We start from the raw sequence: 57,053 nt of genomic DNA on the forward strand, positions 1-57,053 counted from the left end.
CGCGCCCTGTTGCGCCGGCGCGAAGGCGTCGAGCAAGCCCAGGGGCCGTCCAGGCGGCTGGTGTTCGGGCCGCTGGTGATCGACAGTGCGCTGCGCGAGGCCTGGCTGCGCGAGCGGCAGATCGAGCTGACCGCCGCCGAGTTCGACCTGCTCTGGCTGCTCACCGCCAATGCCGGGCGCATCCTCTCGCGCGAGGAGATATTCGCCGAGCTGCGCGGCATCGAGTACGACGGCCAGGACCGCTCCATCGACGTGCGCATCTCGCGCATCCGCCCGAAGATCGGCGACGACCCCGAGCACCCGCGGCTGATCAAGACCGTGCGCGGCAAGGGCTACCTGTTTGTCGCCGAAGCTGCCGCGGCGATGGCCTAGCCAGCCGATGAACGCCATCTTCCTGCGCATCTACGGCGGCATGCTCGCCGTGCTGGTGCTGGTGGCGTTGCTCGGCGCCGGCGGCCTGCAGCTGCTCAACCAGCAGCGCGCCGACCAGTACCGCGAACGGCTGGCCGCCGGCACCTTCCGCCTGATGGCGCACAACATGAGCAGCATGACGCCTATCGAGCGGCGCCAGGCGGCGAATCTCTGGGGGCGCCTGCTGGGGATTCCGCTGCGCGTGCGCACCCTCGACGACGTCAGCCTGGAGCGCAGCCTGGAGGCGCGCCTGCTGCGTGGGCAGGTGCTGGTCGAGCAGACCCGGCCCAACCGCGTCACGGTGTTCAGCCTGGTCAGCGAGCCCGCGCGGCTGGTACTCGCCGGCGAGGTGGAGCAGGTCAGCGAGCAGCTGGCCCGGGCCGCGGCCTACCTGCTGATCGACGAGCTGATCCGCCACCCCGAGCCGGACCAGCCGCGGCAACTGGCCAATCTCGGCAGCCGTCATGGCTTCGGCTATGACCTGTCGCTGGTCACCCGCGACAGCGCCAACCTCGACGACGACCAGCGCCGAAGGCTGGAGGAGGGCGACACGGTGATCGCCCTCGACCGCGGCGGCGATGCCATCCACGTGTTCGCGGCGGTCAGCGGCACCCGCTGGATCCTGCACATGGGCCCGCTGCACGCGATGAATCCCTACCCGGCGCACCTGCTGCTGGCCATCGGCCTGCTCGGCCTGACGCTGATCGGCGTCACCGTCTACCTGCTGGTGCGTCGCCTGGAGTTCCGCCTGAGCGCGCTGGAGCGCGCGGCGGAGCACATCGCAGCGGGCGACCTGGCCGCGCGCGTGCCGGACGCCGGCCACGACGCGGTGGGCCGCCTGGCGGCGACCTTCAACGGCATGGCCCGCCACCTGCAACGCCTGCTGGCGGTGCAGCGCGAGATGACCAGCGGCGTGGCCCACGAACTGCGCACCCCGGTGGCGCGGCTGCGCTTCGGCCTGGAGATGGCCGAGCAGGCGCAGGATGCCGGCGCGCGCGGCAAGTACCTCGAGGGTATGGATCGCGATATCGACGACCTCGACCGCCTGGTCGACGAGATGCTGGTCTATTCGCGGCTGGAGCAGGGCGCGCCGCTGCTGCACATGCAGCCGGTGGACCTGGCGGCGCTGGTCGAGCAGGTGATCCGCGAGCTGGCGCCGCTGCGCCCGGAGGTCAGCGTGCTGCTCGGCGACTGCCGGCTCGCAGCCGACGGCAACTGCCGGGTCGAGGCGGAGCCGCATTACCTGCGCCGGGCATTGAGCAACCTGATAAGCAACGCCATGCGCTACGCCGAGGCGCGGGTGCAGGTCAGCTTCGCCATCGATGACGAGCGCGCCTGCCTGCAGGTGGAGGACGACGGCCCGGGCGTGCCGGAGGCTGATCGCGACCGCGTCTTCGAGCCCTTCCTGCGCCTGGACGACAGTCGCACCCGCGCCTCCGGCGGGCATGGCCTGGGGCTGTCCATCGTGCGGCGCATTCTCTACTGGCACGGTGGCCGCGTGCAGCTGGGCGACAGCCCGCTGGGCGGCGCGCGTTTCAGCCTGGTGTGGCCGCGGGTGGCCGGAGCCGAGCGGTTGCCGCGCGATCAGTCCTGAGCGCTGGCCGGCACGCTGACCAGGCTCAGCAGATAGCCGTCGAATTCGCAGAACTGGCCGGCCAGCTCGCTGCCGCGCGGCCAGCCCGGCAGGTCGATCAACAGGCGCAGGCGGGCAAGGCCCGGGTCGCTTTCCACAAGCTCGGCGTCCTGGAAGTAGAAGCGCGTGCGCACCAGCGGGTAGAGCGCCTTGAACAGGCTTTCCTTGAGCGAAAAGGCCTGTGTCAGGCGCTCGCTGCGTTGCCGGGCGTCGAGCTGCGCGTAGATCGCGTGCTCGTTCGCCGTGAGGATCTCGCCGGCCAGGCGGTCGGCGCGCTCGCTGGGGATCAGCGTCTCCACGTCCAGGCCCAGGCCGCGCCAGAGGGCGTCCTGCCCGACCACCGCGGCGGCCCAGCCGCCACCGTGGGTGATCGAGCCGACCGTCCCGACCGGCCAGACCGGCGCACGCTCGGCGCCGACTGCCGGTACCTGGGCCAGCCCGGTCAGCCGGCGCAGGCCCTCGCGTGCGCACAGCCGGCCGGCGAGGAATTCGCTCTGCCGCTTGGCCACGCCGCGCACCGGCGGCACCTGGCAGCGGGCGAAGTCCTCGGGCTCGAACAGCAGCGGGTCGAAGCGCGTGCTGAGCAGGCGCACGCCGTCCAGCGCGAGTGGCAGCGGCCAGTGATCTACGAGCGGGGCGCAGCAGCGCGGCAGGTCGGGGGAATTCATGCGCGGCATTGTGCCTCAAAAGACCAACCGGCGGCGCCCGGCCCGCCGCGTCATGCCCTGCCGGCACGCCCGTGCGCCGCTCGCCCGCTGCCGGGCGGCCTGCTAGGGTTGCCCCCATCGCCCCTGCTGGAGACACCGATGTTCGAATCCGCGGAAATCGGCCATGCCGTCGACAAGGCCACCTACGATGCCGAGGTGCCGGCGCTGCGCGAGGCGCTGCTGCAGGCGCAGTATCGTTTGCGCAACCAGGCACGCTTCCCGGTGCTGATCCTGATCAACGGCATCGAGGGCGCCGGCAAGGGCGAGACCATCAAGCTGCTGAGCGAATGGATGGACCCGCGGCTGATCCGCGTCGAGAGCTTCGACACGCCGAGCGACGAGGAACTGGCGCGGCCGGCCGCCTGGCGCTACTGGCGGCGGCTGCCGCCCAAGGGCACCACCGGGATCTTCTTCGGCAACTGGTACAGCAAGATGCTCGAGGACCGGGTCAACAAGCGCATCAAGGGCGCGCGCCTGGCCCTGCTCACCGCCAAGGCGCAGCGGCTCGAGCGCATGCTCTGCGACGAGGGCGTGCTGATCTTCAAGTTCTGGCTGCACCTGTCCAAGGCGCAGATGAAGGCGCGCCTGGACTCGCTCAAGGACGATCCGCTGCACAGCTGGCGCATCAGCCCGCTGGACTGGCAGCAATCGAAGACCTACGACCGCTTCGTGCACTACGCCGAGACCATCCTGCGCCGCAGCAGCCGCGACTTCGCGCCCTGGTACATCATCGAGGGCGCCGACGAGCGTTACCGCAGCCTGGCGGTCGGCCGCATCCTCCTGCAGGGCCTGCAGGCAGCCCTCGACGCCGCCGAGCGAGCCGAGGCGGTGGCGCAGCCGCACACCGCGCCGCTGGTGGCCGACATCGAGCGCCTGAGCCTGCTCGACAGCCTCGACCTCAGCCAGAAGCTCGACAAGGACAGCTACCAGCAGCAATTGATCGCCGAGCAGGCGCGGCTGTCGCAACTCTTGCGCGACCGGCGCCTGCGCAAGCGCGGCGTGCTGGCGCTGTTCGAGGGGCACGACGCGGCGGGCAAGGGCAGCGCCATCCGCCGGGTCACCGGCGCGCTCGACCCGCGGCTCTACCGCACCGTGCAGATCGCCGCGCCGAGCGAGGAGGAGCGCGCACAGCCCTGGCTGTGGCGCTTCTGGCGCAACGTGCCCGAGCGCGGCAAGTTCACCATCTTCGACCGCTCCTGGTACGGCCGCGTGCTGGTCGAGCGGGTCGAAGGCTTCTGTACGCCGCAGGAGTGGTTGCGCGCCTACAGCGAGATCAACGACTTCGAGGAGCACATGAGCGAGGCGGGCATCGTGCTGGTGAAGTTCTGGCTGTCGATCGACCAGGACACCCAGCTCAAGCGCTTCAAGGAGCGCGAGGAAACGCCGTTCAAGCGCTTCAAGATCACCGAGGAAGACTGGCGCAACCGCGAGCGCTGGGACGACTACGCCAGTGCCGTGGCCGACATGGTCGACCGCACCAGCACCGAGATCGCGCCCTGGACGCTGGTGGAGGCCAACGACAAGCGCTTCGCCCGGATCAAGGTGCTGCGCACGCTGAACGAGGCGCTGGAGGCGGCCATCGCCGGGAAGTGAGCGCGGCCAGCCAGGCGATGGCCGTGCATACGCTCGCTGAATGGTCGTCGCCACCGCCAACGGCGCGCTCCTATGCTCGGCTGATCGCCCACAACAAGACCCGAGGTAAGCCATGCGCGAAGTGGTAATCGTCGACAGCGTCCGGACCGGCCTGGCCAAGTCCTTCCGCGGCAAATTCAACATGACCCGTCCCGACGACATGGCGGCCCATTGCGTCGACGCGCTGCTCGCGCGCAACGACCTCGACCCGGCACTGGTGGACGACTGCATCGTCGGCGCCGGCTCCAACGAGGGCGCGCAGGGCTACAACATCGGTCGCAACGTGGCGGTGCTCTCGCGCCTGGGCGTGCAGTGCGCCGGCATGACGCTCAACCGCTTCTGCTCGTCGGGCCTGCAGGCGATCGCCATCGCCGCCAACCAGATCGCCTCCGGCTGCAGCGACGTGATCGTCGCCGGCGGGGTGGAGTCGATCACCCTGACGGCCAAGAGCCGCAACACCGACCACCTCTACAACCCGATCCTCCAGCAGCAGGTGCCGGGCATCTACCACAGCATGGGGCAGACCGCCGAGACGGTCGCGCGGCGCTACAACATCAGCCGCGAGCAGCAGGACCTCTACGCCCTGCAGAGCCAGCAGCGCACCGCGCGCGCCCAGGCCGAAGGGCTGTTCGCCGACGAGATCGTGCCGATGTCGGTGCGCTATTTCAGCGAGGACAAGGCCACCGGCGCACGGACCGAGCACGACGGCGTGGTCGACCGCGACGATTGCAACCGCGCGGACACCACGCTCGACGGCCTGGCCTCGCTCAAGCCGGTGTTTGCCGAGGATGGCTCGGTCACCGCCGGCAACGCCTCGCAACTCTCCGACGGCGCCTCGATGACGCTGGTGATGAGCCTGGACAAGGCCATCGCCCTGGGGCTCAAGCCACGCGCCTTCTTCCGCGGTTTCACCGTCGCCGGTTGCGAGCCGGACGAGATGGGCATCGGCCCGGTGTTCTCGGTGCCGCGCCTGCTCAAGGCCAAGGGGTTGTCGGTCGACGACATCGACCTTTGGGAACTCAACGAGGCCTTCGCCTCGCAGTGCCTGTACTGCCGCGACCGGTTGGGCATCGACAACGACAAGTACAACGTCAACGGCGGTTCGATTTCCATCGGCCACCCGTTCGGCATGACCGGCTCGCGCACCGCCGGGCACCTGATCCGCGAACTGCAGCGACGCAACCTGCGCTACGGCGTGGTGACCATGTGCGTCGGCGGCGGCATGGGTGCGTCGGGCCTGTTCGAAGCGGTGCGCTGAGAAGACAGGCAGGCGACCCTGCCAGGCGGTGGATGGCTGCGGCCATCCACCCTACGGGCGGAGGAAGCGTAGGGTGGATAACCGCGAAGCGTTATCCCCCGTCCGGCTCATCGCTACCTCGTAGGGTGGGCTTCAGCCCACCTTTTTTGAGCGCAAGGACAGGCGGTCCTGCCAGGCGGTGGATGGCTGCGGCCATCCACCCTACGGGCGGAGGAAGCGTAGGGTGGATAACCGCGAAGCGTTAGCTTCAGCCCACCTTTTTTGAGCGCAAGGGCAGGCGATCCTGCCAGGCGGTGGATGGCTGCGGCCATCCACCCTACGGGCGGAGGATGCGTAGGGTGGATAACCGCGAAGCGTTATCCACCGTCCGGCTCATCGCTACCTCGTAGGGTGGGCTTCAGCCCACCTTTTTTGAGCGCAAGGGCAGGCGATCCTGCCAGGCGGTGGATGGCTGCGGCCATCCACCCTACGCCGCCGCTCAGCCCTGCTGGCCGGATTCGAGCATGCTTTCCGGACGTACCCACTGGTCGAATTCTTCGTCGCTGAGGTAGCCCAGCTCCAGCGCGACCTCGCGCAGGGTCTTGTTCTCCGCGTAGGCCTTCTTGGCGATCTGCGCGGCCTTGTCGTAGCCGATGTGCGGGTTCAGCGCGGTCACCAGCATCAGCCCGCGCTCCAGATGCTCGGCCATGCGCGCGGCGTCCGGCTCCAGCCCGGCCACGCAGTGCGTATTGAAGTTGCGGCAGCCATCGGCGAGCAGGCGGATCGACTGCAGCAGGTTGTGGATGATCACCGGCTTGAACACGTTGAGCTGCAGGTGGCCCTGGCTCGCGGCGAAGCCGATGGTCATGTCGTTGCCCATGACCTGGCAGGCGAGCATCGACAGCGCCTCGCACTGGGTCGGGTTGACCTTGCCGGGCATGATCGAGCTGCCCGGCTCGTTGGCCGGCAGCCGCACCTCGGCGAAGCCTGCGCGTGGGCCGGAGCCGAGCAGGCGCAGGTCGTTGGCGAGCTTCATCAGCGCCACCGCCACTGTCTTCAGGGCACCTGACAGCGCCACCAGCGGCTCGTGGCCGGCCAGTGCGGCGAACTTGTTCGGCGCCGAGACGAACGGCAGGCCGGAGAGGGCGGCCAGCTCGGCGGCGACGGCTTCGGCAAAGCCGTGCGGCGCGTTCAGCCCGGTGCCGACCGCCGTGCCGCCCTGGGCCAGCTCGTAGACCGCCGGCAGCGCGGCGCGCACGGCGCGCTCGGCGATGTCCAGCTGGGCGACGAAGGCCGACAGCTCCTGGCCGAAGGTGATCGGCGTGGCATCCATCATGTGGGTGCGCCCGGTCTTGACCAGCTTGCCGTGACGCGCGGCCTGCTCGGCGAGGCCGCCGGACAGCTCGGCCAGCGCCGGCAACAGGTCGTGCTGCACCGCCTTGGCCGCGGCAATGTGCATGGCGGTGGGGAAGCAATCGTTGGAGCTCTGCGCGCGGTTGACGTGATCGTTCGGGTGCACCGGGCTCTTGCCGCCGCGCGCGCCGCCGGCCAGCTCGTTGGCGCGGCCGGCGATCACCTCGTTGACGTTCATGTTCGACTGGGTGCCGCTGCCGGTCTGCCAGACGACCAGCGGAAACTGCTCGTCATGCTGGCCGGCGAGAATCTCGTCGGCGGCCTGCTCGATCAGCCGCGCCACGTCCGGCGGCAGTTCGCCGATGCGATTGTTGACCCGCGCCGCGGCCTTCTTGATCAGCGCCAGGGCATGTACCACGGCCAGCGGCATGTGCTGGTCGCCGATGGCGAAGTTGTCCAGCGAACGTTGCGTCTGCGCGCCCCAGTAGGCGGCCTCGGGTACCTGCACGTCGCCCAGGCTGTCGGTTTCGATGCGTGTCATGCCGTGCTCCATCGGGTTCGAATCCAGTATAGGCCGCGCCCGTGCGGGCCGGTTCCCGGCGGCGCGTGCCTTGTGAGCAGTGGAACTCCCGGCGCAGAATGTGTCCATTCAGGGCTGACTATCGCCCAATGAAGGAAAATCCAATGCCCAAGATCTCCACCCTCGGTTGCTGTGGTGCGCTGCTGCTCGCACTGGCCAGCGGTTGCGCCGTCGCCGACCAGGCCAGCCATGCCGCCAAGGCCGAAGAATTCCTCCAGCTGGCCAAGGCCGACCGCCTGGCCGTGCCGGTCTACGCCCAGGTGCAGCAGATGTTCGCCAAGCGCTTCGCCGAGGCGCAGGCCCCGCAGGACAAGCGCGCCATGCTCGAGCGCTACCAGGCCAAGGCCAACGCCGCGCTGGACAAGGCCATCGGCTGGGAGCGGCTCGAGCCCGAGCTGGTGACGCTCTACACCGAGGAATTCACCGAGCAGGAGCTGGCCGGCCTGATCGACTTCTACCGCTCGCCGCTGGGCGCCAAGATGCTCGGCAAGCTGCCCGAGCTCAACGCGCGCTCGGCACAACTGACCCAGGCCCGGCTCGAAGGCGCCGTGCCGGAGGTCAACAAGCTGCTGGCCGAGATGACGGCCGAACTCGAACCCCCGAAGAAGTGACGGAACCCGCATGAGCAAACTGGACAGCATCAAGGTCGCGCTGCAGACGCTGCAGCCCGAGTACCTGCAGGTCATCGACGAAAGCCACATGCACAGCCGTGGCCAGGAGACCCACTACAAGGCGGTGATCGTCAGCGAGGCGTTCGCCGGGCTGAACGCGGTCAAGCGCCACCAGAAGGCCTATGGCGCCATGGGCGAGCTGATGCAGCAGGTGCATGCCCTGGCGCTGCACACCTACACACCGGCCGAATGGGCCGCGCAGGGCAGCGCGCCGGCCTCGCCGGTGTGTGCCGGCGGGCACAAGTGACGCTGCGCGTCTGTTAGACTCCGCACCCCCGCGCCGGCTTCCGCCGGCGCTTGCTTTTCATCACCCCGGTACGCCCTTTGCGCGGGCGGCCACTGGAGGATGCCTTGAAAGATTCCATCGTCGTCGCGGCGCTGTACAAGTTCGTCGGCCTGCCGGACTACGTCGCCCTGCGCCAGCCGCTGCTCGACACCCTGCTGGCCCATGACATCAAGGGCACCCTGCTGCTCGCCGCCGAAGGCATCAATGGCACCGTCTCCGGCAGCCGCGAGGGCATCGACCGGTTGCTCGCCTGGCTGCGCAGCGACCCGCGCCTGGCCGACATCGACCACAAGGAGTCGTACTGCGACGAGCAGCCGTTCTACCGCACCAAGGTCAAGCTCAAGCAGGAGATCGTCACCCTCGGCGTGCCCGGCGTGGACCCGAACCGCCGGGTCGGCACCTACGTCGAACCGCGCGACTGGAACGCGCTGGTCGACGATCCCGAGGTGCTGGTCATCGACACCCGCAACGACTACGAAGTCGCCATCGGCAGCTTCGAGGGCGCGGTCGATCCGAAGACCCGCTCGTTCCGCGATTTCCCCGACTACATCAAGGCCAACTTCGACCCGGCGCGGCACAAGAAGGTGGCCATGTTCTGCACCGGCGGTATCCGCTGCGAGAAGGCCTCGAGCTACATGCTCGGCGAGGGTTTCGAGGAGGTCTTCCATCTCAAGGGCGGCATCCTCAAGTACCTGGAGGAGGTGCCGGAAAGCGAAAGCCGCTGGCGGGGCGACTGCTTCGTCTTCGACAACCGGGTCACCGTGCGCCACGATCTTTCCGAGGGCCGCTTCGAGCTCTGCCACGCCTGCCGCATGCCGGTGTCGGCCGAGGATCGCGAGTCCGCGCACTACGCGCCGGGAATCAGCTGCCCGCATTGCTGGGACCGGCTGCCGGAAAAGACCCGTGCCAGCGCCCGCGAGCGGCAGAAGCAGATCGAACTGGCGCGCCAGCGCAACCAGCCGCATCCCATCGGCCGCGACCCGCGTCGCCACGACGCATGAATCTGGCGCGACAGGCTGGCCGCCGTTGAGGCAGGCTGCGCGGCGTTGGCGAACCCTGGGCGCAGCTGTGTGCCCAAAGCAGTAATCGGCACGGAGTGAGCATGAGCGCCCGACTGATCTACGTGATGGACCCGATGTGCTCCTGGTGCTGGGGCTTCGCGCCGGTTGCCCAGGCGCTCGCCGAGCAGGCCGGGCAGGGCGGTGTGGCGCTGCACCTGGTGGTCGGCGGGCTGCGCCGCGAGCGCACGCCGATGGACGCCGCCGGGCGCAGCCGCACCCTGGCCTACTGGCGGGCGGTGCACGAGGCCAGCGGCCAGCCGTTCGACTTCGCCGCCGGCCTGCCCGAGGGGCTGGTCTACGACACCGAGCCCGCCTGCCGGGCGCTGGTCGCGGCGCGGCAGCTCGATGCCGCGCGGGCCTGGCCGCTGGCGCTGCTGATCCAGCAGGCCTTCTACACGCAAGGCGAGGACGTGACCCGGCCGGCGCGGCTGGTCGAGCTGGCCGAGCGCGCCGGCCTGTCGCGCGACGCCTTCGCCGAATGCTTCGATGCCGATGCGACCGGCGCGGCCACCGCCGCCGACTTCGCCTGGGCCGAGAACCTCGGCATCGCCGGCTTTCCCACCCTGCTCGCCGAGCGCGACGGCCAGCTCGCGCTGCTGACCAACGGCTATCGCTCGCTGGAGGCGCTGGCGCCCCTGCTGGCGCGCTGGCTCGAGCGTGGTGCCCATGGCTGACCAGCTGAGCTGGGCGGAGATCCGCCGCCTCGCCCTGCGCCACCGCAAGGCGCTGCTGCTGGCCAACCTGGTCGCCGTGCTGGCGACCCTGTGCAGCGTGCCGATCCCGCTGCTGCTGCCGCTCTTGGTCGACGAGGTGCTGCTCGGCCAGGGTGATGCCGCGCTGCGGGTGATGGACCGCTTCCTGCCCCAGGGCTGGCAGGTCGCGGCCGGCTACATCGGCCTGATGCTCGGCCTGACCCTGCTGCTGCGCGGCTCGGCGCTGGTGCTCAACGTGTTGCAGGCGCGGCTGTTCGCGCGATTGTCCAAGGACGTGGTCTACCGCCTGCGGGTGCGGCTGATCGAGCGCCTCAAGCGCATCTCGCTCGCCGAATACGAAAGCCTCGGCGGCGGCACCGTGGCGACCCATCTGGTGACCGATCTGGACACCATCGACAAGTTCCTCGGCGACACCCTGAGCCGCCTCTTGGTGGCGCTGCTGTCGATCGTCGGCACCGCGGCGATCCTGGTCTGGATGCACTGGCAGCTGGCGTTGTTGATCCTGCTGTTCAACCCGCTGGTGATCTACGCCACGGTGCAGCTGGGCAAGCGCGTCAAGCACCTGAAGAAGCTGGAGAACGACAGCACCTCGCGCTTCACCCAGGCGCTCACCGAGACGCTGGAGGCCATCCAGGAAGTGCGCGCCGGCAACCGCCAGGGTTTCTTCCTCGGCCGGCTCGGGCTCAAGGCCCGCGAAGTGCGCGACTATGCGGTGGCCTCGCAGTGGAAGACCGACGCCTCCAACCGCGCCAGCGGCCTGCTGTTCCAATTCGGCATCGACGTGTTCCGTGCCGCGGCGATGCTCACCGTGCTGTTCTCCGACCTGAGCATCGGCCAGATGCTCGCGGTGTTCAGCTACCTGTGGTTCATGATCGGCCCGGTGGAGCAACTGCTCAGCCTGCAGTACGCCTTCTATGCCGCCGGCGGCGCGCTGGGGCGAATCAACCAGCTGCTGGCGCGCGCCGACGAGCCGCAGTATGCCGCCACCCAGGACCCCTTCGCCGGCCGCGAGACGCTCGACATCGAGGTCCGCGGCCTGCGCTTCTCCTACCAGGAGGAAGCGGTGCTCGAGGGGCTGGACCTGTCCATCGCCGCCGGCGAGAAGGTCGCCATCGTCGGGGCCAGCGGCGGCGGCAAGAGCACCCTGGTGCAGCTGCTGCTCGGCCTCTACCAGCCGCAGGCCGGGGAGATCCGCTTCGGCGGCGTGCGCCTGGAGGACATCGGCCTGGCCACGGTGCGCGACAACGTCGCCGTGGTGCTGCAGCACCCGGCGCTGTTCAACGACACGGTGCGCGCCAACCTGTGCATGGGCCGTGAGCGTGACGACGCGGCCTGCTGGCAGGCGCTGGAGATCGCCCAGCTGGCCGATACCGTGCGCCAGTTGCCGCAAGGGCTGGACAGCATCGTCGGGCGCTCCGGCGTGCGCCTGTCCGGCGGGCAGCGCCAGCGCCTGGCAGTGGCGCGGATGATCCTCGCCGAGCCGAAGGTGGTGATCCTCGACGAAGCCACCTCGGCGCTGGACGCGGCCACCGAATACGCCCTGCACCAGCAGCTGACGCGTTTCCTCCAGGGGCGCACCACGCTGATCATCGCCCACCGCCTGTCGGCGGTGAAGCAGGCCGACCGCGTGCTGGTGTTCGACGGCGGACGCATCGCCGAGCAGGGCGAACACCAGCAGCTGATCGCCGAGGGCGGCCTCTACGCGCGGCTCTACGGCCACTTGCAGCACTGATCGGGCGCCAGACGAACGGCGCCAAAAAAATCCTGCCCGGGCACTCAACTATTCGGCAGCGCTGCCGACTTCAGGCTGATGGCCTTTTTAAGGGATTGAACGATGCAAGCTGCAAACCCCTTCACCAACCTGCCGGTCGGCAAGAAACTCAGCATCGGCTTCGGCATGGTGCTGGTGCTGACCCTGGCGGTCGCTGGCACCGGTTTCTATGCGGTCGATGCCACCGTCGAGCGGTCGCAGCAGATCAATCGGCTGGCCGGGATCAACGCGAGCATCCTGGCCGCCCGTGGCGACGAGCGCGACTTCGCGCTGACCCGCCAGGAAGCCTCCGCCACGCAACTGCACCAGGGGCTGGGCGCCATCGGCGGCGAGCTTAAGCAGCTGGCCGCCAGCGCCGACAGCGAGCTGCAGGCGGGCCTGGTGCGGATCGGCAAGGCGGTCGACGCCTACCAGCAGCAATTCGACGAGTACCGCGAGCTGATCAGCCGCGGCGAGCGCCTGCGAGTGCAGATGGGCGAGGCCGCGCAGCGCAGCCGCGAGGAGTTCGAGTTCATCGAGCTGGACATGTACGACGCCGTGCGCGTGCTGCGCCTGGAGGGCGACCGGCTCAAGGGCAGCGACCCGCTGACCATCGCCGAGGCGACTTCCGGGCTGACCAAGCAGGTGCTCGACATGCGCACCCTGGAGAACGCCTTCATCGCCAACAGCGACGAGCAATCGGTGAGCGACTGGCAGGCCAAGCATGCCGACGTCAGCGCCATCGGCAGCAACCTCAAGGTCTGGCTGGACGACGGCCAGAAGAGTTCGATGGACGCCGCCCTGGCGGCGCTAGGCGATTACCAGCGCGCCTTCGACGAGTTCCGCGGCAACCGCATCCGGCGCCTGGCGGCGCAGCAGCGCATGGCCGAGCTGTCCGGCGAAGTGATCGCCGCGGCCGGGCAGACACTGGCGCTGGCAACCGAGGAAATGAAGGCGCAGCGTTCGAGCATCTACCTGCTGCTGGCGGTGATCGGCGGCCTGGCCATCCTCATCGGCATCGTGGCGGCGGCCGCCATCACCCGGCTGATCGTCGGCCCGCTGCGCGATACCGTCGCCCAGGCCGAACGGGTGGCAGCCGGTGATCTGACGCACTCCCAGGCCAGCATCCGGCGCGACGAGGTCGGCCAGCTGCAGAACGCCATGCACCGGATGAACGAGAGCCTGCGCAACCTGATCGGCCGCATCGGCGGTGGGGTCAGCCAGATCGCCGCGGCCGCCGAGCAGCTGTCGGCGGTGACCGCGCAGACCAGTGTCGGCGTGCAGACCCAGCGCGAGGAGACCGACCAGGTCGCCACTGCGATGAACGAGATGGCCGCCACCGTGCAGGAAGTCGCGCGCAACGCCGAACAGGCCTCCCAGGCCGCGCTGCAGGCCGATCAGCAGGCGCGCCAGGGCGACCGCGTGGTGCGCGACGCGATTGGCCAGATCGGCAGCCTGTCGTCGGAGGTGGAGCATTCGGCCCAGGCCATCGAGGCGCTGAACGAACAGAGCGGGCGGATCGGCAGCGTGCTGGAGGTGATCCGCGCGGTGGCCGAGCAGACCAACCTGCTGGCGCTCAACGCCGCGATCGAGGCGGCGCGTGCCGGCGAGCAGGGCCGTGGTTTCGCGGTGGTCGCCGACGAGGTGCGCGCGCTGGCGCGGCGTACCCACGACTCGACCGAGGAAATCGAAGGGCTGATCGGCAGCCTGCAACAGGTCGCCGGCCAGGCGGTCGCGCAGATGCAGACCAGCCGCGAGCTGACCCAGCGCACCGTCGAGCTGGCCAACGAGGCTGGCACGGCGCTGGGGCGGATCACCGAGTCGGTCTCCACCATCGAGCAGATGAATCAGCAGATCGCCGCCGCCGCCGAGCAGCAGAGCGCCGTGGCCGAGAACATCTCCGAGAGCGTTACCCGCGTGCGCGACATCGGCGAGCAGAGCGCCTGCGGCAGCGAGCAGACCGCCAGCGCCAGCGCCGAACTGGCGCGCCTGGGCGTCGAGTTGCAGGAGCTGGTGCGGCAGTTCCGTACCTGAGGCGACTGGCGAGCCCGAACGACCCCGGCCCCGTGCCGGGGTTTTTGTTGGCGCTGGGCGGCGTCTGGAGAGGTGGGCCGTTGCTGCCCCGGGCACAGCTCCGGCCGTGCGTAGGGTGGATGGCCGAAGCCATCCACGCCCAGTCAGCACCCGTTTTGTAGGAAAGCCCTGGCCGCGTCGACATCGCCCGGGCCGGGCGCAGGTTCATTCAGCGGCGGCGGCCGAGGTCGATGGCCCATTCGCCCAGCGGCACTTCCGGCTGCTGGTTCCAGATCCGCCGCCAGAGCACTTCCAGCCGGGCCAGGTCGCCGCGTGCGGCGGGCAGGCGCTCGGCCTGTTCGACCAGTTGCCAGCCGTCCTCGTCGCGCCGGGCCAGCGGGAAACGGAACGGGTGGAAGCCGGTCATGCCCAGGCGCAGGTCGGTCACCAACAGCTGATCGTCTTCCACGTCATAGCGCAGGAGGCCGTCGGTGAACCAGTGCAGGCGCTGGTGCTGCGGCGAGGTTTCCAGCGCAGCGGCCAGGCGGGCGCCGCGGGGCAGGGCGACCAGCTCCGGCGGGCCGTCGTCGAGCCAGCCCACCAGCGCTTCGTGATAACGCTCGCCGTCGATCACCACCACCCGCCAGAGCAGGCTGTTGAAGGGCGTCGGCGTGCTGAACAGGCGCTCGGCCTGGATGCCCTGGCGTGCCAGTTCCGCCTCCACGCGCTGCGCGGCCATCAGCTTGCCGGCGACGGTGAAGCCCAGGTACAGCGTCGAGAGCGCCAGTGCCGCCGCCGGCCAGCGGGCCGCACGGCCACGAAAACCGGCGACGCCGACGACCAGCACCGCCAGCAACAGCGGCAGGCTGTACAGCGGATCGATGATGAACACGCTGGCCCAGGCGACCGGCGGAGTATCGAGTGGCCAGAACAGCTGGGTGCCGTAGCTGGTGAAGGCATCGAGCAGCACATGGGTGACCAGCACCAGCCAGATCGCCAGGAACAGGCGCATCGCCGAATAGCCCGGGCGCACCCTGCCGGGCAGGGGTAATCGCAGGCCGCGCCACGCGCACCATCGCACGGCCAGCCAGGTCAGCAGCAGTGCCACGCCGGTGAGCACGAACAGCGAGTGGCTGAAGCCGCGGTGGTAGGTCATGTCGGCCACCGCGTCGCCGTAGTCGATGATCACGTCGAGGTCGGGCAGGGTGCCGAGCAGCGCGCCGAACAGCAGTGCCTTGCGCCCCTGCCAGCGGCCGAGCAGGGCGGTATGGACACTGGCGCCGAGGACGGCCTGGGTGATCGAATCCATCGAGGTGTGCGCTCCGCTGAATCGAGGGCTGGATGGACACTACCCGAAGACGGCCCTGCCGGCAGGCCGAATGTGTGTTCAAACCTGTCGGTCTGCCGCGGGCCGTAGGACAATCCAAGGCATATCGTCCAACGGAAGCCTGACCGCCATGCTGGAAATCTCCAACAACGTACAGCTCGCCGACAGTGAGGTCGAGCTGAGCGCCATCCGCGCCCAGGGGGCCGGCGGGCAGAACGTCAACAAGGTCTCCAGCGCCGTGCACCTGCGCTTCGACATCGGCGCCTCGTCGCTGCCGGCGTTCTACAAGGAGCGCCTGCTGGCCCTGCGCGACAGCCGGATCACCGAGGGCGGCGTGGTGGTGATCAAGGCCCAGCGCTACCGCACCCAGGAGCAGAACCGTGCCGACGCCCTCGAGCGCCTGGTGGAGCTGATCCGCAGCGTGACCAAGGTGGAGAAGGCGCGGCGGCCGACGCGCCCGACGCTTGCCTCGAAGACGCGCCGGCTCGAAGGCAAGACCCGCCGTGGCGCGATCAAGGCCGGGCGCGGCCGGGTCGATTTCTGAGCCTCAGGTACCGGTGCGTGGTTCGGCCGGCGGCACGTCGTCGTCCAGAGTCTGCTCGTTGGCTGGTTCCTGGGCGACGCTGGCCTCTTCCGGCGCATCGGGCATCAGCTCCATCACCGTGGGGCTGGTCCGCAGCATCGGCGTGAAGTGGCCGTGGGGCTCGGTGACCAGGTCCATCACCTTGCGCGGGCGGTAGAACGCGTAGAACGCCAGCACGCCGAGGGAGACGGCGAAGAACACCGGCAGCGCCACCGGGCCGGCCAGGTGCATCAGCGCGCCGGCGATCACCGGGCCCAGCGCGGCGCCGAAGCCGTTGGCCAGCAGCAGGCCGCTGGAGCCGGAGAGGATCTCGTCGGGGTTGAGGTGGTCGACCATCTGCGCCACGGCGATCGAATAGATCGAGAATGCCAGGCCGCCCCAGACGAACATCAGCCCCAGCAGCAGCGGGCTGGCACCCAGCGGTGCCACGGCCAGCGCCAGCAGCGCGGCCAGCGCCACCACCCAGAGCAGCACTGTGCGCCGCTCATGCTTGTCGGAGAACAGGCCGATCGGCCACTGCAGCACCGCACCGCCGAGGATGGTCACGCTCATCAGCAGGCCGACGCCGGAAGCATCGAAGCCGATCTGGCTGGCATACACCGGTGCCAGGCCCCAGAAACCGCCCAGGGCGAACCCCGAGATGCCGGCGGCCATCAGCGGCAGCGGGGCGATGCGCGCCAGCTGCAGCAGGTCGGTCGGCGGGATGTCCGGCAGCGCCGGCTGCGGCTGGCGGGTCAGGGTGATCGGCATCATCGCGCCGCCGATGAGGATGGTCGCCAGGGCGAACAGGGTGAACTCCATCGGGCTGTCGAGGCCCAGCAGCTGCTGGGCGACGGCCAGCGCGCCGAGGTTGACCGCCATGTAGATGGCGAACACCTGGCCGCGCTTTTCGCCGCTGACCTGGGCGTTGAGCCAGCTCTCGATGACCATGTACAGCGTCACCAGGGCGACGCCGTAGATCACCCGCAGCACCAGCCAGACCCAGGGGTTGACGATCATCACGTGCAGCAGCACGGCAGTGGCGGCGAGCGAGGCGTAGAAGGAGAAGGTGCGGATGTGGCCGATGCGCCGGATCAGCGAGGGCGCCAGCCAGGTGCCGATCAGGAAGCCGGCGAAGTAGCCGGACATCAACAGGCCGACCATGCCGGTGGAGTAGCCTTCGGCGACGCCGCGCAGCGTGAGCAGGGTGTTCAGCAGGCCGTGGCCGAGCAGCAGCAAGGCCACGCCGCCGAGCAGCGAACTGATGGGAGCGATCAAGGACTTCATGGGCGACACCCTAGGCAACGAAATCGGCTAAAGCAAGTTTCGGCGCGCCGGCCATGGCTCGGCGAAGTTTCATAACTTGCTGATTCTAAAAGGTAAAAACCTGGGCGAGTGGGGTGGCTCATCGCGATACACCGCTCCCTGTGTTGTCGTTGGGCAGCAGCAAGCGCTCAGGATTCCCGCAGCGGCGCGCGCGACAGCGGCTCGGCATGACGTACTGCCTGGTTCAGTGACTGCACTGCCTCGGCCATCGCCTGGCGATCCAGCTCGCCGGACAGGGTGATCGATGCCTGCTCGACGACCGCTTCGGCGTGGCGCAGCAGGATGCGTTCGGTGGCGCTGTCGCCGGCGGCATACAGCAGGTTCTTGCAGGCCTGCAGCAGCGTCAGCAGTACCTGCAGGTCGCTGCTGCCGTAGCGGCGCAGGGGGCCGAACGCCAGCTGCAGCATCGCGTCCAGCTCCAGCTCGCGGATGAACAGGCGTGGCTGGCCCTCGATCGGGGCGACCTCGTGGTTGGGCAGGTGCATGCGTTCGGCCAGCAGCACGCCAAGCATGTCGATCGCCTTGATTGCCGTGCCCGGGTCGTTGATGCCCGGGCTCAAGGCGCGGATGGCGATCTCGACGATCTGCTTGAAGCCGAAGAAGAAGTGCCGGTGGGCATATTCCTCGACATAGAAGTCGAAGCAGTCCAGCAGCCGGCTCACGCAGGCTTCGTCCAGCTCGCGGTCCAGGCGGATCAGCGGGTGGCCCGGCATGACGAAAAAGCCGTAATGCACCTGCACCGTCATCTGCGCGTCCTGCTCTTGCAGCAGTGCCTGCGCCGCCGAGAGGTTCAGCGCCTTGAAGTAGCCCGAACGTTGGGCGCGGATCGTCGTCCAGCGGCTGTCGTCGGGCCAGGGAATCACATCGCGGTCGCCAGCCTGGCGGCGCCTGGCGTGGAGCTGGTCGAGGGTCTGCTTGTAGACCCGGTTGAGGATGTAGTCGACCTGGATCGACAGCGAAATCGAGCGGATGAAGTAGATGAACAGGCACAGGCAGATCACGCCCAGGAACAGCGCCAGAAAGACGCCCAGGCTCGGCACATTGATGTCGTCGCCTTCCTGAATGGTCGAGATCAGCATCAGTGAATTGATGATGGTGCCGAGATAGACGCCCAGCACGACTTGGTGGCTGCGGCTGCTGATCAGCCCCGGAATCACCCGCGGCGACAGCGAGGAGGCCGCCGAATTGAGCACCACCATGACCATCGAGAAGCTGAACACCATCAGCGAGATGGTCCCGCCGACCAGGGTGCCGAGAATCAGCCGGGCGTTCTCGGCGTTCTTCACCAGGCCAAGGTCCAGGTCTTCCTTGTATGGTTGCAGCCAGGTCATCTCCAGCAGGATCGTCACCACGCAGAGAAGTCCCAGACCCACCGCAATCAGGGTCGGGTAAAAGGCGATGCTGCCGGTGATGCGGTGGTACAGGCGAAACAGCCTGTTGGTCAGTGATGGCATGGCAGCTCCCTGCGGTGATCCGGCGATGCGTGCCTACCCGCCGTTCGGCAGCAAAGGCTGGGCAACGTTCGTTTCGGCGGCTACATCGGGCGCCAGGGTGGCGATCAGCGCACGCACGCTGCCGGGCAGGGCGTCCAGTTCGCGGACCAGGATGCTGCGCTCGCGCACCGCCCAGGGCTCGTCCAGTGTGACTAGGGCCAGCTGCATGGTGCGGCTGTGTCGGCGCGCTGCCGACTCGGGGATGATGCCGATGCCCACACCGGCCTCGATCATCCGGCAGACCGCCTCGAAGCTGGAGACCTGGATGCGCAGGGAGAGCTGGCCGCCGAGTTTTTCCACCTGATCGCGCAGGAATGTCAGCAGGGTGCTGCCCTCGTGCAGGCCGATGTGCTGATAGGCCAGGGTCTGGCGCAGCGTGACCTGTGCTTCCCCGGCCAGCGGATGGCCGACCGGCACCGCCAGCAGCAGGCGGTCGGTGCTGAAGTGCAATACCTGCAGCCCTTCGGCCTGCACCGGGCCCGCGATGATGCCCATGTCGGTGCTGCCGTCGAGCACGCCGCGGACGATGTCGCGGCTCAGGCGTTCCTGCAGGTCCACCGTGACGCCGGGGCGCTCGGCGAGAAATCCGGCCAGCACCTCCGGCAGGAATTCGGTTACGGCCGTGGTATTGGCGAAGATGCGGATGTGACCGGCCGAGTCGGTGCCGTATTCGGCGAACTCGCTTTTCAGGTAGTCCACCTGGCGCATGATCAGCCGCGCATGCTGCAGCAGCTTGTGGCCGGCCGGCGTCAGCTCCACCCCGCGGCTGTCGCGGTAAAGCAGGCGGCTATCGAGCTGGCCTTCCAGTGCCTTGATGCGCGCGCTGGCGGCTGCCGGCGAGAGGTGCGCACGGCGCGCACCCTGGGTCAGGCTGGGCGATTCGGCGATATGGATGAACAGGCGCAGGTCGGCCAGATCGAAATGCATGAGGCGCCTCGGCTTGGGTCGGGCGTTCAGCTTAGCCGAACGCCGGTGTCGGTAAATACAAATTCTCGGAACGCTGGCTTCGTAGCATCCTGCGGCAAAACAAGACAACAGCGGAACCCGACGATGACCGATACCTCTGCCTGGATTGGCCGCAGCGAAGAAGTCCACGACCAGCTCAGCCGCAACCTGCTGATGCGCATCGCCGCGACCTTCGGTGAAAGCACTCCCGCCCATGGCGAAGCGCTGCCGCCTTTGTGGCAATGGTGCTTCTTCCAGGACCCGATTGCGGAAAACGGGCTGGGCGAGGACGGCCACCCGGCGCGCGGTGGCTTCCTCCCGCCGGCGAACAACCGCAACCGCATGTGGGCCGGTGGTCGGGTCGAGTTCATTCGCCCGCTGGAAGCGGGTGGCGAGGCCCGGCGGGTATCGACCATCAAGCACATCGAGGAAAAACAAGGCCGCACCGGCGCCCTGCTGTTCGTCACCGTGCAGCACGACTACCTGCAGGACGGCCGCCTGGCCATCCGCGAGGAGCAGGACATCGTCTACCGTGAGCCCACCCCGCCGAAAACCAGCAGCGGCGAACCCATGGTCGCCGGTGGCTGGCGCGAGGCGGTCACACCGACGCCGACGCTGCTGTTCCGTTATTCGGCGGTCACCTTCAACGGCCATCGCATCCATTACGACTGGCCCTACGTCACCGAGACCGAAGGCTATGCCGGCCTGGTCGTTCACGGCCCGCTGATCGCCACCTTGAACCTGCGCGCCTTCTGCCGCGCCAATCCCGACGCCCGCCTGCGCCGCTTCGCCTACCGCGGCCTGCGCCCGCTGATCGCGCCGCAGCCGTTCGAGGTCGGCGGCCGCATCGTCGCGCCGGGCCAGGCCGAACTCTGGGCCGGCGACCACAACGGCCTGGCGCAGAAAGCCGAAGTGGAATTCGACTGAATCGTAGGGTGGATAACGGCGCAGCCTTATCCACCGAAAGTCCGGCGGTGGAACGCCACCCGGTGGATCGCCACCCGGTGGATCGGTAAAGCGCGATCCACCCTACGCCGGCCGCGACAACCAGAAGTGGTGAGAAACCGAGATGACCCCGAACAAGACCGAAGAACTGAGCTTCATCCGCGAAGGCGTGCGCGCCCTCTGCGCCGAATTTCCCGCCGACTACTGGCGCAGGATCGATGAGGAGAAGGGCTTCCCGGAAGCCTTCGTCACCGCCATGACCGAGGCCGGCTGGCTGTCGGCGATGATCCCGGAAGAATACGGCGGCTCGGGCCTGGGCCTGGCCGAGGCCTCGGTCATCCTCGAGGAGGTCAACCGTTGCGGCGGCAACTCCGGGACCATCCATGGGCAGATGTACAACATGTTCACCCTGCTCAGAAACGGCAGCGAGGAGCAGAAGCGCCATTACCTGCCGAAGCTGGCCAGCGGCGAGCTGCGCCTGCAGTCCATGGGCGTCACCGAGCCGACCACCGGCACCGACACCACCAAGATCAAGACCACCGCCGTGCGCCGGGGCGACAAGTACGTCATCAACGGGCAGAAGGTATGGATCTCGCGCATCCAGCATTCCGACCTGATGATCCTGCTGGCACGCACCACGCCGCTGGCCGAGGTGCAGCGCAAGTCCGAGGGCATGTCGATCTTCCTTATCGACCTGCGCGAGGCCATCGGCAACGGCCTGACCGTGCAGCCGATCGCCAACATGGTCAACCACGAGACCAACGAGCTGTTCTTCGACAACCTGGAAATCCCCGCCAGCAGCCTGATTGGCGAGGAGGGCAAGGGCTTTCGCTACATCCTCGACGGCCTGAATGCCGAGCGCACGCTGATCGCCGCCGAGTGCATCGGCGATGGCCGCTGGTTCGTCGAAAAGTCCGCTGGGTACGCCCGCGACCGTGTGGTATTCGGCCGGCCCATCGGGCAGAACCAGGGCGTGCAGTTCCCGATCGCCGAAGCGCATATCGAGATCGAGGCCGCCGACCTGATGCGCTGGCGCGCCTGCGAGGAATACGACGCCGGGCGCAACGCCGGAGCCGCGGCCAACATGGCCAAGTACCTGGCAGCGAAGGCCAGCTGGGAGGCTGCCAACGCTTGCCTGCAGACCCACGGCGGCTTCGGCTTCGCCAACGAATACGACGTCGAGCGCAAGTTCCGCGAGACGCGGCTGTACCAGGTGGCGCCGATCTCCACCAACCTGATCCTGTCGTACGTGGCCGAGCACTTGCTCGAGCTGCCGCGCTCGTTCTAACGGAGCCAGACGTAGGGTGGAAAACGACCGCAGGTCTTTTCCACGCGTATCCGACAGGCGATGCACTTGCTGGGAATGGCCTTCGTTGGCCACCACAAGAGGGCGCCGTGCGGCGGAGCGGATTCGGACAGGCGCGTGGAAAAGGCTTCGCCGTTTTCCACCCTACGACGGCAGGTTCGTAGGGTGGATGTCGCGAAGCACATCCACGCGGGCGTTGAAATGCCGGCGTATCGAATTAGGAGGCACACATGCAGATCGACCACCTCGACCATCTGGTCCTCACCGTTGCCGACCTCGAGGCCACGTTGGACTTCTACACCCGCGTGCTCGGCATGCAGGCGGTGACCTTCGGCGAAGGGCGCAAGGCGCTGGCCTTCGGCAACCAGAAGATCAACCTGCACCAGGCCGGGCGCGAATTCGAGCCCAAGGCCGAGCGGCCGACCCCGGGTTCGGCGGACCTCTGCTTCATCGTTGCCACACCGCTGGCCGAGGTGATCGCCCACCTCCAGACGCAGCAGGTCGCCATCGTCGAAGGTCCGGTGCAACGCACCGGCGCGACCGGACCGATCCGCTCGGTGTACCTGCGCGACCCCGACCAGAACCTCATCGAACTGTCCAACCAATTCGAGAATCCGTTAGAGAATCCGCTGGAGCCCAACGCATGAGCCAGCACACCCGTGCCCTGACCGAATTCCTCGCCGGGCTTGCCTACGAGCAGATCCCCGAACCGGTGCTTGCCCGCACCGAAGACCTCTTTCTCGACTGGCTCGGCTCGGCCCTGGCCAGCGCCGGCTCGCATCCGATTCCGCTGTTCGAGCGTTATGCGCAGAAGATGGGCCCGGCCGACGGGCCGGCGTGCATTCTGGTCAACGGCCAGTGCAGCTCGGCCTATTTCGCTGCGCTGGTGAATGCTGCCAGCTCGCACCTGGTGGAGCAGGACGACCTGCACAACAGCTCCGTGTTGCACCCGGCCACCGTGGTGTTTCCCGCTGCGCTGGCGGCGGCGCAGGATCTCGGCAAGTCCGGCCGCGAGCTGCTGGTGGCCTCGGTGGCCGGCTACGAGGCGGGCATCCGCATCGGCGAGTTCCTCGGCCGCTCGCATTACCGCATCTTCCACACCACCGCGACGGTCGGCACCCTGGCCGCGGCGGTGGCCGTCGGCAAGCTGATGGATTTCGACCAGCAGCAGTTCACCCATCTGCTCGGCAGCGCCGGTACGCAAGCGGCGGGGCTGTGGGAGTTTCTCCGTGACGCGGCGGACTCCAAGCAACTGCACACCGCCAAGGCGGCTGCCGATGGCCTGCTCGCCGCCTACCTGACCGCCGATGGCCTGACCGGCGCACAGAACATCCTCGAAGGCGAGCAGGGCATGGCGGCGGGCATGTCCCGCGATGCCGAGCCGAGCAAGCTGTCCGACCGCCTCGGCACGCGCTGGGCGCTGGCGGAAACCTCGTTCAAGTTCCACGCCTCCTGCCGCCATACCCACCCGGCGGCCGATGCGCTGCTGGCGCTGATGCAGCGCGAGGGGCTCGGGGCCGATGACATCGCCTCGGTCACCACTCGCGTGCACCAGGGCGCGATCGACGTGCTCGGCCGCGTGACGGTGCCGCAGACGGTGCATCAGGCCAAGTTCTCCATGGGCACCGTGCTGGGGCTGATCGCCCTGTACGGCAAGGCCGGCCTGACCGAATTCCACAGCCATGCGCTCGGCGACCCGCGTGTCGGCGAGTTCCGCGAGAAGGTCTCGATGACGCTCGATCCCGAGGTGGACGGCGCCTACCCGGCACGCTGGCTCGGTCGCGTCGAAGTGATCACCGCCGATGGCCGCACGCTGCACGGCGCCATCGACGAGCCGAAGGGCGACCCGGGCAACACGCTGAGCCGCGCCGAGCTGGAAGACAAGTTCCGCCGCTTGGTGCAGTTCTCCGCGGCGCGCAGCGATGACGAGGCGGGCGCGCTGATCGAAATGGTCTGGCGCCTGCGTGAGCTGCAGTGGCTGGACGCATTGGCCTGAACGTAGGGTGGAAAACGACCGCAGGTCTTTTCCACCGATGGGCACGCTGCCCGGCGCAGATGCCGCAAGGACTTGAACAGACGCGTGGAAATGGCTTCGCCGATTTCCACCCTACGCCGAAATTGCAGGAACCGAACATGAACGACACCCAAGTCAAACCCCGCCCACTCGATGGCATCACCGTGGTCAGCCTTGAGCACGCCATCGCCGCGCCGTTCTGCACGCGCCAGCTGGCCGACCTCGGCGCACGGGTGATCAAGATCGAGCGGCCCGGTGCCGGCGACTTCGCCCGCGGCTACGACGAGCGGGTCGACGGCCTGGCCTCGCATTTCGTCTGGACCAACCGCTCCAAGGAAAGCCTGAGCCTGGACGTGAAACAGGACGCTGCTGCCCAGGTCCTCGACCAGCTCTTGGCCAAGGCCGACGTGCTGGTGCAGAACCTGGCACCGGGCGCCGCCGCGCGCATGGGGCTCTCCTTCGAGGCGCTGCACGAGCGCTTTCCGCGGCTGATCGTCTGCGACATCTCCGGCTACGGCGAGGGTGGCCCCTACGAGCAGAAGAAGGCCTACGACCTGCTGATCCAGAGCGAGGGCGGCTTTCTCTCCGTCACCGGTGGGCCGGGTGAAACCGAGATGGCCAAGGCCGGCTGCTCCATCGCCGACATTGCCGCCGGCATGTACGCCTACACCGGCGTGCTCTCGGCGCTGATGCTGCGCGACAAGACGGGCGAGGGCAGCCGCGTCGACGTTTCCATGCTCGAAAGCCTGGTGGAGTGGATGGGCTACCCGTTGTACTACGCCTACAAGGGCGCGACGCCGCCGCCGCGTGCCGGCGCCGCCCACGCCACCATCTACCCCTACGGTCCGTTCCCCACCGGCGACGGCGGCACGGTGATGCTCGGCCTGCAGAACGAGCGTGAGTGGCTGGCGTTCTGCGACAAGGTGCTGCTGCAGCCGGAACTGGCGCAGGACGAGCGCTTCTCCAGCAACGCCCGGCGTTCGGAGCATCGCACCGAATTGCGTGCGCTCATCGTCGAGGCCTTCAGCCACCTCAGCGCCGAAGAGGTGATCGCCCGGCTGGATGCCGCGCCCATCGCCAATGCCCATGTCAACGACATGGCCGGTGTCTGGGCGCATCCGCAGCTGGAGGCGCGCCAGCGCTGGAGCGAGGTGGACAGCCCGGCCGGTCGCTTGCCTGCGCTGCTGCCGCCGGGACGCAACAGCGCCTTCGCCCCGCGCATGGATCCGATCCCCGCGCTGGGCCAGCACACCGACAGCCTGCTGGCCGAGCTGGGTTACGCGCCGGGCGATATCCAGCGCCTGCACGAACAGGGCGCGATATGAGCGGCAATCGCGCGGGGCGCTGCCCGGCTGCCGTCACAGGCCGTATGCTGCCGGCGCCCCTCCATCGATAAGGAACGCAACATGACAGCTTCGATCATCCGCTCGGCACTCTTCGTCCCGGCCACCCGCCCGGAGCGCATCCCCAAGGCGCTCGCGGTGGGCGCCGATGTGGTCATCGTCGACCTCGAGGACGCCGTCGCCGAAGACCTCAAGCGCGAGGCACGCACCAACCTCGAGACCTTTCTCGCGGAGAACCCCGAGGCGCGGTTGCTGGTGCGCATCAACGCGCCGACGCACCCCGAGCAGGCCGAGGACCTGCAGCTCTGCGCGCGCCACCCCGGCGTGATCGGCGTGCTGCTGCCGAAGGTGGAAAGCGCCGTGCAGGTGGCGCTGGCGGCTGGTTGCGGCAAGCCGGTGTGGCCCATCGTCGAGAGCGCCCGCGGCCTGGCCCATCTGCCGGAGATCGCCCATGCGCCCGGCGTCGAGCGGCTGTCCTTCGGCGCGCTGGACCTGGGCCTGGACCTCGGCCTGGCCAGCGGCAGCGCCGCAGCCGAGCGCATGCTCGACCAGGCGCGCTACGCCTTGCTGCTGCAGTCGCGCCTGGCCGGCCTGGCTTCGCCGCTGGAAAGCGTGTTCCCCGATATCAAGAACCTGCCGGGCCTGGCCCGCGCCACCGCCGAGGCCCGCGACATGGGCTTCGGCGGCCTGCTGTGCATCCACCCGAGCCAGGTGGCGGTGGTGCACGAAACCCTGATGCCCAGCCCGCAGGAACTGGACTGGGCACAGCGCATCCTCGCCGCCGGAGCCTCCGGCGATGGGGTGTTCGTGGTGGACGGACAGATGGTCGATGCACCGGTCATCGGCCGCGCCCGCCGCCTGCTGCAACGAGCCGGGCAAGCGATCCCCTGATCGCCGGCATCACGGCAAACGTACCAACCGACAAAAACAATAGGGGTACCACCATGCTGATGAAAACCACCCTCAAGGCGCTCGCCTGTGCGCTTTCCCTGACCGCGGCCGGGCTGGCGCAGGCCGCCGAGCCGGTGACCATCAAGTTCGCCCACGTCGTGGCGGACAACACGCCGAAGGGGCAGGGCGCGCTGCTGTTCAAGAAGCTCGCCGAGGAGCGCCTGCCGGGCAAGGTGAAGGTCGAGGTCTACCCGAACTCGTCGCTGTTCGGCGATGGCAAGGAGATGGAGGCGCTGCTGCTCGGCGACGTGCAGATGCTGGCGCCGTCGCTGGCCAAGTTCGAGCACTACGCCAAGGCCATCCAGATCTTCGACCTGCCGTTCCTGTTCGACGACCTGGCGGCAGCCGATCGCTTCCAGAGCGGGCCGCAGGGCAAGGCGCTGCTCAAGGCCATGGAGGGCAAGAACATCACCGGCCTGGCCTACTGGCACAACGGCATGAAGCAGCTGTCGGCCAACAAGCCGCTGCGCGAGCCCAAGGACGCGCGCGGGCTGAAGTTCCGCGTGCAGGCCTCCGCAGTGCTCGAGGAGCAATTCAAGGCGGTGCGCGCCAACCCGCGCAAGATGAGCTTCGCCGAGGTCTACCAGGGCCTGCAGACCGGCGTGGTCAACGGCACCGAAAACACCTGGTCGAACTACGAGAGCCAGAAGGTGCACGAGGTGCAGCCCTACATGACCGCCTCCGACCACGGCCTGATCGACTATATGGTGATCACCAACACCAGCTTCTGGAACGGCCTGCCGAGCGATGTGCGCAGCGAGCTCGAGGCCGTCCTGGAGGAGGTCACCGCCGAGGTGAACCGCCAGGCCGACGCGCTCAACCAGCAGGCGCGCCAGGCGATCGCCGCCTCCGGCAAGAGCGAGATCATCGAGCTGACCCCGGCGCAGCGTGCCGAATGGCGCGAGGCGATGAAGCCGGTGTGGAAGAAGTTCGAGAACGACATCGGCGCCGAGATGATCCAGGCCGCCCAGGCCGCCAACCAGCAGTAACGCTCGGGCCACATGGCCGGGCGCGGCCTTCGTCTGCGCCTGGCCAGTGGCAGCTATCGACGCGGCAGGCGCTCGCCTTATGCTGCGGCCGTTCTTCCTGGAGCCGACGCCGATGCATCCCTACCTGTTCGTCAGCACGCCGCTGCTGGATATCGCCTATCTCGAATGGAACCCGCGCGGTGAGCGCACCGCGATCCTCGTCCACGGCTGGCCCGACTCTGCCGAAGGCTGGAGCGGCGTCGCCGAGCGGCTCGCTGCCGCCGGTTTCCGCGTGCTTTGCCCGACGCTGCGAGGCTTCGGCCAGACGCGCTTTCGCGACCCCTTGACCCCACGCAGCGGCCAGTTGGCCGCGCTGGGGCGCGACCTGCTGGATTTCATCGACGCGCTGCACCTCGACCAGCCGGCGCTGGTCGGCCACGACTGGGGCGCACGGGCGGTGGCCAACGCCTGCGGCCTGCGTCACCACGTGGCGGCGCGGCTGGTGATGCTCTCGGTGGGCTACGGTACCAACGATCCGAACCAGGCGATCTCGCTCAGCCAGGCGCGCAATTACTGGTACCACTGGTACATGGCCACGCCGCGCGGCGAACGGAGCGTGAACGACGATCGCATCGCCTTCACGCGGCTGCTGTGGGACACCTGGTCGCCGGCCGGCTGGTATGCCGAGGCGGATTTCCTCCAGGCCGCCGAAGCGTTCGACAACCCCGACTGGGCCGCCGTGGTGCTGCACTCCTACCGCCACCGCTGGGGCTTCGCCGAGGGCGATCCGGCCTACGCGCGGGACGAGGCGCTGTTGCAGCCCACGCCTGTGCTCGCCGTGCCGACGCAGGTGTTGCACGGCGAGGCCGATACCTGCAACGCACCGGAAACCTCGGCCGGGCGCGAAGGCATGTTCAGCGGGCCCTACCACCGCCAGCTGCTGCCGGGCATCGGCCACTTTCCCCAGCGCGAAGCGCCCGAAGCCGTCGCCGAGGCGATCCTCGCGTTCTGCCGGTAGACGATGCGGCCCCCGGCCGAGCACGCCTCCTTAGACCAACGTGCAGTGGCCGAGCCGGGCAGGGCGGCCCACAATCGCGCCATCGAATCTGCGTGATCCGATGAACAAGTGCATATCGACCGGACTGGTTGAACAGGCGACCCCATACATGGCGTCGCCTTTTTTATTGCCCCGGCTTGTTGCCCCAGAACAAGCCCCCGTAGGGTGGACAACCGCGCAGCGTTGTCCACCGCCGGCAAGCGCAAGCAGCGGCCTTGCGGCGAGTTTCTTCGCGCCCGGCCACGCCCCGCCTACCCACGCATCCACACCAGCCAACAACGAACCACGCCACAGCCCGAACCGCCACCTCAACAGCGAACCTGCTGTCAATACCCAAAGGCTGTTCAAAGTCTGATCAACATGCTACAAACGACCGCATCGCAATGATCTAGCCGCTTGAAAACGAAGGGAAAACCATGACCAAGTCGGAGTTGATCGAACGAATCGTCAGCCAACAGGGCATGCTTTCGTCGAAGGACGTGGAGCTCGCCATCAAGACCATGCTCGAACAGATGGCCCAGGCCCTCGCCACCGGTGACAGGATCGAGATTCGTGGCTTCGGCAGCTTCTCCCTCCACTACCGCGCCCCCCGCATCGGCCGCAACCCCAAGACCGGCCAGTCCGTCAGCCTCGACGGCAAGTTCGTCCCGCACTTCAAGCCGGGGAAGGAGCTGCGCGATCGGGTGAACGAGGAATGAAAAGCGTGACCCAGTCCGTCAAATAATCTCAATCGCGTAGAACTTTCACGGTCTAGGCTGTCCAATTGCCACCGCTTGATCCGTGAGCGATTAAAACAATCAGGACGAGGCCAGCCTTGCAGCAGCAGTACTCCAACGATGAGATCGATTTGGTCGAGCTCGCCCGCGCGTTGTGGCGCCAGAAAGCAGTCATTCTCGGCGTTGCCGCGACCATCACGGTTATAGCCGTGCTCTACGCCCTCCTGGCGACCCCTTACTATCAAACCCGCTCGATGCTCCGGCCTGTGCCCTCCAGTGGGCTGGATCAGCTCAACGAAACGGGCATCTACAAGATGACGCCCGAGGAAGCGCTGTCCCGAGTCGCCGGGGCACTGTCATCGTATGAGAATCGGCTGGACTTCTATCGCACCCGCCAGGATCTGTTCGAGGGTATCGAGAGCCAAGACCGCTCGCTGGAACAAGCCTTCGCGAAGTTCAACGACGAAGCCTTTGCCATGTTGTACCCGGATGCCAAGAAGGCCGAGCCCCACGCTTATGTCGGCCTTTCGCTCACCTATCCGAAAGGCGTCGATGGCGCCTCCATCGTCAACAGCTTCGTGTCGTACGCCCTGGAAAAGGAGCGCAAGAATATTGCGCTCGACCTGCAAAGCCTGATCGCCAACCGGCTGGCCTCGCTCGACATGCAGATCGCCGCGGGCCGCGCCAGCTACCAGGCCAGCACTGAGGCGAAGATTGCAACGCTTGAAGAAAAGGCCGAGCTCACCCGGGCCGAACTACGGGACGAGCTCGCGGCACTGCGTGCCGAGCTAAAGACCCGTCGCCTGAATCGAATCCAGGAACTGGAAGAAGCGATAGCCATCGCCGACTCGCTGGGCATTCGCACACCCACCACGCCTTCGGCCATGACTGACAGCCGTACCGCTGGCCAGGTCATTCGCACCGAGGTCTTCAATCAGGAAATGCCGCTCTACTTCATGGGCACCGACGCGCTGAAGGCCGAGCAGCAAGCCCTGCAGCAGCGTACCTCCGACGACTTCGTCGAGCCTCGCATCGCCGAGATCCAGAAGGATCTGGTTCTGCTCGAGCACAACCGCGAGGTCGAGCTGTTGAAGAAAAGAGAGGGTGACCTCTATCTCGAAAAGCTCGCCGAGTGGCGACAGGAAGCGGCGCGCCTGAAGGGCATCACGCTGGACACGGAACGGCTGCAATTGGTGCGCATCGATCAGCCGGCGCTCCAGCCGCTTTCTCCCATCAAGCCGAAGAAGCTGATGATTGTGGCGTTGGGCGTGGTGTTGGGCCTGATGCTCGGTGTCTTCGCCGCCCTTGTCCGGGTAATGGTCAAAGCGCAAAGCCGAACGGAGCGTTAACCGGTTTTACCGAAACATGACGTCCAGCAGCGGGTAACGAGAAGCTCTAGAGCGGAGCTTTTCGTCAGCTCCCGTTGATTTTTGTGAGCATGGTGGCAAAATGCCCGCGCTTTTGGCGTGTACGCGCGGTTGCTCACGCCTTCCTGTCTCTTCTACGAGAGACGTCGACAGCTGGATGTCCGGAATGAACGCTCAAGCTCCCCTCGCGCCTGCTCTACTCAAAAACGAGCAAGAAATCGACCTATTGGAATTGTTCAGCTCGCTGTGGAAGCAGCGAGTGCTGATTCTGGCCATTACCCTCGGGGTCGGTCTGCTGGGGGCAGCGTATGCCTTTCTCTCTCCGCGCTACTACCAGGCCCAAAGCGTGTTGCGGCCTGCCGCGATCAAGGACTTGGACCAGCTCAACCAGCTCGGTTTCTACAAGCTGACCCCGGCGCAGGCCATGGCCAGGGTCGGCGCTGCGCTGGAGTCCTACGATAATCGCCTGGGTTATTTCCGTGAGAATCAGGCGGCCTTCGAGGCGCTCGCACAGCCTGGCCGATCCCTTGAGCAGACCTTCGAACAATTCAATGCCGATGCCATCGCCATGCTTGTCCCAGATGCCAAGAAGGGCGACGGCGGCACGCCGTTCGTAGGGCTCAAGTTGACCTACCCCGGCGAAATCGATGGGCCGACTGTGGTCAACGGGTTCGTGCAGTACTCGATTGATGTCGTACGCCAGCAGGTGGCGGATGATGTGGAGACCATGATCGCCAACCGGCTGAATCTGCTGACGAGCAAGATGGAAGCCGCCCGTGCGAGCTATGAGGCGACCAAGGAAATCGAGATCGCCAAACTCACCGAGTCGGACAATCTCAAGCGCGCGAAACTCCAGGACGAACTGCGAGCACTGCGCCTGCAACTGAAAACTCGGCGTGATAACCGTATTAGCCAGCTGACCGAGGCGATCACCATTGCCAAGTCGCTCGGTATCACCAAACCGAGCACCCCGTCTTCCCTGGGCACGACTGACCAGATCATCCAGGGCAGCGTCATCCGCACCGAAGTCAACAACCAGCAGATTCCGCTCTACTTCATGGGCACCGATGCCCTGGAGGCCGAGCGCAAAGCGCTCCTGCAGCGCCGCTCCGACGATTTCACCGAGCCTCGCATCGCGCAGATCAACAAGGAGCTCAAGTTGCTGGAGGCCAACCGCAAGATCGAGATTCTCAAAAGCCGCGAGAACGAAGACCTCTTCCTCAGCGAGCTTGCCGGCTGGCGTGAGGAGGCCGCGCGGCTCAAGACCTGGAAGATCGACACCGGCAACCTGAAACTCGTAGCCGTCGATCAGGAAGCAATCGACCCACTCGCCCCCGTCAAGCCTCGCAAGGCCCTGGTCCTGGCCTTGGCCTTGGTACTCGGCGGCATGCTCGGGATCTTCGTTGCATTGGTGCGACAGCTGGCCCAACGCCATCTTCGTCCGGCTTAATATTCGCCGGCTTGGCGGGCAGCATGGAAAGCCTGCCTCGGTGAATAAATAAACGGCGCCTGGCTTCGATACCGGCGCGCTGTATGGCCAGAGATCCTGTTAAAGGACTAACCATGCTCTATCCCGACATCGAGCATCACGGAGCGGCGGACGGCGTAACGGGCTCCTGTCACCAGTTACACATGGATGCCGACAATAGTCTGCTGATCGACTGCGGCCTGTTCCAGGGTAACGAAGCGCCGGCCGCCGGCCGGGCAGGGCAGCCGGCCATCGAGTTCGACCTGGCTACCGTCAGGGCGCTGGTCGTCACCCACGTGCACATCGACCACGTCGGCAGGATTCCCCAGCTGCTGGCCGCCGGCTTCAAGGGGCCGATCCTTTGCAGCGAACCCTCGGCCAAGCTGCTGCCCATCGTCCTCGAAGATGCCTTCAAGCTCGGCATCAGCCGTGACCAGAACACCTTGGAGCGCTACATCCAGCTGCTGGAACGGCGCCTGCAACCGTTGCCGTACGGGCAATGGTTCACGCTGCTGGCGACCGACGCGCTGGACGTGCGCATCCGCCTGCAGCGCGCCGGGCATATCCTGGGCTCGGCCTATGTGGAAATCGACCTGAGCTACCCGGCCACCGGCGACAACAAGCGCATCGTCTTCTCCGGCGATCTCGGTGCACCCAATGCGCCGTTGCTGATGCCGCCCCAGCCTCCCGAGCGGGCCGATATCCTCGTGCTCGAAAGCACCTACGGCGACCGTCTGCACGAAGACCGCGCCAGCCGCCGCCAGCGCCTCGAGGCTGTCATCGAGCATGCCCTGCGCGACCAGGGCACCGTGCTGATCCCGGCCTTCAGCATCGGCCGCACCCAGGAGTTGCTCTACGAGCTGGAAGACATCATTCATACCAAGCTCACCGGCCCTACACCCCATCCTGTAGGAGCGAGTTCGCTGGCGAACAGCCCCCATGCTATTGGTGAGGCTGTGTCACCCACCAACTGGCCACAACTGCCCATTATCCTCGACTCCCCGCTGGCCAGCCGCTTCACCGCGGCCTACCGCAGCCTGCAACCCTATTGGAACCAGGAAGCCCGCGAGCGCGCCGAAGCAGGGCGCAACCCGCTGGCGTTCGACAACCTGATCATGATCGACAACCACGCCGACCATATCGCCGTGGTCAACCACCTGACCCAGACCGCACGTCCCGCCATCGTCATCGCGGGCAACGGCATGTGCGCAGGCGGCCGTATCGTCAACTACCTCAAGGCCATGCTGCATGACCCGCGGCACGACATCCTGTTCGTCGGCTACCAGGCCCAGGGCACGCCGGGTCACGCCATTCAGCAATACGGCCCGAAAGGCGGCTATGTGGAGCTGGACGGCGAGCGTTTCGACATTCGCGCGAATGTCACCAGCATTGGTGGTTATTCGGCGCATGCGGATCAGCAGGGGTTGGTGGGGTTTGTGACGGGGATGCAGGAATGGCCGGGTGAGATACGGATGGTTCACGGGGAACCGCGCGCGAAGAATGCTTTGGCCATTCAACTGCATGACTGCTATTCGCGACGCGACAGACCGCTCGCTCTTGTTGTACCGGGCTGCTGATTCTCGGTCCAGGACGTTCAGCGCAAGTGAACCAGCCTGAGCAAGGGCACAACACAGGAAGACAAATGAACATCACAGTAGTAGGCACCGGCTATGTCGGCCTCTCCAACGCAGTCCTGCTCAGCCAGCATAATCATGTTGTCGCGCTGGATATCGTCAAGGAGCGTGTCGACCTGATCAACGATCGCGTGTCGCCAATAGAAGATACCGAGATATCGGAGTATCTGAAGAACAAGCCGCTTGCTCTGACCGCTACGCTGGACAAACAGCAGGCGCTGGACAATGCCGACTATGTGATCATCGCTACCCCGACTGACTACGATCCGAAAACCAACTACTTCGATACAAGCAGTGTAGAAGGGGTGATCGCCGACGTACTGTCAATTAATCCACATGCGGTAATGATCATCAAGTCCACCGTACCGGTTGGCTATACACAGTCGGTCAAGCAACGGTTCGGTACTGATAACATCCTCTTCTCGCCAGAATTCTTGCGCGAGGGTAGGGCGCTGTACGACAACCTCTACCCCTCGCGGATTATCGTTGGGGAGCGCTCCCAGCGCGCGGAAGTTTTCGCGCATCTGTTGCAACAGGGCGCCCTCAAGCAGGGTGTCGACGTCCTGTTCACCGACGCCACGGAAGCTGAAGCCATCAAGTTGTTTTCCAACACCTACTTAGCCATGCGCGTAGCCTATTTCAACGAGCTGGACACCTACGCCGAAACTCATGGTTTGGACTCCCGGCAAATCATCGAGGGCGTCGGCCTCGACCCGCGCATCGGCATGCACTACAACAACCCCAGCTTTGGCTATGGTGGCTACTGCCTGCCCAAGGACACCAAGCAACTACTGGCCAACTACGCTGATGTACCAAGCACCCTGATCCGCGCCATCGTCGACGCTAACACCACGCGCAAGGATTTTATCGCTGAGTCCATTCTCAAGCGCAGTCCTAAAGTAGCCGGCATTTACCGGTTGGTGATGAAATCCGGCTCGGACAACTTTAGAGCCTCCGCGATTCAGGGTGTGATGAAGCGCATAAAAGCGAAGGGGATCGAAGTGGTGGTGTATGAACCGGCGCTGGAGGCCGAGAGCTTCTACAACTCGCGGGTGATAACCGACCTGCAGGAGTTCAAGCATATCAGCGATGTGATCATTGCAAACCGACGGACAAATGCCTTGCAGGATGTACTAGACAAGGTTTATACGCGGGATCTATTTGGCAATGACTAAATTTATAAGCGCCAGCTGTGCGGACGAGAATACATGCCAATCGTAAAACTAGCTAATTCCACCCAGTTCAAATGCCTGCCTGAGCAAACGCTCCTCGATGCTGCGCGCCTCCAGGGAATTATACTCGAGCACAGTTGTCGCGTAGGGCGGTGCGGTGTGTGCAAGGCGCATGTATTGAGTGGCAACACTGTGGCACTGAAACCGGAAGATTACTTGGATGTAAAAGATCAGTCGGAAGGTTTAATTCTTACCTGCTGCCGTACGGCTTCGACAGATATCCAGCTTGATATAGAAGATTTGGGAGAACTAGGTAGTCTGCAAATTAAAACTCTGCCGTGCCGAATTGACAGTCTACAGCTGTTATCCGCTGACGTGATCGAAGTAACTCTACGTACCCCACCAAACAGTCGACTTGAGTACCTGCCGGGTCAATATGTTGACATTATTGGCAGGGATGGTCTGCGCCGAAGTTACTCAATCGCTAATGCGCCTCTCGACAATGGTAAAATTACCCTGCAGGTTCGCAAGGTTGAGAGCGGCCAGATGAGCCGATACTGGTTCGAAGAAGCTAAAGCCAATGATCTGCTTCGTCTCGAAGGCCCATTGGGTACCTTCTGCTTGCGAAATACTGCAGTCGCCCACCTGGTATTCTTGGCAACCGGCACAGGTATTGCGCCTGTTAAGGCAATGCTGGAACAATTGGCCGTTGCTCCAGAGCGAGTAGCAGGAAAAAAAATGCATGTTTATTGGGGGGGGCGTGTTGAGTCAGATATTTACTGGCAACCTCGGTTCGAAAATTTACATGTTAACTTCACGCCCATATTGTCACGTGCTGATTCTGATTATTCGGGACGTGCCGGCTATGTTCAGCAAGCATTACTCGACGACAGAATACCGCTTGGCGATGCAATTGTTTACGCCTGCGGATCGGACAAAATGATTAGCTCTGCTCGCGAGAAACTAAATGCTGCCGGGTTGCCAGTTAAAAATTTTTACTCTGACGCTTTTGTCAGCTCCAGCTAATCAGGAGAAACCATGAAAGCAGTAATTCTGGCCGGTGGCTTGGGTACGCGCCTGAGCGAAGAAACCAACACTCGCCCAAAGCCTATGGTTGAAATCGGCGGAAAACCGATTCTCTGGCACATCATGAAAATGTATTCGAGCCATGGAATAAACGACTTTATTATTTGCTGTGGCTACAAGGGTTATGTAATAAAGGAATATTTTGCCAACTACTTCCTGCACATGTCCGATGTCACCTTCAATATGCGTGATAATACTATGGAAGTACACGACAAGCGCGCTGAAGCCTGGAATGTCACATTGGTCGATACCGGTGACGATTCGATGACCGGTGGGCGACTGCGACGCGTAGCTGATTATGTGAAGCACGAAGAAGCCTTCTGCTTTACCTATGGCGATGGTGTAGGCGATATCGATATTACCGCCTCGTTGGCTTTCCATAAGCACCACGGAAAGGCAGCCACTCTCACTGCCACCTATCCACCAGGCCGTTTTGGTGCCTTGGATATCCGTGCGGGTCAGGTACTCAACTTCAAAGAAAAACCTAAAGGCGACGGTGCCATGATCAATGGTGGTTTTTTTGTGTTGACACCTAAGGTGCTTGACTATCTGGTCGATGACAGTACCGTCTGGGAGCAGGAACCCCTGATGAAACTCGCCGAAGAAGGACAATTGATGGCTTATGAGCATCAAGGTTTCTGGCAGCCGATGGACACTCTACGCGACAAGAATTATCTAGAAGAACTGTGGCAGAGCGGTGAAGCACCCTGGAAAACGTGGTCGTAAGCATGAAAGCCACAGTTACCCCAGCCTTCTGGAAAGGCAAAAAGGTTTTCCTCACCGGGCATACCGGCTTCAAAGGTAGCTGGATATCGCTCTGGCTGCAGAGCATGGGTGCTGAAGTCAAAGGTTTTGCGCTCACGCCTCCTACCACCCCGTCGCTGTTCGAAGAGGCCAAGGTGGGGCAAGGTATGCAGTCAGAGATAGGGGATGTTCGTGATCTGCCAGCGGTTACCTGCAGCATGACCAACTACAATCCGAACATACTTATCCATATGGCCGCACAGCCGTTGGTACGGCTCTCTTATCGCGAGCCGGTCGCAACCTACGCCACTAATGTGATGGGTACTTTGCATGTCCTAGAAGCCGCGCGGCAATGCACGAACCTGCGCGCCATCGTCAACGTCACCACTGACAAGTGTTACGAAAATCGCGAATGGGAGTGGGGTTATCGCGAAGACGAACCCATGGGTGGGCATGACCCGTACAGCAACAGCAAAGGCTGTGTCGAGCTGCTGACGTCTGCCTATCGCAAATCGTTTTTCAATACACCACAAGCTGCCGCATTGGCATCTGCACGCGCCGGCAATGTAATCGGTGGAGGTGATTGGGCCGAAGACCGCCTGATCCCCGATATCCTTCGCGCCTTTGAACAAGGCAAACCAGTTACCATCCGCAACCCAAAGGCGACGCGCCCCTGGCAGCATGTGCTGGAGCCCTTGAGCGGGTATTTGCTGTTAGCCGAACATCTATACAACCATAGACAAGCCTTCGCCGACGGCTGGAATTTCGGGCCCAAAGACGAAGATGCCCGCCCGGTCGACTGGATTCTCAACCGTATGGTTGAACGCTGGGGACAAGGTGCCAGATGGCAGCTGGATGAAGATCCGCAACCACATGAAGCCAACTTTCTGAAGCTGGACATTTCCAAGGCCCGCAGCCGTCTGCACTGGTCACCCACTTGGAATCTGGAAGCCACTCTGACCCGAATCGTTAACTGGCATCGTGCCTGGTTGAGTGGTGAAGATATGCGGGCGCGATGCTTGGAAGAAATCAACGCTTATATGGCAGCCATGCCCACAAGCGGCAAATAACTCAATTTCGCATGCAGGACACGCAATGACCCTTGATATGCTCCGTCAGGAAATCAGCAAGCTCGTAGAGCAGTACGCCGACATCGCCCACGCACCCAAGCCTTTTATTGCTGGCGAAAGTGTCATTCCGCCGTCTGGCAAAGTCATCGGTGCTCGTGAATTGCAGCTGATGGTCGAAGCCTCGTTGGATGGCTGGCTCACTACCGGCCGGTTCAATGCCGAGTTCGAGAAAAAACTGGCTGACTTCCTCGGCGTCAAATTCCTACTTTCAGTCAACTCCGGCTCTTCGGCCAACTTGGTGGCATTTAGCGCCTTGACGTCTCCAAAACTAGGCGAGCGTGCGATCAAAAAAGGAGATGAAGTGATAGGCGTGGCCGCTGGTTTTCCCACCACAGTCAATCCCATCGTCCAGTTCGGTGCGATTCCGGTATTCGTCGATGTCGATATGGCCACCCACAATATCGACGCTAATTTGATCGAAGCGGCTATCACTCCGAAAACCAAAGCCATCATGCTCGCGCACACATTGGGTAATCCATTTAATCTGGGCAAAGTAAAGGCGCTGTGCGAGAAGTACAACCTCTGGCTGGTGGAGGATTGCTGTGACGCACTCGGCGCCACCTATGACGGCAAGATGGTCGGCACCTTCGGTGACATAGCTACCCTGAGTTTTTACCCAGCGCATCACATCACCATGGGTGAAGGCGGCGCGGTATTTACCAACAATCCTCAACTTAAAGTGATTGCTGAATCCTTCCGAGACTGGGGGCGTGACTGCTATTGCGCGCCTGGCTGCGACAATACCTGCGGCGATCGTTTTGGCCAACAATTCGGCAGCCTGCCACAAGGCTATGACCATAAATATGTCTATGCTCACCTTGGCTACAACCTAAAAATTACTGACATGCAAGCGGCATGTGGACTCGCTCAGCTGGAGCGCGCACAGGACTTCATCGACACCCGCAAGCGCAACTTCAACCTGCTCAAGGATCGCCTTGCAAGCCTGAGTGATTTCCTAGACATCGCCGAAGCCACCCCTAATAGCGATCCGTCTTGGTTCGGCTTTCCGGTCACCCTTAAAGAAAGTGCTGGAGTCAATCGTGTTGACCTGCTCAAGTTTCTTGATCAGAACAAGATTGGTACCCGTCTGTTGTTCGCCGGCAACCTGACCCGCCAGCCTTATTTCCAAAACGTCGAATACCGCGTCGTCGGCGAGCTGACCAATACCGATCGCACCATGAACCAGACTTTCTGGTTAGGCCTCCAACCAAGTTTGAATACGGAACACTTTGACTTCGTGGCTGAGAAGTTCCAAGAGTTCTTTGGGCTTAATTTTTAATGCGAACGATACTGCTAACGGGCGGGGCTGGTTTCATTGGCAGCTGCGTTTTGCGGCGGCTATTGGCCGACGGATTTTCTGTTATCGTTCTTATTAGGTCACGGACGAATTTGTACAGAATAAATGACCTTTTGGACCAGGTTGTGGTGTATGACATAGAACAAAAAAAACTTTCAGATATCTTTCTGGAAAACCATATATACGCTATTTTGCATCTTGCCTGTAAATATGGGCGCGCAGGAGAAATTATGCCTGTTGTGCAGTCGAACGTGATATTTGGTTTGGAGTTGCTTGAACTCGCTGTTAAAGGCAATGTTAAAATTTTTATCAATTCGGATACGTTTTATAACGTGCCGGGGAAGAAGTATGAAGGACGTTTGGCTCCTTATATATTAACCAAGCGGCAATTTTTAGACTGGCTTTTATTCTACAGTCAAAAAATTGCGATAATTAATCTTAAGTTGCAGCATGTATATGGCAGCGGTGATGCCGAAGACAAATTTTTACCTTGGCTTGTTAGCCAGTTTTTTTGTGGCGGTGGTGAGGTAAAGCTTACCGGCGGGGAGCAGCAACGCGACTTTGTAGCCGTTAACGATGTTGCAAGCGCGTTTAGCTTTTGCTTAACGCACTTTGCCGGAGTTGATAAAGGCTTCAGGACTTTCAAGGTTGGCTCCGATCAACCGACAACCCTAAAAGAGTTCGTGTTACTAGCTTATGATCTTTATAAGAAGGAGAATTGCAGTGAGGAGGTTTTTTTAGACTTCGGTGCTGTCCCATATGCGGTTGATGAAATCATGTTTTTAGATGAAATAACCCCCTCGCTTACAAGCATTGGCTGGCATCCTCGATCAACGGCTGAGGTGACTTTAAGAGAACTGATCTCAGAGTGGAGTAAGCATAGATGTTTGAGCTAAATATATGTATCCCTACGTTTAACCGAAAAGAAAAGGTGTTATCACTGTTACAGTATCTTCGTGAAGAGTTTCATGGAAGGTCCTATTGCATAACTGTTCGTGATAATTGCTCTGAAGACGGAACATTTCGTGAGCTTCAGTCAGTTTATGGAGGTTGCGACAATGTGTTTATAAAAAAAAACGAGCGGAATATTGGCTTGGGGGGAAATTTAGCAGCGCTATATAAAGAAAATGTTAGTACCTTTATCTGGGTGATTGGGGATGATGATCACTTGGAAAGCGGCATCGCTGATTATCTATTTTGCTCACTAGCTAAATCTGACGCTGGCTGTTATTTACTGAATCATCAGGCAATTAATAAGGAAAAGCAGGTCTTGTTCCTAAATGCGTACCAGCGATCCGAAGAATTTAGTGATTCGCTGCTGCCGCTTTTTCATGATAGAGGCAGTGTAATGATGTTTATTACCTCTGTAATTTATAGGGTTTCAGCAATTAATGAGCTTGTATCAAAAAGGCCATCCAATATTTCTGCACGGTTAACACTCCCTTTGTATATGTCATTGGGTGTCGCTGAGCTCAGAGGGGTGCAATTTTTACAGAGCAATTCTTTCCTGACAAACATACATGGAGACACATCTTGGAGCAAAGATGCGTGGAAAGTCTTCCTGATAGGTATACCTAGCGAACTATTGCGAATGTTTTTTCTAACTGGAAAACCACGTTGTTTGGTTTTGGGTGTCAGATATCTAGTGAAGAGAACAGCTGCAAAATTCTACCGTGGCGTTATTGGACGATATGAAGAAGCTACTAAATAATAGAGCGGCGATTTACCATAACGCGACCATTGCAATAAAATCCTTGGCTGGACCGATTACATTTATTCTCATAGCAAAAAGTTTCACAGAACTTGAGCAAGGATTGTTTTTCGCATTTTTATCGATAGGGGCACTGCAGTTAATTTTTGAGGCAGGAATGACCACTAGCTTCGTTCAGCATATAGCTTCTGAGCGCAGACGTAGTTATGAGTCTGAGTTATATTATGGTCTTTTAAAAGGCTGTGTTATTTGGTGTTCAGTATCTGCTATTTTTTTTTACTTAACCTCTGTTGCCTTTGCTTTTTATGTGTTTTCAGGTTTTTCAATTCAGCTATGGTTGTTGCCACTTAATGTCTTTGCTTTGGCATTAAGTTTAAATATGTTTTCTTTATTTATCTATGTAGTACAAGAAGGGTCAGGCGATATTTTATTCGTGTATAAAACTAGGCTTTGGGGAGCAGTTGTAAGTCTCGCCTTGCTTTGGTTGTCGTTATTCTTTGAAGCGGGACTATATTCGTTGGCAGCCGCTCAGATTGGTTACTTAATTCCTCTATTCATTCAAGGCAAAACGTGGAGATGTATGGCGCACATTTTCACATCTTCAGAAGCTAACGTTCGCTTAGCTATGTACGGCCTGGCTTCTTTTCAGTTTAGATTAACAGCCGTCTGGGTCAGCGGCTATTTGTATTGGAATTCACCGGTGTTGTTAATATTCAAGTTCGTCGATCCGGTGTACGCTGGAAAATTCGGCCTGACGTTTAGCCTGATGAACGCTATAAACCAAATAGGGCAGGGATGGCTGACCACCCAAAGAGTGCGTATAGGAACAATGATAGCCGACCGGAAATTTAAGATAGCAAGAAAGCTTTTCGACGATGTGTCTAAATTTTCGCTATTGATAGTAATTTCCGGCTTATTATGTGCTGTTCTTATGAGTGCTATTCTTAGTGAACAGTTTTTTTTCCCTAGAGCGCTTAATACAATATCATTTTTCGTTATGGGTATCTACTTTGCACTGCTATGCAGAATCTCTAACTTGGCTACATATACAAGATGTTATAAAGAGGAGCCATTATTTAAGTTGTTTTTGATTATGAATATTGTTGTTCCGGCTGCTTTATATTTGTCTGGCTTGTTGAACAGTATTGAAATTGGTTTGATCTTCGTTGTGTTGATACACTTTGCATTTTTGTTCGCCGCGGAGCGAATTACAAAAAATTTTGAGAGAGGCTATAGTTAAAAATTTTGCCGGTATTTTTTGTTTTGAAGTGGTTGATCTTATGGTTCGCATGAGTAAATAAATTTGATATACATAATTATGATGATTTACTCAACTGCATATTCTTATATGGCGAATGCAAGGGCTGGCAGGGTGGGGTTTTTCATCACTCTTTCTCCAGTATTCTTTTCTATACTATTGGCATTAAGCCTGCAAGAGGGCGTGGGGACTGACTACTATGCTTATTTAAGCATGGCTGCTGGTGAAAAAGACTTAGGATGGATAGAAAATAAAAACGAGATTTTTTTTGTTTGGTTAAATGACCTTGCCATTGGGTTGGGTGAGCCGCAGTTGATATTTTTTTTTACTGCATTTATCCAGGTTTCTTTTCTAGGCTTGATTGTATATGAATTAAAAAAGCTTGAGCTAACGCTTCACTGGTTTTTCTTGCTTTACTTTATTTATTTATTGATTTTCTTCAATTCTTTTAATGGGATAAGGCAGTACACGGCAGTGTACATGGTTGTCTATTCCTTTTTTCTGCTTTTTCTAGGTAAGCAAATAAAGTTTATTGCGGTAGTCTTGTTGGCTTCTTGTTTTCATTCTACAGCTATCTATTTTTTACCGTTTGCGTTTCTACGGCGAGCTCTAGGGATAAAAGTAAAATTCCCTATTATCCTAACGATTGTGTTATTTTTACTATCTTTAAGTTTTGCTGATTTGAATGGCGTGATGGAATATTTTATGAGCCTAACCGGTTACTCTTCATATTTGAATAGTAGTTATTTGGGAAGAATGAATTTTCTTGGGATTATGACGAAATTTCCGAAGATTATAATGGTTTTGTTTTGTGCGTATTTCCTTGAAGTGAAGTGCGAGCGGCTGGCTATTAAATATAGATTTCTTTTGAATTTGTCATATATTTCCTTGTTTGTATTGATTGTTAGCTTTTCATCTACCCTTATTTGGCGCATGTACCAGTACTTCGACTTTTTTACGATGGTCCCTATTTTGATTCTGCTGTCATATGCTAAACAAAAGCAGTTTCTTTATTTTGCAATGGCATCATTTTTGCTAATTTTTTTGTTGAAGGTTTCTGTTTTTGCAAAGGGTGAGTATCTGTATGCTTCTATCCTGTTTGGATGATTGAAATGAAAATAGATATTCTAATCTCTACTATGAATCAAGCAAACTATGACTTGTTAGATAGTATGAGGATAAATAGCGATTGTGTAGTGGTTAACCAGTGCGGCAAAGATTCCTTTGAAGAATTTAGCTACCGCGGGCATAAAGTTAAATGGATAAATTCATCTGAGATTGGCTTGAGTCGGAGCCGGAATCTAGCTATTAAAAACTCATCGGCTGATATTTGCGTGCTGGCAGATGATGATTTAATTTATGTTGAGGGATATGCTGATCTCGTTGTAAGCCAATATGATAAAATGCAAGATGCAGATCTTTTGGCTTTTGTGGTTGAGGGAATTGATCGTGTTTTTAAGACCTATCCGGCAAATACCCAAAGGCTGAATTTTATTTCATCTATGAAGGTGTCTTCTGTGCAAATATCCTTCAAGAGAAAAAAATTTGTAGATAATGGTATATCATTTAAAGAAGAGTTTGGGGCGGGCTCGACGTTTTATGTTGGCGAAGAAAATATAATGTTATCTGATTGCTGGCGCATCGGTCTTGGCATGTATTTCGTGCCCCTGAAAATAGCCGATATAATCTTAGGCAGTTCGACATGGTTTGAAGGATTCAATAAAAGATACTTCATAGCTAAAGGCGCCTGTTTTGCGGCGATGTCTAAGCCTTTAGCAGTTCTCCTAATTGTTCAGTTTGCTCTCCGTAAACAAAGACTGTATAAAAACGAGTCCACGTTGGTACAAGCGCTGAAAAATATGCTGAAGGGCAGAAAAGCCTATTTGAAGGGAAATTACAAAATTTGATGCACCTTTAAGAAGTATACGAGAATTTTCGGTCGTAGGGCGTGCATGTAAGGCACTTTCCATTCTGTTTATTAGTTGGTGCGGCGAAGTTGTTGCGCTGGACATTGGCCAAGAGAGGCGTGCCTTTAAACAGGCTACCGCCTCTCGAGGATGTAAATGTTATATGGCTCTAGCAGTCCAGGGGAAGTGATCACTTTTGTTCTCGCTATAAGTGCCTGTGCAGTAATATTAGAAGGCGCTCTATATATTAGGTGCTAAATAATAATCGCGTTTCTAGTGAGCGGTTGATTTGTAGGGTTTTTATGGTTTCAGATAAGGTTTCCGTAGTAATACCTTCATATAACTCGGCGAGGTATATAAGGGAGTCAGTTGGGTCAGTTATTTCTCAAGACTATCAGAATGTTGAGGTAGTTGTGGTTGATGACTCTTCTAGCGATAGTTCGTGTGAAATAATAGAGGAAATGGCTAGTCGTGATCATCGTATAGTGCTTCTGAAATTGGACGTAAGATCAGGGGCGGCGATTGCAAGAAATAAAGGGATAGAGTTTAGTACAGGTAGGTATATAGCCTTTTTAGATGCTGACGATATCTGGCTTCCAGGAAAGCTAACAGCTCAGATGCAAGCAATGCAAGATGCAGGTGCAGCCCTCTCATGCACGGCCGCGAGAATAATTAATGAACATGGCGAGTATGTGGGATTTAGATCGATCCCGGCGGAAATTACATTTTCCTTACTGCTTAAGAAAACCCCAATTATTAATTCTAGTGCCATTTACGACACTAGAATGCTTGGGAAGGTCAAAATGCCTGACGTAATTCGGCGCCAAGATTTTGGGCTCTGGATTGAGATCATAAGGCGGTCAGGTCCTGCGCTGGGGTTAATTAAGCCTTTTGTATCGTATAGGGTGCACTCTGAGTCGCTGTCTAGAAATAAGTTCATTTCGGCTTGGTATACTTGGAAGGTTTTAAGAATGGCGGGGAGGCTTTCAATGGTTAAGTCTTTATACTATTTCAGCTTCTATGCGTTAGGCGGCGTTTTGGGCCGGATTAGGGGAATTAATTAAAATAAGCGATTAGGATCTAAGCCTTTGTAAGCAGATCGGGTGGGTTGTGAAAGTTCTTCTGACTGGATGTTCGGGTTTCATTGGGCGCCATCTTTTTAGATGCTTAGGTGATTTTGCACGCTATGATGTCACGTGCGCAGTAAGAAGTCTTTCCATTATCCCGGCGAAAAATGAGATATTAGTTGAAGGGTTGCGCGGAGATACAAATTGGACAAGGGCATTGAAAGGTCAGCAAGTGGTCATTCATCTCGCTGCACGCGCCCATGTGGCTAAGGATGGTATGGTTGATCAGCACGAATATTCACAAGTGAATGTAGCTGGTACGGTAAGTCTTGCAAGGCAGGCGGTGGCGGCGGGAGTGAAACGTTTTATCTTCCTGAGTTCAATAGGGGTTAACGGAAATCTCAATAGCCGCCCATTTACCGCAGCCGACCAGGCTAATCCCGCAGAACCCTATGCTCAGTCAAAATGGGAAGCAGAGCAGGAGCTATGGGAGATGCAGCGGGGCACAGGAATGGAGATAGTTATTATCCGTCCTCCGTTGGTTTACGGTCCGGGTGCCCCAGGAAACTTTGGCAGTTTGGTGCGCTGGATCGAAAAAGGTTTACCGCTCCCGCTCGGCGCCATCCACAACAAGCGCTCTCTGGTCGGCATCGACAATCTCATCGATCTGATCATCCGTTGCATCGACCATCCGGCTGCCGCCAACCAAGTATTTCTTGCGGGCGACGGCGAGGATTTGTCGACTACCGAACTGCTGCGAGGAGTAGGCCGCGCGATGGGCAAGCCTGCTCGGCTGATACCAGTCCCAGCAGGCCTGCTGCAGCTTGGTGCTACGGTGTTGGGCAAGAAGGCCATGGCGCAGCGTTTGCTGGGTTCGTTGCAGGTGGATATCAGCAAGACCTGCGAGCTGTTGGACTGGAAGCCACCTTATACGGTGGAAGGGGGGCTCAGGCGTTGCTTCGAGCCCACAGATTGATTGAAAGATCAGGTGAATCCGTGATTCGAGTGTTCGATTTTGTTTTTTCCCTACTGGGCCTGGTGATCGGGCTGCCGGTGCTGTTGCTGCTGACCGTAATCGGGCTTTTCGATACGGGGTCGCCGATTTTTCGACAGGTTCGCGTGGGGCGTCACCAGAAGGCCTTCACGCTCGTCAAATTCCGGACCATGAAGGTGGATACCGCATCGGTTGCCACTCATCTGGCCAGCAGTGCGTCAATTACCCGATTCGGTCATTTTCTACGCAAGACCAAGCTGGACGAGCTGCCACAGCTCTGGAATGTGCTCAAGGGTGAGATGAGCCTGGTGGGCCCTCGGCCCGGATTGTTCAATCAGGAAGAGCTGACTGCAGAGCGCGCCAGGCGAGGTGTGTATGTGGTGCGCCCCGGGATTACCGGCTTGGCACAAGTGAGCGAGATCGATATGTCCACGCCCGCGCTCTTGGCCGAAACGGATCAAAAAATGATCCAGAGCCTGACTGTCGCGGACTATTTCAAGTACATCTTCATGACCGTGGCGGGTAAGGGTGCCGGCGATCGGATTGTGCACAAGGGCTGATTCATTCGCTCTACGTGGGTGTATGTGTTGCCTGCAGAATGTTGCTCGCCTGGTTGGCCACTCGAGCATGTTCGGCGCTAAGGAAGGGGAAGGTTTGTGTTGAGGTTTGCTGAGAAACTTCGTGCCCGTCTGGTGCGGCTGCCGAGGCGGCAGAAGCGGCTGATTCAGGTGGCGACCGATGTGGTGCTGGTCTGGTCGGCTCTTTGGCTGGCGTTTTTCGTGCGGGTTGGCGAGGCCGGGTTTGTCGAGCCATTGAGTGGTCACGCTTGGATATTCGGTATAGCGCCGCTTCTCTCCATCCCTTTCTTTGTGCGCTTTGGCATGTATCGCGCGGTGATGCGCTATTTCGGCAACGATGCGCTGATGGCCATCGTCAAGGCCGTCACGCTGTCGGCGCTGACGCTGTCGCTGGCAATCTACTGGCGGAGTGACGTGCCGAAGGTAATTCCGCGCTCCATGGTGTTCAACTACTGGTGGCTCAGCCTGGTACTGATCGGCGGGTTGCGCCTGGTGATGCGGCAGTACTTCATGGGCGACTGGTTCTCGCCGGCGTCTCCATCCAAATTCAAGGGCAGGGATGCGGGGCTGCCCAAGGTTGCCGTGTATGGAGCGGGGGCGGCGGGTAACCAGCTGGTTGCGGCGTTGCGCATGGGGCGGGCGATGCGCCCGGTGGCGTTCATCGATGACGATCCCAACCTGCATGCGCGCTCCATCGCGGGGCTGCGTGTGTATTCGGCCCGGCACATTGAACGGATGGTCGAAGAGACGGGTGCTGGTGAGATTCTCCTGGCCATCCCTTCCGCGTCACGCGCTCGTCGTCGCGAGATTCTCGAAAAGCTCGAGCATTACCCGCTGCATGTGCGCAGCGTGCCAGGCTTTATGGACCTGGCCAGTGGCAAGGTGCAGGTCGAGGATATCCAGGAAGTGGATATCGCCGACCTCTTGGGCCGGGATGCGGTCCCACCGCAGCAGGCGCTGTTCGAGCGCTGCATTCGTGGCCAGGTGGTGATGGTCACCGGGGCGGGCGGTTCGATCGGCTCGGAGTTGTGCCGGCAGATCCTGGCGAACGAGCCGGATACCCTGCTGCTGTTCGAGCACAGCGAATTCAACCTCTACAGCATCCATCTGGAGCTTGAGCGGCGTATCGAGCGTGAAGCGCTGGCGACCCGCTTGGTGCCGATCCTGGGTTCGATCCGCAATGGCGAGCGGCTGCTGGACGTGTTGCAGACCTGGGGCGTGCAGACGGTTTATCACGCAGCCGCCTACAAGCATGTGCCGATGGTCGAGCACAACGTGGCCGAGGGCGTGCTGAACAATGTGATCGGCACCTTGAATACGGCCCAGGCCGCGGTGCAGGCGGGGGTGGCGAACTTCGTGCTGATCTCCACCGACAAGGCGGTGCGCCCCACGAATGTGATGGGTAGCACCAAGCGGATGGCTGAGCTGGTGTTGCAGGCGTTGAGCCGGGAGCTGGCGCCGGTGTTGTTCGGCAGCCGCGACGGCGTGCATCACGTCAACAAGACGCGCTTTACCATGGTGCGCTTCGGCAATGTGCTGGGCTCGTCGGGCTCGGTGATTCCGCGCTTCTACCAGCAGATCCGCGCCGGTGGACCGGTGACGGTGACCCACCCGAAGATCACCCGCTATTTCATGACCATTCCCGAGGCCGCGCAGCTGGTGATCCAGGCGGGCTCCATGGGGCAGGGTGGCGATGTGTTCGTGCTGGACATGGGCCAGCCGGTGCGCATTGCCGAACTGGCCGAGAAGCTTGTTCACCTGTCCGGCCTGAGCATTCGTTCGGAGAAGTGCCCGCACGGCGATATCGCCATCGAATTCACTGGCCTGCGGCCCGGCGAGAAGCTCTACGAGGAGCTGCTGATCGGCGACAACGTCAGCCCTACCGAGCACCCGATGATCATGACGGCAAGCGAGGAATACCTGCCGTGGGATCAGTTGAAGGCTTTGCTGAACCGCCTGGTCGCGGCGGTCGATGAGGATGATTACCCGCAGGTGCGCCAGTTGCTGCGCGAGGGAGTGAGTGGCTACAAGCCGGAAGGGGAGATCGTCGACTGGATCTACCAGCAGCGCAGGGCTGAGCCGGGGGAGTGAGGATTGCGGGGCGGTTGGAGACTGTGGTTGGGCGGCTCTTTACCGAAAAGAGCAACAGGACTTTGCTCTGTTGGAACACGGCCCACCAGATGGCCAGGGCAACGGGATCACCGATCCTTGCGGTAAAGCGACTTTCCAACCCGGGCAATGTGGTCGAGCAATTGCGGGTTGTCGATGTGCTGATGCAGCGATAGGTCGATCTTGTAGGGCAGCAGCAGGTCATCCAGCTCCAGCTCGATATCGAGTAGGTCTTGGTGGGAAAGATGGTCGCCCTTGAGTGTCAGGTCGATATCAGAACCGGGCCGGAAATCGCCCTTCGCTCGAGAGCCGTACAATATCGCTTCGCAGATGCCGGGAAATCTTTGGAGGGTATCCCGGATCGCCTGGAGATCCGCTTCCTTCAGGCCAGTATTGTCGATGCTCATTTGGTTGGCTCGACCCGCTGTGCCAGCGTCTTCTCCAAAGCTTTGAGCAGTGGATGATGCTGCAATCGGATATTGGCGAGGATCGCTTCGGCTGTCTCCTCGTTGTAGGTGTGCGAGGTCCGGTTGCGATCGGTGAGCATCTGCATCCAGCCGTGGCCATCGCTGATCAGTCCTTTGCTGAAGCCTTCGCGAATGGCGTCACGTGAGCCAACGATGCCATCGATACCTTGCCAGACCAGGAAATCCTTCAGGGTGTTCCAGCCTAGCTCATAGCAATATTCGAAGCCTTGGATAACGCCTTGCTTCTCGAGTTTCGATAAGTCGCGCTGCTGCATGAGCGACATTGCTTCATCAAGTTGCTTGAGTGCTTTTTGGAAGTTGTCCAGGCGTTGCTGCCAGCGCACATCGACGTTGTTCATTAGCCCAATCCATGTTGGTTTGGGTACAGAGTTTATAGATTGTTCGTCGGGAGGCCTATTTGATGTTGGCGTCACAGTCACAATCTTGCGCTGAGTTGCTGGGTCTTCCCATTTACCGGTGCCATTGTCAGCTTGCAGCGGAGCGGTGCGTACTGGTTGCGGTCTAAGCGTTTGCCAAATGGGCGTAGGGTGGAAAACCGCGCAGCGTTTTCCACCGCCAGCCGTGGCAAGAGGGCAGCCCCTGTACCGGATGCACACGGCGCGCCCTGCCCATGATCAATGCCGCGGGCTTTCGTCCGGCATGCTCAGCAGCTGTTTTTCCTGGTTCCAGTCGAACGGTTCGCCGCTTTGTTCGGCGTCATAGCGACGTTCTTCGAGTTGCTGGAAGACGGCGATTTCCTCGTCGGGCATGAAGTGCAGGCAGTCGCCGCCGAAGAACCACAGCAGGTCGCGTGGGACGAGATGGGCGACCTGCGGGTAGCGGTGGAAGACCTGGCAGATCAGGTCCTGGCCGAGGTGGCGCTCCTCGGGGATGCCCCGCAGGTTCATGACCAGTTCGTCGAAGCGCTCGATGAATAGCTGGTGGCTTTCGTCCGATACCTGGCCGGATTCGCCCATGGCGATGAGGATGCCGCGCAGGTGCGCCAGCAGCGCCAGGTTGTGGTCTAGGTAGGAATTGGCCATGGGGCACCTCGTTGATTCTGGGCGCGCGATTATAGGGCGCGCCGGAGCACTGTGTTCAGTTGATTGACTCGCCAGGGCGGGGAGGGTTCGCCGCGAAGGGCGGGCAGCCAGGGTCGCCGGCCGCCCGGTGGCGCTCAGCGCACGTGGCCGGGCAGCAGCACCAGCTCGTCCTTGGCGAAGTCGTCGACGTCGATCACCCGCCGCCTGGCCTGTTCGGCATCGCGCAGCTCGGCGGCTTCGGCGTCGCTCAGGATGCCTGCTGTGCTGGCGGCGGTGATCGGGCACTGGCCAGGCTCGGGCGTCAGTTCCCCGCTTTTCAGCGCCTGGTGCAGCTTGCGGTCCGCTTCACGGCTGGCGGCGATCCGCTCGAAGGCATGACGCAGGGCGCCGAGAGGTTGCTCGGTAGCCGCGGGACGATACAGGCCGTCGAGTAGCTGCTCGAGCGCCGGGTCGCCTTCGACCCGGCCGAGGATGGCGGCGACCTCGGCATCCAGCGCATCGGATGGGCCGATATGGCGTGCGCCGAAGGGGAACACCACCACGCGCAACAGGCCGCCGAGGATCCGGTTGGGGAAGTTGTCGAGGATCGCGGCGAGCGCCTGCTCGGCCTTGTGCAGGCAGTCCTCCAGGCCCCAGCGCAGCAGCGCTTCCTGCTCCTCGGGCTCGCCGAGGTCGTGGTAGCGCTTGAGCGCGGCGGAGGCGAGGTAGAGCTGGCTCAGCACGTCGCCGAGCCGGGCCGACAAGCGTTCGCGGCGCTTGAGTTCGCCGCCGAGCAGCATCATCGAAAGGTCCGCCAGCATGGCGAAGGCGGCCGCCAGGCGATTGAGCGCGAGGAAATAGCGGCGGCTGACGGCGTTGCCCGGCGCCTTGCCGAGGCGGCCGAAGGTCAGGCCGAGCACCAGGGTGCTGGCGGCGTTGCTGACGGCGAAGCCGACGTGCTGCATGAGCAGCTCGTCGAAGCGGCGCAGCGCTTCGTCGCGGTCCGGCTCCTCGGCCAGGGCCATCTCCCTGAGCACGAAGGGATGGCAGCGAATGGCGCCCTGGCCGAAGATCATCAGGTTGCGCGAGAGGATGTTGGCGCCCTCGACGGTGATCGAGATGGGCGCCGACTGCCACAGTCGGCCGAGGTAGTTGTTCGGGCCGAGGATGATGCCCTTGCCACCGTGGATGTCCATGGCGTCGCGGATACATTCGCGGCCGCGCTCGGTGAGGTGGTACTTGAGGATCGCCGAGAGCACCGAGGGCTTCTGGCCGAGGTCCACTGCGTTGGCGGTGAGGATGCGCGCGGCGTCCATCAGCCAGGCGTTGCCGCCGATGCGCGCCAGCGGCTCCTGGATGCCCTCGAAGGCCGCCAGCGGCACGTTGAACTGTTCGCGGATCGCGGCGTAGCGGCCGCTGACGTAGCTGCACAGCTTGGCCGCACTGGTGCCGGTGGCCGGCAGCGAGATCGAGCGGCCCACCGACAGGCAGTTCATCAGCATCATCCAGCCCTTGCCGATCATCTCGCGGCCGCCGATGACTGCGTCCAGCGGCACGAAGACGTCCTTGCCCCAGTTCGGTCCGTTCATGAAGGCCGCGCCGAGCGGCAGGTGGCGCCGGCCGATCTCGACGCCGCGCGTGCTGGTGGGGATCAGCGCCAGGCTGATGCCCAGTTCGGTTTCGTCGCCCAGCAGGTGGTCGGGGTCGTAGGTCTTGAAGGCGACGCCGAGCAGGGTGGCGACCGGGCCGAGGGTGATGTAGCGCTTTTCCCAGTTGAGTCGCAGGCCGAGCATCTGTTCGCCGTTCCATTCGCCGCGGCAGACGACGCCGGTGTCGGTCATGGCGCCCGCGTCGGAGCCGGCATGCGGGCCGGTGAGGGCGAAGCAGGGGATCTCGCTGCCCTCGGCCAGGCGCGGCAGGTAGTGGTTGCGCTGGTCTTCGGTGCCGTAGTGCAGCAGCAGCTCGGCCGGGCCGAGCGAGTTGGGGACCATCACCGTGCTGGCCAGGTCGCCGCTGCGGGTCGCCAGCTTCATCACGATCTGCGAATGGGCATAGGCCGAGAAGCCCTTGCCGCCGTATTCCCTGGGGATGATCAGGGCGAAGAAGCCTTGTTCCTTGATGTAGTCCCAGGCGGCCGGCGGCAGGTCCATCCGTTGTGCGATGTCCCATTCGCTGACCATGGCGCAGAGGGTTTCGGTTGGCCCGTCGAGAAACGCCTGCTCCTCGTCGGTCAGCCGGGCCCGTGGGTAGCCCAGCAGCGTGTCCCAGTCCGGACGGCCGCTGAACAGCTCGCCATCCCACCAGACGGTGCCCGCCTCGATGGCATCGCGCTCGGTGGCCGAGATCGGCGGCAGCACCTTGCGGAACCAGTCGAACAAGGGCGCGCTGAGATACTTGCGGCGCAGATCCGCGACCAACAGCGGCACGGCGACGACGATCAGCGCCAGCCAGAGCAGCGCGACCACCCAGCCGGCGACATCCTCGGCTGCGCCCATCGCCAGCAGGTAGACGGCGACCAGCGCCAAGGATGGAACCAGGCCCAGCCGCAGGTGGGCGATAAGGGCGATGCCAAGCAGCAGAACGAGCGTCCAGACCAGCGTCATGAGCGAATCTCTCCCGGTGAAGTATCCGTCCAGCATAGGCGCTCATGTCTCTGAAGGCCCGGGACGTGGTATTCGCCGGCGCTGTTGCGACGGCGTGACGCAGCGATGGAGGGGGCGCGGAAATCTGCGGTTGCAAACCGGATGCAGCATCCCCATATAGGCTGGGTCGGCGTCAGGGTGCTGGCTGCAGCGTGCAGGCAGGGCCGTCGCCGAATGCTGATCGCGGCGCCGTCGTTCGTTTTTGCTTCGAGCGGTCGGGCGTTCCCGTGCTGCCCCTCTCATCAGAACATCCATCCGGAGCGGCCCGGTGTCGACGATCGACGGATTCCCAAGCCCATCCCCTTGCGTTGTGTGCATCTACCTATGAGTACTGCTCTGTCCATCCGGCAGTTGACCAAGACCTACGGCAACGGCTTCCAGGCGCTCAAGGGCATCGACCTGGACGTCGCCGAAGGCGACTTCTTCGCCTTGCTTGGCCCCAACGGCGCCGGCAAGTCGACCACCATCGGCATCCTCTCCACCCTGGTGAACAAGACCAGCGGCACGGTCAACGTGTTCGGCCATGACCTGGATCGCGACCCGGCCGGGCTCAAGCGTTGCCTGGGCGTGGTGCCGCAGGAGTTCAACTTCAACCAGTTCGAGAAGGCCTTCGACATCCTCGTCACCCAGGCCGGCTACTACGGCATCCCGGCGAAGGTCGCCAAGGAGCGCGCCGAGCGCTACCTCAACCAGCTGGGGCTGTGGGACAAGCGCGATGTGTCCTCGCGGATGCTCTCGGGCGGCATGAAGCGCCGGCTGATGATCGCCCGCGCGCTGATCCACCAGCCGCGGCTGCTGATCCTCGACGAGCCGACGGCGGGGGTGGACATCGAGCTGCGCCGCTCGATGTGGTCGTTCCTCACCGAGCTCAACCGCGAAGGGATCACCATCATCCTGACCACGCACTATCTGGAGGAGGCCGAGCAGCTGTGCCGCAACATCGGCATCATCGACCACGGCCAGATCGTCAAGAACACCAGCATGCGCGAGCTGCTCAAGCAGCTGCACGTGGAGACCTTCCTGCTCGACCTCAAGGAATCGCAGCTGGTGGCGCCGCAGCTCGACGGCTACCCGGCGCGGCTGGTGGACGACCATACCCTGGAGGTGCAGGTAGAGAAGAGCCAGGGCGTCAACGAGCTGTTCCGCCTGCTGGCTTCCCAGGGCATCGAGGTCCTGAGCCTGCGCAACAAGACCAACCGCCTCGAGGAACTGTTCGTCTCGCTGGTGGAGAACAACCTGCAGAAGGTGGCGCCATGAGTGTCGAGATCCGCGCCAACTGGGTGGCGCTGCAGACCATCGTGCGCCGCGAAGTGCGCCGCTACACGCGCATCTGGCCGCAGACCCTGCTGCCCCCGGCGATCACCATGGTGCTGTACTTCGTCATTTTCGGCAGCCTGATCGGCAGCCGCATCGGCGAGATGGGCGGCTTCAGCTACATGGACTACATCGTCCCGGGGCTGATCATGATGTCGGTGATCACCAACTCCTACAGCAATGTGGTGTCGAGCTTCTTCAGCGCCAAGTTCCAGCGCTCCATCGAGGAACTGCTGGTTTCTCCGGTGTCGCCGCATGTGATCGTCGCCGGCTTCGCCCTGGGCGGCATCACCCGCGGCCTGGCAGTGGCGGTGATCGTCACGCTGCTGTCGATGTTCTTCACCGACCTGCAGGTGCATCACCTGGGCATCACGGTGCTGGTCATCAGCCTGACCGCGACGATCTTCGCCCTCGGCGGGCTGATCAACGCGGTGTTCGCGCGCAATTTCGACGACATCTCGATCGTGCCGACCTTCGTGCTGACGCCGCTGACCTACCTGGGCGGGGTGTTCTACTCGATCAACCTGCTGCCGCCGTTCTGGCAGGGGCTGTCGCTGGCCAACCCGATCCTGCACATGGTCAATGCGTTCCGCTACGGCATCCTCGGGGTGTCGGACATCCGCATCGGCGTGGCTATCAGCTTCATGCTGGCTGCGGCGGCGGTGCTGTACCTGGTCTGCGTCCGCCTGCTGCAGAGCGGCAGGGGCATGCGCCAGTAGCCGAAGCACTGCCGGCCCGCCTGACGGACCTGAAAAAAACGCCGCGAGGCTTTACACTGCGCGGCGTTTTTTCTTGCAGGTCATCGCGATGCAGCATCCCGCCGAGCTTTCGCCGCTGGGCAAGTCCAGCGCCTACGTTGCCACCTACAGCCCCGAGCTGCTGTTTCCCATCGCGCGCGCGCCGAAGTGGGCCGAGCTCGGCCTGAGTGCCGAGACGCTGCCCTATGTCGGGGTGGATATCTGGAACTGCTACGAGCTGTCCTGGCTGCTGCCGTCGGGCAAGCCGGTGGTGGCGATCGGCGAGTTCGCGATCCCGGCCGATTCGCCGAACATCATCGAGTCCAAGTCGTTCAAGCTCTACCTGAACTCGCTGAACCAGAGCCGCTTCGAAAGCCGCGAGGCCTTGGCCGAAACCCTGGCGCGCGATCTCTCCGGCGCTGCCGGCAAGCCAGTGCAGGTGCGCCTGCGCGGCCTGGACGAGGTGTCGGCCGAGGGCATCGGCAGGCTGCCGGGGCGCTGCATCGACGACCTGGACATCGCCATCGAGCACTACGACGAGCCGCGGCCCGAGCTGCTCGGCTGTGATCGGACGCAGGTGGTGGATGAGGTGCTGCACAGCCAGCTGCTCAAGTCCAATTGTCCGGTCACCGGCCAGCCGGACTGGGGAAGCGTGGTGGTTGACTATCGCGGGCCGGCGCTGGCCGCCGAGGGGCTGCTCGCCTACTTGGTGAGCTTTCGCCAGCATGCCGATTTTCACGAGCAGTGCGTGGAGCGCATCTTCCTCGATCTGCAGCGGCTGCTGCAGCCGGAGCGGCTGACGGTCTATGCGCGCTATGTGCGCCGGGGCGGGCTGGATATCAATCCCTACCGTAGCACCGAGTCGCTGGCGATCGACAATCGGCGCCTGGTCAGGCAGTGATGGCGGGAAGCAGGCCGCCGCTTGCCGGCAGGCCTGCTCGGCGCGGGCTCAGATGCCCATGTTCGCCAGGCTCTGCATGATGTTGCGCAGGGTCATGGCCATGTTCGGGTGACTCACCTCGAAGCGCTCGACCGCGAGGTTGACGCCGTCGACCAGCGAGTCGCTGTATTCGGTTTCGCCACGCGCGGCGAGGCGGGCTTCGATGTCCTGGGCAAGGGCCTGCAGGGACGCGCGCTCGTCGTCGGTGAGCGGGGTGTCCTGAGCCAGTTGGTTGCGCAGCTCGAGCAGCTGCGACTGCAATTCACGTTCCGGCATGTTGCTTCCCTCTTCGGTTACGGAGCGACCTGGTTAAGACCAGGCCGGATGCCGGAAGATTAAACCAGCCGCTGCCCGCTTGTCTGGTCCTTTGCCGCCTCCACGCGAAGCGGGCGATTGGCCTTATACTTCGCGCCGCGTGGGCGGCGGATGCCAGCCCAGTCAACAACACAGGAGAGTTGCGATGCCTACGATCGGTGCAGGTCGATTCGGGCTCATCAAGTCAGGCGTGCTGGCCGCGGTGGCCGCGCTGTCCGCCTTGCCGCTGCAGGCAGCCGAGGAAGACCCGTGGGAGGGCGTGAACCGCGCCATCTTCCGTTTCAACGACACGCTCGACACCTATACCCTCAAGCCGCTCGCCAAGGGCTACCAGAAGGTCACCCCGGATTTCGTCGAGGACCGGGTGAGCAACTTCTTCGGCAACCTCGGCGATGTCGTGGTAATGACCAACGACCTGCTGCAGGGCAAGCCGCGCGATGCCGGCATCGACGCCAGCCGCATCCTGTTCAACACCACCTTCGGCTTGCTCGGCTTCTTCGATGTCGCCACGCACATGGGCCTGCAGAAGAACGACGAGGACTTCGGCCAGACGCTCGGCGCCTGGGGGCTGGGCAACGGTCCCTACGTGGTGCTGCCGTTGCTTGGACCCAGCACGATCCGCGACGCCGCCGGCCGGGTGCCCGATGCGTTCCTGCAGCCCTATCCGTACATGGACCACGTGCCGACCCGCAACCTGACGCGCGGCGTGGAACTGGTCGACACCCGCGCCGGGCTGCTCTCGGCGGAGAGGATGATCACCGGGGACAAGTACGTCTTCGTCCGCAACGCCTACCTGCAGAACCGCGAATTCCGCACGCTGGACGGCCAGGTCGAGGACGATTTCTAGTCCTGGCGGGTCAGCTCATCGAGATGATGGCCAGGCCGACGTCGTAGTGGCCGTTGCCGTGCTCGGCGACCCGCACGACCTCGGCCTCGGCGTCCAGCCCTTTGAGCTCGCTGTGACGGGAGGGGATCAGCACCCGCACCCGTTCGCCCGGCTGCAGCGCTTCGTCGAGCAGTAACTGCATGCCGGTGCTGGACAGGTCCACGCAGGTGGCGCTCAGCTCGCGCTCGCCAATCCGAAGGTAGGCCGT

Annotated in this window: 53 protein-coding genes and 1 pseudogene (2 of these 54 only partly in view); 42 read left to right on the forward strand and 12 right to left on the reverse strand. The window is 62.1% G+C overall.

All coding sequences use genetic code 11. The annotated features are described in order from the left end of the window. A protein-coding gene (locus tag L3N39_RS15840; RefSeq protein WP_237258423.1) for a winged helix-turn-helix domain-containing protein crosses the window boundary here: on the forward strand, nt 1–372 show its 3' portion. Its footprint begins 351 nt before the window's first position; the window shows 372 of its 723 coding nt (coding positions 352–723); its start codon lies beyond the left edge, outside the window; its stop codon occupies nt 370–372. A gap of 7 nt (nt 373–379) precedes the next feature. Beyond that, nucleotides 380–2,005, forward strand: a complete 1,626-nt coding sequence (locus tag L3N39_RS15845) for an ATP-binding protein (protein WP_237258424.1) — start codon at nt 380–382, stop codon at nt 2,003–2,005. On the opposite strand, the gene L3N39_RS15850 is transcribed toward L3N39_RS15845, so the two are convergent. Then, nucleotides 1,996–2,721, reverse strand: a complete 726-nt coding sequence (locus tag L3N39_RS15850) for a 4'-phosphopantetheinyl transferase family protein (RefSeq protein ID WP_431978036.1) — start codon at nt 2,719–2,721, stop codon at nt 1,996–1,998. The genes L3N39_RS15845 and L3N39_RS15850 overlap by 10 nt on opposite strands. A gap of 129 nt (nt 2,722–2,850) precedes the next feature. Here L3N39_RS15850 and pap point away from each other — a divergent pair, with 129 nt between their 5' ends. Together pap and L3N39_RS15860 are read left to right on the forward strand one after the other, a co-directional pair. Continuing rightward, on the forward strand, nt 2,851–4,344 hold the full coding sequence (gene pap / locus L3N39_RS15855) for a polyphosphate:AMP phosphotransferase (RefSeq protein ID WP_237258426.1): 1,494 nt from the start codon (nt 2,851–2,853) through the stop codon (nt 4,342–4,344). Nucleotides 4,345–4,456: 112 nt separating this feature from the next. Next, nucleotides 4,457–5,641: a thiolase family protein gene (locus L3N39_RS15860; RefSeq protein ID WP_237258427.1), complete on the forward strand. Its 1,185-nt coding sequence runs from the start codon at nt 4,457–4,459 to the stop codon at nt 5,639–5,641. 478 nt (nt 5,642–6,119) lie between these two features. Here the strand turns inward: L3N39_RS15860 and L3N39_RS15865 are convergent, their stop codons facing one another. Beyond that, nucleotides 6,120–7,514, reverse strand: coding sequence for a class II fumarate hydratase (locus L3N39_RS15865; RefSeq protein WP_237258428.1), 1,395 nt, complete (start codon nt 7,512–7,514; stop codon nt 6,120–6,122). Nucleotides 7,515–7,657: 143 nt separating this feature from the next. Here L3N39_RS15865 and L3N39_RS15870 point away from each other — a divergent pair, with 143 nt between their 5' ends. The 7 genes and pseudogenes from L3N39_RS15870 to L3N39_RS19065 all read left to right on the forward strand — a co-directional run bounded on the left by L3N39_RS15870 (nt 7,658) and on the right by L3N39_RS19065 (nt 14,068). Then, the gene (locus tag L3N39_RS15870) at nt 7,658–8,164 is read left to right on the forward strand and encodes a DUF2059 domain-containing protein (protein ID WP_237258429.1); all 507 of its coding nucleotides are present in this window, start codon (nt 7,658–7,660) and stop codon (nt 8,162–8,164) included. A 10-nt stretch (nt 8,165–8,174) separates the two neighbouring features. Then, nucleotides 8,175–8,471, forward strand: a complete 297-nt coding sequence (locus tag L3N39_RS15875) for a BolA family protein (RefSeq protein ID WP_237258430.1) — start codon at nt 8,175–8,177, stop codon at nt 8,469–8,471. 104 nt (nt 8,472–8,575) lie between these two features. Beyond that, nucleotides 8,576–9,511 (forward strand): oxygen-dependent tRNA uridine(34) hydroxylase TrhO, encoded by a 936-nt coding sequence (locus tag L3N39_RS15880; RefSeq protein ID WP_237258431.1) that lies wholly within the window; start codon nt 8,576–8,578, stop codon nt 9,509–9,511. Between the two features lie 101 nt (nt 9,512–9,612). Then, nucleotides 9,613–10,245, forward strand: coding sequence for a DsbA family protein (locus L3N39_RS15885; RefSeq protein ID WP_237258432.1), 633 nt, complete (start codon nt 9,613–9,615; stop codon nt 10,243–10,245). Beyond that, complete coding sequence (locus L3N39_RS15890; protein ID WP_237258433.1) at nt 10,238–12,016, forward strand: ABC transporter ATP-binding protein; 1,779 nt, start codon at nt 10,238–10,240, stop codon at nt 12,014–12,016. The genes L3N39_RS15885 and L3N39_RS15890 overlap by 8 nt, the downstream gene beginning before the upstream one ends. A 165-nt stretch (nt 12,017–12,181) precedes the next feature. Further along, nucleotides 12,182–13,210, forward strand: a pseudogene (locus L3N39_RS19060) (methyl-accepting chemotaxis protein); the annotation flags it as partial. A gap of 144 nt (nt 13,211–13,354) precedes the next feature. Beyond that, a complete protein-coding gene (locus L3N39_RS19065) occupies nt 13,355–14,068 on the forward strand; it encodes a methyl-accepting chemotaxis protein (protein WP_431978039.1) in 714 nt (237 codons plus the stop codon). Nucleotides 14,069–14,276: 208 nt separating this feature from the next. Here L3N39_RS19065 and L3N39_RS15900 read toward each other — a convergent pair whose 3' ends face one another. Beyond that, nucleotides 14,277–15,356, reverse strand: coding sequence for a metal-dependent hydrolase (locus L3N39_RS15900; protein WP_237258435.1), 1,080 nt, complete (start codon nt 15,354–15,356; stop codon nt 14,277–14,279). Between the two features lie 148 nt (nt 15,357–15,504). On the opposite strand from L3N39_RS15900, the gene arfB reads away from it, so the two are divergent. Further along, entirely contained in the window at nt 15,505–15,918 is a 414-nt protein-coding gene (gene arfB / locus L3N39_RS15905; RefSeq protein ID WP_237258436.1) for an alternative ribosome rescue aminoacyl-tRNA hydrolase ArfB, read from the forward strand. A gap of 3 nt (nt 15,919–15,921) precedes the next feature. Here arfB and L3N39_RS15910 read toward each other — a convergent pair whose 3' ends face one another. The 3 genes from L3N39_RS15910 to L3N39_RS15920 all read right to left on the reverse strand — a co-directional run bounded on the left by L3N39_RS15910 (nt 15,922) and on the right by L3N39_RS15920 (nt 19,682). Next, complete coding sequence (locus tag L3N39_RS15910) at nt 15,922–17,223, reverse strand: MFS transporter (RefSeq protein ID WP_237258437.1); 1,302 nt, start codon at nt 17,221–17,223, stop codon at nt 15,922–15,924. Nucleotides 17,224–17,390: 167 nt separating this feature from the next. Next, the gene (locus tag L3N39_RS15915) at nt 17,391–18,716 is read right to left on the reverse strand and encodes a DUF2254 domain-containing protein (protein ID WP_237258438.1); all 1,326 of its coding nucleotides are present in this window, start codon (nt 18,714–18,716) and stop codon (nt 17,391–17,393) included. A gap of 33 nt (nt 18,717–18,749) precedes the next feature. Then, nucleotides 18,750–19,682 (reverse strand): LysR family transcriptional regulator, encoded by a 933-nt coding sequence (locus L3N39_RS15920; RefSeq protein ID WP_237258439.1) that lies wholly within the window; start codon nt 19,680–19,682, stop codon nt 18,750–18,752. Between the two features lie 123 nt (nt 19,683–19,805). On the opposite strand from L3N39_RS15920, the gene L3N39_RS15925 reads away from it, so the two are divergent. The 26 genes from L3N39_RS15925 to L3N39_RS16050 all read left to right on the forward strand — a co-directional run bounded on the left by L3N39_RS15925 (nt 19,806) and on the right by L3N39_RS16050 (nt 48,504). Beyond that, nucleotides 19,806–20,627, forward strand: coding sequence for an HTD2 family dehydratase (locus L3N39_RS15925; protein ID WP_237258440.1), 822 nt, complete (start codon nt 19,806–19,808; stop codon nt 20,625–20,627). Between the two features lie 142 nt (nt 20,628–20,769). Then, nucleotides 20,770–21,933 (forward strand): acyl-CoA dehydrogenase family protein, encoded by a 1,164-nt coding sequence (locus L3N39_RS15930; protein WP_237258441.1) that lies wholly within the window; start codon nt 20,770–20,772, stop codon nt 21,931–21,933. 248 nt (nt 21,934–22,181) lie between these two features. Next, complete coding sequence (locus tag L3N39_RS15935; RefSeq protein ID WP_237258442.1) at nt 22,182–22,598, forward strand: VOC family protein; 417 nt, start codon at nt 22,182–22,184, stop codon at nt 22,596–22,598. Then, nucleotides 22,595–23,947, forward strand: coding sequence for an MmgE/PrpD family protein (locus L3N39_RS15940; RefSeq protein WP_237258443.1), 1,353 nt, complete (start codon nt 22,595–22,597; stop codon nt 23,945–23,947). Before L3N39_RS15935 ends, L3N39_RS15940 begins: the two co-directional genes overlap by 4 nt. Before the next feature lie 137 nt (nt 23,948–24,084). After that, nucleotides 24,085–25,290 (forward strand): CaiB/BaiF CoA transferase family protein, encoded by a 1,206-nt coding sequence (locus L3N39_RS15945; protein ID WP_237258444.1) that lies wholly within the window; start codon nt 24,085–24,087, stop codon nt 25,288–25,290. Between the two features lie 81 nt (nt 25,291–25,371). Next, nucleotides 25,372–26,199 carry an HpcH/HpaI aldolase/citrate lyase family protein gene (locus L3N39_RS15950; protein WP_237258445.1) on the forward strand — a complete coding sequence of 276 codons (828 nt, stop codon included), beginning with the start codon at nt 25,372–25,374 and terminating at the stop codon, nt 26,197–26,199. Nucleotides 26,200–26,255: 56 nt separating this feature from the next. Further along, nucleotides 26,256–27,248, forward strand: coding sequence for a TRAP transporter substrate-binding protein (locus L3N39_RS15955; protein WP_237258498.1), 993 nt, complete (start codon nt 26,256–26,258; stop codon nt 27,246–27,248). A gap of 112 nt (nt 27,249–27,360) precedes the next feature. Next, entirely contained in the window at nt 27,361–28,245 is an 885-nt protein-coding gene (locus tag L3N39_RS15960) for an alpha/beta fold hydrolase (protein WP_237258499.1), read from the forward strand. A gap of 455 nt (nt 28,246–28,700) precedes the next feature. Then, on the forward strand, nt 28,701–28,982 hold the full coding sequence (gene ihfB, locus L3N39_RS15965) for an integration host factor subunit beta (RefSeq protein ID WP_237258446.1): 282 nt from the start codon (nt 28,701–28,703) through the stop codon (nt 28,980–28,982). 116 nt (nt 28,983–29,098) lie between these two features. After that, nucleotides 29,099–30,349, forward strand: coding sequence for a Wzz/FepE/Etk N-terminal domain-containing protein (locus tag L3N39_RS15970; RefSeq protein ID WP_237258447.1), 1,251 nt, complete (start codon nt 29,099–29,101; stop codon nt 30,347–30,349). 184 nt (nt 30,350–30,533) lie between these two features. Then, entirely contained in the window at nt 30,534–31,817 is a 1,284-nt protein-coding gene (locus L3N39_RS15975) for a Wzz/FepE/Etk N-terminal domain-containing protein (protein ID WP_237258448.1), read from the forward strand. A 113-nt stretch (nt 31,818–31,930) separates the two neighbouring features. Then, nucleotides 31,931–33,412 carry an MBL fold metallo-hydrolase gene (locus L3N39_RS15980; RefSeq protein ID WP_237258449.1) on the forward strand — a complete coding sequence of 494 codons (1,482 nt, stop codon included), beginning with the start codon at nt 31,931–31,933 and terminating at the stop codon, nt 33,410–33,412. Nucleotides 33,413–33,477: 65 nt separating this feature from the next. Next, nucleotides 33,478–34,644: a nucleotide sugar dehydrogenase gene (locus tag L3N39_RS15985; protein WP_237258450.1), complete on the forward strand. Its 1,167-nt coding sequence runs from the start codon at nt 33,478–33,480 to the stop codon at nt 34,642–34,644. Between the two features lie 33 nt (nt 34,645–34,677). Then, nucleotides 34,678–35,667: an FAD-binding oxidoreductase gene (locus L3N39_RS15990; RefSeq protein WP_237258451.1), complete on the forward strand. Its 990-nt coding sequence runs from the start codon at nt 34,678–34,680 to the stop codon at nt 35,665–35,667. Between the two features lie 12 nt (nt 35,668–35,679). After that, nucleotides 35,680–36,453 (forward strand): glucose-1-phosphate cytidylyltransferase, encoded by a 774-nt coding sequence (gene rfbF / locus L3N39_RS15995; protein WP_237258452.1) that lies wholly within the window; start codon nt 35,680–35,682, stop codon nt 36,451–36,453. A gap of 2 nt (nt 36,454–36,455) precedes the next feature. Further along, complete coding sequence (gene rfbG / locus L3N39_RS16000; RefSeq protein WP_237258453.1) at nt 36,456–37,541, forward strand: CDP-glucose 4,6-dehydratase; 1,086 nt, start codon at nt 36,456–36,458, stop codon at nt 37,539–37,541. A 25-nt stretch (nt 37,542–37,566) separates the two neighbouring features. Next, nucleotides 37,567–38,880: a lipopolysaccharide biosynthesis protein RfbH gene (rfbH, locus tag L3N39_RS16005; RefSeq protein WP_237258454.1), complete on the forward strand. Its 1,314-nt coding sequence runs from the start codon at nt 37,567–37,569 to the stop codon at nt 38,878–38,880. Next, the gene (locus tag L3N39_RS16010) at nt 38,880–39,794 is read left to right on the forward strand and encodes an NAD-dependent epimerase/dehydratase family protein (protein ID WP_237258455.1); all 915 of its coding nucleotides are present in this window, start codon (nt 38,880–38,882) and stop codon (nt 39,792–39,794) included. The genes rfbH and L3N39_RS16010 overlap by 1 nt, the downstream gene beginning before the upstream one ends. Further along, nucleotides 39,782–40,609, forward strand: coding sequence for a glycosyltransferase family 2 protein (locus L3N39_RS16015; protein WP_237258456.1), 828 nt, complete (start codon nt 39,782–39,784; stop codon nt 40,607–40,609). Before L3N39_RS16010 ends, L3N39_RS16015 begins: the two co-directional genes overlap by 13 nt. Continuing rightward, nucleotides 40,590–41,849 (forward strand): polysaccharide biosynthesis protein, encoded by a 1,260-nt coding sequence (locus tag L3N39_RS16020; RefSeq protein ID WP_237258457.1) that lies wholly within the window; start codon nt 40,590–40,592, stop codon nt 41,847–41,849. The genes L3N39_RS16015 and L3N39_RS16020 overlap by 20 nt, the downstream gene beginning before the upstream one ends. A gap of 78 nt (nt 41,850–41,927) precedes the next feature. After that, complete coding sequence (locus L3N39_RS16025) at nt 41,928–42,974, forward strand: EpsG family protein (RefSeq protein WP_237258458.1); 1,047 nt, start codon at nt 41,928–41,930, stop codon at nt 42,972–42,974. Nucleotides 42,975–42,979: 5 nt separating this feature from the next. Next, nucleotides 42,980–43,774, forward strand: a complete 795-nt coding sequence (locus tag L3N39_RS16030) for a glycosyltransferase family 2 protein (protein ID WP_237258459.1) — start codon at nt 42,980–42,982, stop codon at nt 43,772–43,774. Between the two features lie 302 nt (nt 43,775–44,076). Then, the gene (locus tag L3N39_RS16035; RefSeq protein ID WP_237258460.1) at nt 44,077–44,838 is read left to right on the forward strand and encodes a glycosyltransferase family 2 protein; all 762 of its coding nucleotides are present in this window, start codon (nt 44,077–44,079) and stop codon (nt 44,836–44,838) included. A 46-nt stretch (nt 44,839–44,884) separates the two neighbouring features. Then, the gene (locus L3N39_RS16040) at nt 44,885–45,817 is read left to right on the forward strand and encodes a UDP-glucose 4-epimerase family protein (RefSeq protein WP_237258461.1); all 933 of its coding nucleotides are present in this window, start codon (nt 44,885–44,887) and stop codon (nt 45,815–45,817) included. A gap of 20 nt (nt 45,818–45,837) precedes the next feature. After that, nucleotides 45,838–46,395 (forward strand): sugar transferase, encoded by a 558-nt coding sequence (locus L3N39_RS16045; RefSeq protein WP_237258462.1) that lies wholly within the window; start codon nt 45,838–45,840, stop codon nt 46,393–46,395. A 96-nt stretch (nt 46,396–46,491) separates the two neighbouring features. After that, the gene (locus tag L3N39_RS16050) at nt 46,492–48,504 is read left to right on the forward strand and encodes a polysaccharide biosynthesis protein (RefSeq protein WP_237258463.1); all 2,013 of its coding nucleotides are present in this window, start codon (nt 46,492–46,494) and stop codon (nt 48,502–48,504) included. A gap of 107 nt (nt 48,505–48,611) precedes the next feature. On the opposite strand, the gene L3N39_RS16055 is transcribed toward L3N39_RS16050, so the two are convergent. From L3N39_RS16055 to L3N39_RS16070, 4 genes are all read right to left on the reverse strand, one after another. Next, on the reverse strand, nt 48,612–48,929 hold the full coding sequence (locus L3N39_RS16055; RefSeq protein ID WP_237258464.1) for a nucleotidyltransferase domain-containing protein: 318 nt from the start codon (nt 48,927–48,929) through the stop codon (nt 48,612–48,614). Continuing rightward, complete coding sequence (locus L3N39_RS16060) at nt 48,926–49,348, reverse strand: nucleotidyltransferase substrate binding protein (protein WP_237258465.1); 423 nt, start codon at nt 49,346–49,348, stop codon at nt 48,926–48,928. The genes L3N39_RS16055 and L3N39_RS16060 overlap by 4 nt, the downstream gene beginning before the upstream one ends. A 276-nt stretch (nt 49,349–49,624) precedes the next feature. Then, nucleotides 49,625–50,032: a PA2817 family protein gene (locus L3N39_RS16065; RefSeq protein ID WP_237258466.1), complete on the reverse strand. Its 408-nt coding sequence runs from the start codon at nt 50,030–50,032 to the stop codon at nt 49,625–49,627. A 134-nt stretch (nt 50,033–50,166) separates the two neighbouring features. Beyond that, nucleotides 50,167–52,614: an acyl-CoA dehydrogenase gene (locus L3N39_RS16070; protein ID WP_237258500.1), complete on the reverse strand. Its 2,448-nt coding sequence runs from the start codon at nt 52,612–52,614 to the stop codon at nt 50,167–50,169. Between the two features lie 363 nt (nt 52,615–52,977). Between L3N39_RS16070 and L3N39_RS16075 the strand changes: the two genes are divergently transcribed. The 3 genes from L3N39_RS16075 (at nt 52,978) to queF (ending at nt 55,605) form a co-directional block, all read left to right on the forward strand. Beyond that, entirely contained in the window at nt 52,978–53,910 is a 933-nt protein-coding gene (locus L3N39_RS16075; RefSeq protein ID WP_237258467.1) for an ABC transporter ATP-binding protein, read from the forward strand. Then, entirely contained in the window at nt 53,907–54,686 is a 780-nt protein-coding gene (locus L3N39_RS16080; protein WP_237258468.1) for an ABC transporter permease, read from the forward strand. The genes L3N39_RS16075 and L3N39_RS16080 overlap by 4 nt, the downstream gene beginning before the upstream one ends. A gap of 88 nt (nt 54,687–54,774) precedes the next feature. Further along, on the forward strand, nt 54,775–55,605 hold the full coding sequence (gene queF / locus L3N39_RS16085) for an NADPH-dependent 7-cyano-7-deazaguanine reductase QueF (protein ID WP_237258469.1): 831 nt from the start codon (nt 54,775–54,777) through the stop codon (nt 55,603–55,605). A 48-nt stretch (nt 55,606–55,653) separates the two neighbouring features. On the opposite strand, the gene L3N39_RS16090 is transcribed toward queF, so the two are convergent. Next, a complete protein-coding gene (locus L3N39_RS16090) occupies nt 55,654–55,920 on the reverse strand; it encodes a DUF4404 family protein (protein ID WP_237258470.1) in 267 nt (88 codons plus the stop codon). Between the two features lie 184 nt (nt 55,921–56,104). On the opposite strand from L3N39_RS16090, the gene L3N39_RS16095 reads away from it, so the two are divergent. Further along, nucleotides 56,105–56,806 carry an MlaA family lipoprotein gene (locus L3N39_RS16095; RefSeq protein WP_237258471.1) on the forward strand — a complete coding sequence of 234 codons (702 nt, stop codon included), beginning with the start codon at nt 56,105–56,107 and terminating at the stop codon, nt 56,804–56,806. A 10-nt stretch (nt 56,807–56,816) separates the two neighbouring features. Here the strand turns inward: L3N39_RS16095 and L3N39_RS16100 are convergent, their stop codons facing one another. After that, nucleotides 56,817–57,053, reverse strand: partial view of a PilZ domain-containing protein gene (locus L3N39_RS16100; protein ID WP_237258472.1) — the 3' portion only. The gene runs 63 nt beyond the window's last position; 237 of the gene's 300 nt are visible here — the last part of the coding sequence; the start codon falls outside the window, past its right edge; it ends in the stop codon at nt 56,817–56,819.

This window comes from Pseudomonas oligotrophica (assembly GCF_021726475.1).
Lineage (GTDB): Bacteria > Pseudomonadota > Gammaproteobacteria > Pseudomonadales > Pseudomonadaceae > Stutzerimonas > Stutzerimonas oligotrophica.

Coding starts and splice junctions, on each gene's coding strand:
- L3N39_RS16075 (WP_237258467.1), top strand. CDS start 52,978: ATGAGTACTGCTCTGTCCATCCGGCAGTTGACCAAGACCTACGGCAAC.
- L3N39_RS15865 (WP_237258428.1), bottom strand. CDS start 7,514: ATGACACGCATCGAAACCGACAGCCTGGGCGACGTGCAGGTACCCGAG.
- L3N39_RS16065 (WP_237258466.1), bottom strand. CDS start 50,032: ATGGCCAATTCCTACCTAGACCACAACCTGGCGCTGCTGGCGCACCTG.
- L3N39_RS15925 (WP_237258440.1), top strand. CDS start 19,806: ATGACCGATACCTCTGCCTGGATTGGCCGCAGCGAAGAAGTCCACGAC.
- L3N39_RS15945 (WP_237258444.1), top strand. CDS start 24,085: ATGAACGACACCCAAGTCAAACCCCGCCCACTCGATGGCATCACCGTG.
- L3N39_RS15875 (WP_237258430.1), top strand. CDS start 8,175: ATGAGCAAACTGGACAGCATCAAGGTCGCGCTGCAGACGCTGCAGCCC.
- L3N39_RS16015 (WP_237258456.1), top strand. CDS start 39,782: ATGTTTGAGCTAAATATATGTATCCCTACGTTTAACCGAAAAGAAAAG.
- L3N39_RS16030 (WP_237258459.1), top strand. CDS start 42,980: ATGAAAATAGATATTCTAATCTCTACTATGAATCAAGCAAACTATGAC.
- L3N39_RS15845 (WP_237258424.1), top strand. CDS start 380: ATGAACGCCATCTTCCTGCGCATCTACGGCGGCATGCTCGCCGTGCTG.
- L3N39_RS15860 (WP_237258427.1), top strand. CDS start 4,457: ATGCGCGAAGTGGTAATCGTCGACAGCGTCCGGACCGGCCTGGCCAAG.
- L3N39_RS15850 (WP_431978036.1), bottom strand. CDS start 2,721: ATGCCGCGCATGAATTCCCCCGACCTGCCGCGCTGCTGCGCCCCGCTC.
- L3N39_RS19065 (WP_431978039.1), top strand. CDS start 13,355: ATGAACGAGATGGCCGCCACCGTGCAGGAAGTCGCGCGCAACGCCGAA.
- L3N39_RS15915 (WP_237258438.1), bottom strand. CDS start 18,716: ATGCCATCACTGACCAACAGGCTGTTTCGCCTGTACCACCGCATCACC.
- L3N39_RS15985 (WP_237258450.1), top strand. CDS start 33,478: ATGAACATCACAGTAGTAGGCACCGGCTATGTCGGCCTCTCCAACGCA.
- L3N39_RS15910 (WP_237258437.1), bottom strand. CDS start 17,223: ATGAAGTCCTTGATCGCTCCCATCAGTTCGCTGCTCGGCGGCGTGGCC.
- L3N39_RS15980 (WP_237258449.1), top strand. CDS start 31,931: ATGCTCTATCCCGACATCGAGCATCACGGAGCGGCGGACGGCGTAACG.
- arfB (WP_237258436.1), top strand. CDS start 15,505: ATGCTGGAAATCTCCAACAACGTACAGCTCGCCGACAGTGAGGTCGAG.
- L3N39_RS16035 (WP_237258460.1), top strand. CDS start 44,077: ATGGTTTCAGATAAGGTTTCCGTAGTAATACCTTCATATAACTCGGCG.
- L3N39_RS16025 (WP_237258458.1), top strand. CDS start 41,928: ATGATGATTTACTCAACTGCATATTCTTATATGGCGAATGCAAGGGCT.
- L3N39_RS16010 (WP_237258455.1), top strand. CDS start 38,880: ATGCGAACGATACTGCTAACGGGCGGGGCTGGTTTCATTGGCAGCTGC.
- L3N39_RS16020 (WP_237258457.1), top strand. CDS start 40,590: ATGAAGAAGCTACTAAATAATAGAGCGGCGATTTACCATAACGCGACC.
- rfbH (WP_237258454.1), top strand. CDS start 37,567: ATGACCCTTGATATGCTCCGTCAGGAAATCAGCAAGCTCGTAGAGCAG.
- L3N39_RS15900 (WP_237258435.1), bottom strand. CDS start 15,356: ATGGATTCGATCACCCAGGCCGTCCTCGGCGCCAGTGTCCATACCGCC.
- L3N39_RS16055 (WP_237258464.1), bottom strand. CDS start 48,929: ATGAGCATCGACAATACTGGCCTGAAGGAAGCGGATCTCCAGGCGATC.
- rfbG (WP_237258453.1), top strand. CDS start 36,456: ATGAAAGCCACAGTTACCCCAGCCTTCTGGAAAGGCAAAAAGGTTTTC.
- L3N39_RS16060 (WP_237258465.1), bottom strand. CDS start 49,348: ATGAACAACGTCGATGTGCGCTGGCAGCAACGCCTGGACAACTTCCAA.
- L3N39_RS15950 (WP_237258445.1), top strand. CDS start 25,372: ATGACAGCTTCGATCATCCGCTCGGCACTCTTCGTCCCGGCCACCCGC.
- L3N39_RS16095 (WP_237258471.1), top strand. CDS start 56,105: ATGCCTACGATCGGTGCAGGTCGATTCGGGCTCATCAAGTCAGGCGTG.
- L3N39_RS15885 (WP_237258432.1), top strand. CDS start 9,613: ATGAGCGCCCGACTGATCTACGTGATGGACCCGATGTGCTCCTGGTGC.
- rfbF (WP_237258452.1), top strand. CDS start 35,680: ATGAAAGCAGTAATTCTGGCCGGTGGCTTGGGTACGCGCCTGAGCGAA.
- queF (WP_237258469.1), top strand. CDS start 54,775: ATGCAGCATCCCGCCGAGCTTTCGCCGCTGGGCAAGTCCAGCGCCTAC.
- L3N39_RS15960 (WP_237258499.1), top strand. CDS start 27,361: ATGCATCCCTACCTGTTCGTCAGCACGCCGCTGCTGGATATCGCCTAT.
- L3N39_RS15870 (WP_237258429.1), top strand. CDS start 7,658: ATGCCCAAGATCTCCACCCTCGGTTGCTGTGGTGCGCTGCTGCTCGCA.
- L3N39_RS15930 (WP_237258441.1), top strand. CDS start 20,770: ATGACCCCGAACAAGACCGAAGAACTGAGCTTCATCCGCGAAGGCGTG.
- pap (WP_237258426.1), top strand. CDS start 2,851: ATGTTCGAATCCGCGGAAATCGGCCATGCCGTCGACAAGGCCACCTAC.
- ihfB (WP_237258446.1), top strand. CDS start 28,701: ATGACCAAGTCGGAGTTGATCGAACGAATCGTCAGCCAACAGGGCATG.
- L3N39_RS15920 (WP_237258439.1), bottom strand. CDS start 19,682: ATGCATTTCGATCTGGCCGACCTGCGCCTGTTCATCCATATCGCCGAA.
- L3N39_RS15890 (WP_237258433.1), top strand. CDS start 10,238: ATGGCTGACCAGCTGAGCTGGGCGGAGATCCGCCGCCTCGCCCTGCGC.
- L3N39_RS15975 (WP_237258448.1), top strand. CDS start 30,534: ATGAACGCTCAAGCTCCCCTCGCGCCTGCTCTACTCAAAAACGAGCAA.
- L3N39_RS16090 (WP_237258470.1), bottom strand. CDS start 55,920: ATGCCGGAACGTGAATTGCAGTCGCAGCTGCTCGAGCTGCGCAACCAA.
- L3N39_RS16070 (WP_237258500.1), bottom strand. CDS start 52,614: ATGACGCTGGTCTGGACGCTCGTTCTGCTGCTTGGCATCGCCCTTATC.
- L3N39_RS15990 (WP_237258451.1), top strand. CDS start 34,678: ATGCCAATCGTAAAACTAGCTAATTCCACCCAGTTCAAATGCCTGCCT.
- L3N39_RS15935 (WP_237258442.1), top strand. CDS start 22,182: ATGCAGATCGACCACCTCGACCATCTGGTCCTCACCGTTGCCGACCTC.
- L3N39_RS16080 (WP_237258468.1), top strand. CDS start 53,907: ATGAGTGTCGAGATCCGCGCCAACTGGGTGGCGCTGCAGACCATCGTG.
- L3N39_RS15940 (WP_237258443.1), top strand. CDS start 22,595: ATGAGCCAGCACACCCGTGCCCTGACCGAATTCCTCGCCGGGCTTGCC.